The organism is Caulobacter sp. CCG-8 (genome assembly GCF_037402475.1).
GTDB lineage: Bacteria > Pseudomonadota > Alphaproteobacteria > Caulobacterales > Caulobacteraceae > Caulobacter.
The window spans coordinates 1-56,022 of record NZ_JBBEUD010000016.1; the positions used below are offsets into that span (position 1 = coordinate 1).

At 70.0% G+C, this 56,022-nt stretch carries 53 protein-coding genes and 1 tRNA gene; 26 read left to right on the plus strand and 28 right to left on the minus strand.

What is annotated here, in order from left to right; genetic code table 11:
- On the minus strand, positions 1 to 2,997 hold a 2,997-nt coding region (locus tag WAE60_RS15935; protein ID WP_337687500.1), incomplete at its 3' end, for a hypothetical protein.
- A 197-nt stretch (positions 2,998 to 3,194) separates the two neighbouring features.
- Positions 3,195 to 3,269: transfer RNA gene (locus WAE60_RS15940), tRNA-Gly, on the minus strand.
- A 177-nt stretch (positions 3,270 to 3,446) separates the two neighbouring features.
- On the opposite strand from WAE60_RS15940, the gene WAE60_RS15945 reads away from it, so the two are divergent.
- The gene (locus WAE60_RS15945; RefSeq protein WP_337687501.1) at positions 3,447 to 4,073 is read left to right on the plus strand and encodes an HD domain-containing protein; all 627 of its coding nucleotides are present in this window, start codon (positions 3,447 to 3,449) and stop codon (positions 4,071 to 4,073) included.
- 376 nt (positions 4,074 to 4,449) lie between these two features.
- Here WAE60_RS15945 and WAE60_RS15950 read toward each other — a convergent pair whose 3' ends face one another.
- The 8 genes from WAE60_RS15950 to WAE60_RS15985 form a co-directional block, all read right to left on the minus strand.
- A complete protein-coding gene (locus WAE60_RS15950) occupies positions 4,450 to 5,346 on the minus strand; it encodes a TraB/GumN family protein (protein ID WP_337687502.1) in 897 nt (298 codons plus the stop codon).
- Positions 5,347 to 5,387: 41 nt separating this feature from the next.
- Positions 5,388 to 6,296, minus strand: a complete 909-nt coding sequence (locus WAE60_RS15955; protein ID WP_337687503.1) for an alpha/beta hydrolase — start codon at positions 6,294 to 6,296, stop codon at positions 5,388 to 5,390.
- Between the two features lie 97 nt (positions 6,297 to 6,393).
- Positions 6,394 to 6,588, minus strand: coding sequence for a helix-turn-helix transcriptional regulator (locus tag WAE60_RS15960; protein ID WP_029916774.1), 195 nt, complete (start codon positions 6,586 to 6,588; stop codon positions 6,394 to 6,396).
- Positions 6,585 to 7,166 carry a hypothetical protein gene (locus WAE60_RS15965; RefSeq protein ID WP_337687504.1) on the minus strand — a complete coding sequence of 194 codons (582 nt, stop codon included), beginning with the start codon at positions 7,164 to 7,166 and terminating at the stop codon, positions 6,585 to 6,587. The genes WAE60_RS15960 and WAE60_RS15965 overlap by 4 nt, the downstream gene beginning before the upstream one ends.
- A gap of 104 nt (positions 7,167 to 7,270) precedes the next feature.
- Positions 7,271 to 7,537, minus strand: coding sequence for a hypothetical protein (locus WAE60_RS15970; RefSeq protein WP_337687505.1), 267 nt, complete (start codon positions 7,535 to 7,537; stop codon positions 7,271 to 7,273).
- Positions 7,538 to 7,669: 132 nt separating this feature from the next.
- The gene (locus WAE60_RS15975; RefSeq protein WP_337687506.1) at positions 7,670 to 8,542 is read right to left on the minus strand and encodes a kinase; all 873 of its coding nucleotides are present in this window, start codon (positions 8,540 to 8,542) and stop codon (positions 7,670 to 7,672) included.
- A gap of 166 nt (positions 8,543 to 8,708) precedes the next feature.
- A complete protein-coding gene (locus tag WAE60_RS15980; protein ID WP_337687507.1) occupies positions 8,709 to 9,536 on the minus strand; it encodes a TraB/GumN family protein in 828 nt (275 codons plus the stop codon).
- A 138-nt stretch (positions 9,537 to 9,674) separates the two neighbouring features.
- The gene (locus WAE60_RS15985; RefSeq protein ID WP_029916780.1) at positions 9,675 to 10,703 is read right to left on the minus strand and encodes a 2'-deoxycytidine 5'-triphosphate deaminase; all 1,029 of its coding nucleotides are present in this window, start codon (positions 10,701 to 10,703) and stop codon (positions 9,675 to 9,677) included.
- Between the two features lie 177 nt (positions 10,704 to 10,880).
- On the opposite strand from WAE60_RS15985, the gene metZ reads away from it, so the two are divergent.
- From metZ to WAE60_RS16010, 5 genes are all read left to right on the plus strand, one after another.
- On the plus strand, positions 10,881 to 12,065 hold the full coding sequence (metZ, locus tag WAE60_RS15990; RefSeq protein WP_337687508.1) for an O-succinylhomoserine sulfhydrylase: 1,185 nt from the start codon (positions 10,881 to 10,883) through the stop codon (positions 12,063 to 12,065).
- A complete protein-coding gene (gene apaG / locus WAE60_RS15995) occupies positions 12,046 to 12,510 on the plus strand; it encodes a Co2+/Mg2+ efflux protein ApaG (RefSeq protein WP_337687509.1) in 465 nt (154 codons plus the stop codon). The genes metZ and apaG overlap by 20 nt, the downstream gene beginning before the upstream one ends.
- A gap of 350 nt (positions 12,511 to 12,860) precedes the next feature.
- The gene (locus tag WAE60_RS16000; protein WP_337687510.1) at positions 12,861 to 16,421 is read left to right on the plus strand and encodes a hypothetical protein; all 3,561 of its coding nucleotides are present in this window, start codon (positions 12,861 to 12,863) and stop codon (positions 16,419 to 16,421) included.
- Positions 16,422 to 16,574: 153 nt separating this feature from the next.
- Complete coding sequence (locus tag WAE60_RS16005; protein ID WP_337687511.1) at positions 16,575 to 18,185, plus strand: hypothetical protein; 1,611 nt, start codon at positions 16,575 to 16,577, stop codon at positions 18,183 to 18,185.
- A 31-nt stretch (positions 18,186 to 18,216) separates the two neighbouring features.
- Positions 18,217 to 19,062 carry a hypothetical protein gene (locus WAE60_RS16010; protein ID WP_337687512.1) on the plus strand — a complete coding sequence of 282 codons (846 nt, stop codon included), beginning with the start codon at positions 18,217 to 18,219 and terminating at the stop codon, positions 19,060 to 19,062.
- Positions 19,063 to 19,075: 13 nt separating this feature from the next.
- Here the strand turns inward: WAE60_RS16010 and WAE60_RS16015 are convergent, their stop codons facing one another.
- From WAE60_RS16015 to WAE60_RS16035, 5 genes are all read right to left on the minus strand, one after another.
- Positions 19,076 to 19,996, minus strand: coding sequence for an Hsp33 family molecular chaperone (locus tag WAE60_RS16015; protein WP_337687513.1), 921 nt, complete (start codon positions 19,994 to 19,996; stop codon positions 19,076 to 19,078).
- 70 nt (positions 19,997 to 20,066) lie between these two features.
- Positions 20,067 to 22,304 (minus strand): SUMF1/EgtB/PvdO family nonheme iron enzyme, encoded by a 2,238-nt coding sequence (locus tag WAE60_RS16020; protein WP_337687514.1) that lies wholly within the window; start codon positions 22,302 to 22,304, stop codon positions 20,067 to 20,069.
- A 180-nt stretch (positions 22,305 to 22,484) separates the two neighbouring features.
- Positions 22,485 to 22,724 (minus strand): DUF2164 domain-containing protein, encoded by a 240-nt coding sequence (locus tag WAE60_RS16025; RefSeq protein WP_029916796.1) that lies wholly within the window; start codon positions 22,722 to 22,724, stop codon positions 22,485 to 22,487.
- 22 nt (positions 22,725 to 22,746) lie between these two features.
- Positions 22,747 to 23,682 (minus strand): ornithine carbamoyltransferase, encoded by a 936-nt coding sequence (argF, locus tag WAE60_RS16030; protein ID WP_029916798.1) that lies wholly within the window; start codon positions 23,680 to 23,682, stop codon positions 22,747 to 22,749.
- A gap of 64 nt (positions 23,683 to 23,746) precedes the next feature.
- Entirely contained in the window at positions 23,747 to 24,961 is a 1,215-nt protein-coding gene (locus WAE60_RS16035) for an aspartate aminotransferase family protein (protein WP_337687515.1), read from the minus strand.
- Positions 24,962 to 25,194: 233 nt separating this feature from the next.
- Between WAE60_RS16035 and WAE60_RS16040 the strand changes: the two genes are divergently transcribed.
- Complete coding sequence (locus tag WAE60_RS16040; RefSeq protein WP_337687516.1) at positions 25,195 to 25,608, plus strand: YbaY family lipoprotein; 414 nt, start codon at positions 25,195 to 25,197, stop codon at positions 25,606 to 25,608.
- Positions 25,609 to 25,808: 200 nt separating this feature from the next.
- On the opposite strand, the gene WAE60_RS16045 is transcribed toward WAE60_RS16040, so the two are convergent.
- The gene (locus WAE60_RS16045; protein ID WP_029916804.1) at positions 25,809 to 26,630 is read right to left on the minus strand and encodes an ABC transporter permease; all 822 of its coding nucleotides are present in this window, start codon (positions 26,628 to 26,630) and stop codon (positions 25,809 to 25,811) included.
- 272 nt (positions 26,631 to 26,902) lie between these two features.
- Between WAE60_RS16045 and WAE60_RS16050 the strand changes: the two genes are divergently transcribed.
- The 6 genes from WAE60_RS16050 (at position 26,903) to WAE60_RS16075 (ending at position 32,263) form a co-directional block, all read left to right on the plus strand.
- Positions 26,903 to 27,421 (plus strand): GcrA family cell cycle regulator, encoded by a 519-nt coding sequence (locus WAE60_RS16050; protein ID WP_029916805.1) that lies wholly within the window; start codon positions 26,903 to 26,905, stop codon positions 27,419 to 27,421.
- Positions 27,422 to 27,706: 285 nt separating this feature from the next.
- On the plus strand, positions 27,707 to 28,171 hold the full coding sequence (locus WAE60_RS16055; RefSeq protein WP_029916807.1) for a hypothetical protein: 465 nt from the start codon (positions 27,707 to 27,709) through the stop codon (positions 28,169 to 28,171).
- A gap of 742 nt (positions 28,172 to 28,913) precedes the next feature.
- Positions 28,914 to 30,509, plus strand: coding sequence for an exodeoxyribonuclease VII large subunit (gene xseA / locus WAE60_RS16060; protein ID WP_337687517.1), 1,596 nt, complete (start codon positions 28,914 to 28,916; stop codon positions 30,507 to 30,509).
- Between the two features lie 56 nt (positions 30,510 to 30,565).
- Complete coding sequence (locus tag WAE60_RS16065) at positions 30,566 to 30,787, plus strand: DUF2093 domain-containing protein (protein ID WP_029916810.1); 222 nt, start codon at positions 30,566 to 30,568, stop codon at positions 30,785 to 30,787.
- A 116-nt stretch (positions 30,788 to 30,903) separates the two neighbouring features.
- Entirely contained in the window at positions 30,904 to 31,656 is a 753-nt protein-coding gene (locus tag WAE60_RS16070) for a M23 family metallopeptidase (protein WP_337687518.1), read from the plus strand.
- Between the two features lie 103 nt (positions 31,657 to 31,759).
- The gene (locus WAE60_RS16075; protein WP_337687519.1) at positions 31,760 to 32,263 is read left to right on the plus strand and encodes a response regulator; all 504 of its coding nucleotides are present in this window, start codon (positions 31,760 to 31,762) and stop codon (positions 32,261 to 32,263) included.
- Positions 32,264 to 32,307: 44 nt separating this feature from the next.
- Here WAE60_RS16075 and WAE60_RS16080 read toward each other — a convergent pair whose 3' ends face one another.
- Positions 32,308 to 33,234, minus strand: coding sequence for a lysophospholipid acyltransferase family protein (locus tag WAE60_RS16080; protein ID WP_337687520.1), 927 nt, complete (start codon positions 33,232 to 33,234; stop codon positions 32,308 to 32,310).
- A 139-nt stretch (positions 33,235 to 33,373) separates the two neighbouring features.
- Here WAE60_RS16080 and WAE60_RS16085 point away from each other — a divergent pair, with 139 nt between their 5' ends.
- Positions 33,374 to 33,757, plus strand: coding sequence for a helix-turn-helix transcriptional regulator (locus tag WAE60_RS16085; RefSeq protein WP_029916818.1), 384 nt, complete (start codon positions 33,374 to 33,376; stop codon positions 33,755 to 33,757).
- 54 nt (positions 33,758 to 33,811) lie between these two features.
- Positions 33,812 to 34,648, plus strand: coding sequence for a histidinol-phosphatase (gene hisN / locus WAE60_RS16090; protein ID WP_029916820.1), 837 nt, complete (start codon positions 33,812 to 33,814; stop codon positions 34,646 to 34,648).
- On the opposite strand, the gene WAE60_RS16095 is transcribed toward hisN, so the two are convergent.
- The 5 genes from WAE60_RS16095 to WAE60_RS16115 all read right to left on the minus strand — a co-directional run bounded on the left by WAE60_RS16095 (position 34,623) and on the right by WAE60_RS16115 (position 38,504).
- On the minus strand, positions 34,623 to 35,606 hold the full coding sequence (locus WAE60_RS16095) for an alpha/beta hydrolase (RefSeq protein ID WP_029916821.1): 984 nt from the start codon (positions 35,604 to 35,606) through the stop codon (positions 34,623 to 34,625). The two genes, hisN and WAE60_RS16095, sit on opposite strands and share 26 nt — an antisense overlap.
- Positions 35,607 to 35,609: 3 nt before the next feature.
- The gene (locus WAE60_RS16100; protein WP_029916823.1) at positions 35,610 to 35,918 is read right to left on the minus strand and encodes an SCP2 sterol-binding domain-containing protein; all 309 of its coding nucleotides are present in this window, start codon (positions 35,916 to 35,918) and stop codon (positions 35,610 to 35,612) included.
- Between the two features lie 90 nt (positions 35,919 to 36,008).
- A complete protein-coding gene (locus WAE60_RS16105) occupies positions 36,009 to 36,683 on the minus strand; it encodes a hypothetical protein (protein WP_337687521.1) in 675 nt (224 codons plus the stop codon).
- Positions 36,680 to 37,570, minus strand: coding sequence for a class I SAM-dependent methyltransferase (locus WAE60_RS16110; RefSeq protein WP_029916826.1), 891 nt, complete (start codon positions 37,568 to 37,570; stop codon positions 36,680 to 36,682). The genes WAE60_RS16105 and WAE60_RS16110 overlap by 4 nt, the downstream gene beginning before the upstream one ends.
- Positions 37,571 to 37,661: 91 nt before the next feature.
- Entirely contained in the window at positions 37,662 to 38,504 is an 843-nt protein-coding gene (locus WAE60_RS16115; RefSeq protein ID WP_337687522.1) for a methyltransferase, read from the minus strand.
- Positions 38,505 to 38,746: 242 nt separating this feature from the next.
- On the opposite strand from WAE60_RS16115, the gene WAE60_RS16120 reads away from it, so the two are divergent.
- Positions 38,747 to 39,211: an Hsp20 family protein gene (locus WAE60_RS16120; protein WP_337687523.1), complete on the plus strand. Its 465-nt coding sequence runs from the start codon at positions 38,747 to 38,749 to the stop codon at positions 39,209 to 39,211.
- A 90-nt stretch (positions 39,212 to 39,301) separates the two neighbouring features.
- Here WAE60_RS16120 and WAE60_RS16125 read toward each other — a convergent pair whose 3' ends face one another.
- The 3 genes from WAE60_RS16125 to gpmA all read right to left on the minus strand — a co-directional run bounded on the left by WAE60_RS16125 (position 39,302) and on the right by gpmA (position 42,800).
- Positions 39,302 to 40,564 carry a pentapeptide repeat-containing protein gene (locus tag WAE60_RS16125; protein ID WP_029916832.1) on the minus strand — a complete coding sequence of 421 codons (1,263 nt, stop codon included), beginning with the start codon at positions 40,562 to 40,564 and terminating at the stop codon, positions 39,302 to 39,304.
- Between the two features lie 141 nt (positions 40,565 to 40,705).
- Positions 40,706 to 41,965, minus strand: a complete 1,260-nt coding sequence (locus WAE60_RS16130) for a pentapeptide repeat-containing protein (RefSeq protein WP_029916834.1) — start codon at positions 41,963 to 41,965, stop codon at positions 40,706 to 40,708.
- Between the two features lie 121 nt (positions 41,966 to 42,086).
- The gene (gene gpmA, locus WAE60_RS16135; RefSeq protein WP_029916836.1) at positions 42,087 to 42,800 is read right to left on the minus strand and encodes a 2,3-diphosphoglycerate-dependent phosphoglycerate mutase; all 714 of its coding nucleotides are present in this window, start codon (positions 42,798 to 42,800) and stop codon (positions 42,087 to 42,089) included.
- A 123-nt stretch (positions 42,801 to 42,923) separates the two neighbouring features.
- On the opposite strand from gpmA, the gene WAE60_RS16140 reads away from it, so the two are divergent.
- From WAE60_RS16140 to WAE60_RS16165, 6 genes are all read left to right on the plus strand, one after another.
- On the plus strand, positions 42,924 to 43,166 hold the full coding sequence (locus WAE60_RS16140) for a hypothetical protein (protein ID WP_029916838.1): 243 nt from the start codon (positions 42,924 to 42,926) through the stop codon (positions 43,164 to 43,166).
- On the plus strand, positions 43,163 to 44,119 hold the full coding sequence (locus WAE60_RS16145; protein WP_029916840.1) for a KpsF/GutQ family sugar-phosphate isomerase: 957 nt from the start codon (positions 43,163 to 43,165) through the stop codon (positions 44,117 to 44,119). The genes WAE60_RS16140 and WAE60_RS16145 overlap by 4 nt, the downstream gene beginning before the upstream one ends.
- Before the next feature lie 734 nt (positions 44,120 to 44,853).
- Complete coding sequence (locus WAE60_RS16150; protein WP_337687524.1) at positions 44,854 to 46,131, plus strand: amidohydrolase family protein; 1,278 nt, start codon at positions 44,854 to 44,856, stop codon at positions 46,129 to 46,131.
- Positions 46,132 to 46,317: 186 nt separating this feature from the next.
- Positions 46,318 to 46,959, plus strand: coding sequence for a hypothetical protein (locus WAE60_RS16155; protein WP_337687525.1), 642 nt, complete (start codon positions 46,318 to 46,320; stop codon positions 46,957 to 46,959).
- Positions 46,960 to 47,046: 87 nt separating this feature from the next.
- Complete coding sequence (locus WAE60_RS16160; RefSeq protein ID WP_029916847.1) at positions 47,047 to 48,501, plus strand: M6 family metalloprotease domain-containing protein; 1,455 nt, start codon at positions 47,047 to 47,049, stop codon at positions 48,499 to 48,501.
- A 56-nt stretch (positions 48,502 to 48,557) separates the two neighbouring features.
- Positions 48,558 to 48,905, plus strand: a complete 348-nt coding sequence (locus WAE60_RS16165) for a DUF2200 domain-containing protein (RefSeq protein WP_337687526.1) — start codon at positions 48,558 to 48,560, stop codon at positions 48,903 to 48,905.
- Here WAE60_RS16165 and WAE60_RS16170 read toward each other — a convergent pair.
- From WAE60_RS16170 to WAE60_RS16180, 3 genes are all read right to left on the minus strand, one after another.
- Positions 48,902 to 49,282 carry a response regulator gene (locus tag WAE60_RS16170; RefSeq protein ID WP_029916851.1) on the minus strand — a complete coding sequence of 127 codons (381 nt, stop codon included), beginning with the start codon at positions 49,280 to 49,282 and terminating at the stop codon, positions 48,902 to 48,904. The genes WAE60_RS16165 and WAE60_RS16170 overlap by 4 nt on opposite strands.
- Positions 49,283 to 49,336: 54 nt before the next feature.
- Positions 49,337 to 49,966 carry a uracil phosphoribosyltransferase gene (gene upp, locus WAE60_RS16175; RefSeq protein ID WP_337687584.1) on the minus strand — a complete coding sequence of 210 codons (630 nt, stop codon included), beginning with the start codon at positions 49,964 to 49,966 and terminating at the stop codon, positions 49,337 to 49,339.
- Positions 49,967 to 50,100: 134 nt separating this feature from the next.
- On the minus strand, positions 50,101 to 50,721 hold the full coding sequence (locus tag WAE60_RS16180; RefSeq protein ID WP_029916855.1) for a TetR/AcrR family transcriptional regulator: 621 nt from the start codon (positions 50,719 to 50,721) through the stop codon (positions 50,101 to 50,103).
- Between the two features lie 97 nt (positions 50,722 to 50,818).
- Here WAE60_RS16180 and WAE60_RS16185 point away from each other — a divergent pair, with 97 nt between their 5' ends.
- The 4 genes from WAE60_RS16185 to WAE60_RS16200 all read left to right on the plus strand — a co-directional run bounded on the left by WAE60_RS16185 (position 50,819) and on the right by WAE60_RS16200 (position 55,978).
- Positions 50,819 to 52,300, plus strand: coding sequence for an efflux transporter outer membrane subunit (locus WAE60_RS16185; protein WP_337687527.1), 1,482 nt, complete (start codon positions 50,819 to 50,821; stop codon positions 52,298 to 52,300).
- Between the two features lie 56 nt (positions 52,301 to 52,356).
- Positions 52,357 to 53,487 (plus strand): HlyD family efflux transporter periplasmic adaptor subunit, encoded by a 1,131-nt coding sequence (locus WAE60_RS16190; RefSeq protein WP_337687528.1) that lies wholly within the window; start codon positions 52,357 to 52,359, stop codon positions 53,485 to 53,487.
- A gap of 144 nt (positions 53,488 to 53,631) precedes the next feature.
- Positions 53,632 to 55,128, plus strand: a complete 1,497-nt coding sequence (locus tag WAE60_RS16195) for a DHA2 family efflux MFS transporter permease subunit (RefSeq protein ID WP_337687529.1) — start codon at positions 53,632 to 53,634, stop codon at positions 55,126 to 55,128.
- 76 nt (positions 55,129 to 55,204) lie between these two features.
- Positions 55,205 to 55,978, plus strand: coding sequence for a FadR/GntR family transcriptional regulator (locus WAE60_RS16200; protein WP_029916863.1), 774 nt, complete (start codon positions 55,205 to 55,207; stop codon positions 55,976 to 55,978).
- Positions 55,979 to 56,022 lie beyond the last annotated feature (44 nt).

The following is a 56,022-nucleotide window of genomic DNA, read 5'->3' on the forward strand; positions in this document are numbered from 1 at the left end:
GGCGTAGATGCCCGCCGAGCGGTCGCCTTCGGTGAGGATATCGGTGACGCTGGTCACGGTCACCTTCTGGGCGTCGCCGCCCCCGCCCCCCGAGCCGCCGACGCCCACCGAGGCCGAGCCGGCCGCCGTGCCGCCGGACAGGGCCCCGGACAGGGCGAAGCCGCCCGTGCCGCCGCCGCCGCCGATGCTCTGGGCGTAGATGCCCGAGGCGTCGACGCCGCGGGTGTGGATCTGGCCGGCGGTGTCGACCGTGACGAGGCCGCCGCCGCCGGCGTTGCCGCCGCTGCCGCCCACGGCCACGCCGATCGAGGCGCTGACGCCGCCCGAGGCCGCCGCGGCGATCGCGCCGCTCCAGCCGCCATTGCCGCCGCCGCCGCCCACGCTCTGGGCGAAGATGCCGACCGCCCGGTCGCCGGTGGTGTCGATGTCCACGCCGGTGACGTGGTCGACGGTGACGTCGCCGCCGTTGCTGGCCGCGCCGCCCGTGCCGCCGATCGAGATCGCGCCCGAGGCCGCCCCGACGTCGCCGACCGCCAGGGCCGCCGACACGGTGTAGCCGCCATCGCCGCCGCCGCCGCCCACGCTCTGGGCGAACACGCCGCGCGAGTCGTCGCCCTTGGTGATCAGGGTCCCGTCGGCCGTGACATGGACGATGCCGCCGTTGCCGCCGCCGCCGCCCGAGCCGCCGACGCCGATGCTGACCGCGCCGTAGACGCCGATCGCCCCGCCGGCCCCGAAGCCGCCGTTGCCGCCGCCGCCGCCCACGCTCTGGGCGTAGATGGCCGAGGCGCGGTCGCCGCCGGTCTCGATCCGGCCGGTGTTGATCACCGTGACGTCGCCGCCCTTGCTGCCCGTGCCGGCGTCGCCGCCGATCGACAGATTGACGAACAGGCCGACGCTGGTGGAGTCGCCGCCGCTGCCGCCGCCGCCGCCCACGCTCTGGGCGAAGACGCCGCCCGAGCCGTCGAGGGCGGTGACGATCTGGCCGTGGTTGGTGACGTTGACGGCCTCGCCGATACCGCCGCCCGCGCCCTTGCCGCCGATCGCGAACTGGCCGCCCGCATTGCCGCCGTTGCCGCCGCCGCCGCCCACGCTCTGGGCGAAGATGGCGTAGGAATCGTAGCCGTGGGTCGTCAGCTTCCCGTCGTTGATCACGGTGACGACGCCGGCGTCGCCGCCCGCCCCGCCCTTGCCGCCGATCGCCGCCAGGCCGCCGGCGCCCGCGCCGTTGCCGCCGCCGCCGCCCACGCTCTGGGCGAACACGGCCTGGGCCAGCTTGCCCTCGGTCTCGATCTCGCCGGCGCCGGCGTTGGTGACCGTGACGTCGCCGCCCTTGCCCGACGCGCCGCCGTCGCCGCCGATGCCGACCAGGCCGCCGCCGCCCGCGCCGTTGCCGCCGCCGCCGCCGATGCTCTGGGCGAACACGCCCGTGGCCTCGTCGTTATGGGTGAAGATCCGGCCTTCGTTGGTGGCCGTCACCGCGCCGCCGTCGCCCGACGAGCCGCCGCCGCCGCCGATCCCGACCAGGCCGCCGGCCCCGCCGCCGACCCCGCCGCTGCCGCCCACGCTCTGGGCGAACATCCCGATCGACGACACGCCAATGGTTTCGATCGCGCCATCGTTGAACACGTTGACGACGCCGCCTGAGCCGCCGCCCGACCCGCCGCCGCCCAAGGCGACGATACCGCCCGCGCCGCCGGCCGCGCCGCCGCCGCCGCCGATGCTCTGGGCCAGGATCCCGTAGGCCACATCGCCATGGGTGAGAATTCGATCGTGGTTGGTCACCCCGACGGAGCCGCCGTCGCCCGCGGCGTTCGAGCCGCCCGCGAACGCGCCGATCCCGCCCGCCGAACCGCCCGAACCGGACAGGCCGCCGACACTCTGGGCCAGGACGCCGTTCGATCCGGCGCCGTAGGTTTCCAGGAAATTGTTGTTGGTCACGCTGACCGAACCGCCGGGGCCGCTGCCGCTACCGGTTCCGCCCACGCCGACCAGGCCCGCGCCCGCGCCGCCGTCGCCGCCGGCGCCGCCGACGCTCTGCACGAACAGAGCCGAGGACTGATCGCCATAGGTCAGGACTGAAGCGTTGTTGGTCAGGTTCGCCGAGCCGCCGGCGCCGCCGTGGTCACCCGCGCCACCCTTGCCGGCCGCGCCGATGCCTTCGCCGCCGTCGCCGCCGGCGCCTCCGTTGGCCTGGACCTGGACGCCCACCGCCTTGACGCCGGTGGTCACGACGCTGCCGCCCAGGGTCAGGGTGGCCGAGCCCCCGTCGCCGCCTTCGTTGCCGTCGCCCCCGATGCCGAACACCACGACGGGGGGAAACAGGAAGCCTACCCCGCCATCGCCGCCGTCGCTGCCATTGGCGGTGACCTTGACCGCAGAGGCGTTGACGTTGCTGTAGCTTCCGGCGACGGACTGATTGATCGTCCCGCCGTCGTTGCCCGAATCGCCGTTCAACCCATGGGCGATCATGTCGATGCCGTCGGAGACGGCGGAGCCATCGGCATGGCCCACATGCTGTTGCGCGGCGGCCGGCATGGCGGCCAGGACCGTGGCGCTCGCGGCGCCGACGGCCAGGGCGCGGCCCAGGCCCTTCAGCAGCTTGCGGGTGGCGGTTTCCAGCCGGACCGCCTGGGCGCGGCTCTTCACGTCGACGATCGGGAAAACGTTCTCTTCGGCGGCCGGCGGCGTGTAGGCCGCCAGCACGGCCAGGCTCGCCAGGGCGTCGTGCAGGCGCAGCAGCAGCTTGGGCGGCAGGGCGCCGGGCGTCCCGAACGACGAGGCCAGCAGGTGGGCGACCGCGTCCTGGGTGGCCAGCAGCTCCGGGGCCGAGGCGCCGAAGCGCTCGCTCAGGGCCGCGGCGACGCGCGGATCGCGGGCTTCGCGCTCCCAGCGCCCGGCCAACTGCTCCAGCCCGTCGGCGAAGCGCGCCAGACGTTCCACGCGCGGGGATTCCGCAACGGCGGCCTTCGCCGCGCCGGCCGACAACTTGCCCATGGACTTCCCCCGATCCAGCGCGCCCCACGTCCGACCGCGAGCGCGCGCGATAACTTAACCGTTCTTAACGAATTCCGGAGGCGTTTCCCGTAACGAACGAACATCGTTCCGTAATGAACGGACATGGTTCGAAACGAGACAGACCTCCGGCGTTCGGGGTCAGCTCTGCAATTTCCAGGTGAAGCTTTGGGAGAGTTTGGAGCGGGCGGGGGGAATCGAACCCCCGACATTCAGCTTGGGAAGCTGACGTTCTACCTCTGAACTACGCCCGCATTGGACGGAGAAACTCGCGCCGTCCAAGCGCCCAGCCCGTCTAGCCGGTCTGGCTCCGCTTCTCAATGGGTTCTTTGGCGGTCCCTGGGGGTCTTTGGAACTTCGTCGCCCCGCGTTGACGGCGCTCGCCGCGCGGCGCACGATCGGATCAAACAGATGTTCGGGAGGAGAACGCCATGGCCGACGGCCACCAGCATCCGGACGACCATGAACGGGCCCAAGAACGGGCGAAGTTCCACGCCATGGTCGACGGCACGCCGCAGGACTGGGCGATCATCGCCAATGCCTCGATGGAGTTCGGCCGCGACTTGCCCAAGCGCCTGGTCTCGCACCTGAAGCTGCTGCAGGGCGACTGCGGCGGCTTCGCCATCGACCGGCTGGACCACAGCCTGCAGACCGCCACCCGCGCCTTCCAGGACGGCCGCGACGAGGAGTACGTGGTCTGCGCCCTGCTGCACGACATCGGCGACATCCTGGGCCCGCGCAATCACGCCGACATCGCCGCCGCGATCCTGCAGCCCTTCGTCTCGGAGGAGAACCACTGGATGGTGGCTCATCACGCCGTCTTCCAGGGCTACTACTTCTTCCACCACCTGGGCCTGGACCGCGACATGCGCGACCAGTTCCGGGGCCATCCCAGCTTCGAATACACCGCCCAGTTCTGCCACATCTACGACCAGGAAGCCTTCAACCCGGCCTACAAGTCGATGCCGCTGGAGGCCTTCGAGCCGATGCTGCACCGGGTGATGTCGGCGCCCAAGCGGTCGATTTATCTGCGCAAGGACGGCGGGGCGCCGGCGTAGCGAGAGCTGGCGGCCTCGACGTCCGGGATGGCGGACGCCGTGAAAACCCCTCTCTCATAGAGAGAGGGAGGGGCCCGCCGCGAAGCGGTGGGAGGGTGAGAGGTTTCACCGCTAGCCGGAAAATCCAGAGGCGCTGAGCCGCTGAGCCGCGCTTTCGAGACTCCGACAGAGGCTCACCAGGGCCGCCAGCGTGGATCGGGCAACTATCCTAAGACCATCTGAACAGCCGCGTTTCATTCGGTGAGAGTGTAACCTCTCACCCTCCCATGGCTTCGCCATGGGCCCCTCCCTCTCTCTATGAGAGAGGGGGCAGGAGGGCCGCCACTGTCCGCTTTGGGTCGAAAGCCGTCACGCATCTCTACCCGGAAATCAACCCCTACTTCACCACCTCGGTCTTGACCCCCAGCTTGGCCAGCTGGGCCTGCACGCTGTCCGGGCCCGTCAGGTGTCCCGCGCCCACGGCCACGAAGCTGACGCCCGAGCCGGCCAGCTTGGTCTTCAGTTGCTGGGCCCAGTCGGCGTTCCGGTCGACCAGCAGCAGCTTGTAGAGCTCCGGATACTCGCCCTGCATCTCGTCGACCATCTGGCGCTTCAGCTCGGCCTGGTCACCGCTGGCCCAGGCGTTGACCAGGGCGTCGATCTTGGCCGGGCCGTCGTCGACCTCGTCCAGGGTGGATTCCAGCAGCTGGGTTTCCTGGGCCGGGGTCATGTCGGCGAAGAACCGGACCTGCTGCTCCATGGTCTCGAAGGCCGAGACCGGCTTGCCCGCCGCCTTGGCCTGGGCGTTCAGCAGCTTCTCGACGCCGCTCTCCGGATCGTAGCCGGCCTTCAGCAGCGGGGTCAGCGACACGGTCAGGGCGGCCAGCCAGGGCCGCATCACGTCCAGGGCCTGCGGCGGGAAGCCCATGCCCTGCCCCGCCGCCTGCAGCTTGGCGTAGGTCTCGGGCTTCAACTTGGCCGACAGCGGCGTGGTCCGGTCGATGCCGTATTTCAGCATCAGGGCCTGGGTGTCGGCGGGCTTCTCGGGCTGCTCGATCTCCATGACCACGTCGTCGGCGGCCTCGAAGGCCTTGGCGATCTTGGGCGTGCGCCACTGGGTTTCCGGCCGCAGCACGTGGACCGTGCCGAACAGGTAGATCGTCGAGTCCTTGTCCTTGATCACCCACAGGGAGGGTTCGGCGCGGACGGGGCCGGCCCCCATCGCCAGCACCATGACGGCGGGGGCGACGAGGGCCAGGGCGAAGCGGCGGACGGAAGCGGGCAGAATCATCATCCCGCCACTGTTCCGGCCCGAGCGGGGCCGTGCAAGCCGGCTTACTTCAGGAAGGCCTCGACCTCGAAGGCGAAGGCGGCCGGCCGGTCCAGCATGATGAAGTGGTACGACCCGTCGATCCGCTTGACCTTGGCCTGGGTCATCGGGGCGTAGGCGCCGGTGTAGAGCTGGTCGAACGCCGCCTGGGGCGCGGTGGCCGGATCCCACGGATAGAGCATGGTGACGGGCGTCTTGATCGCGGCGATCTCGCCGCGCAGGTCGGTGGTCAGGTCGTCGTAGAGGGCGCGGGCCACCACCGAACGGTCCGAGGCGATGGCGGCGGCGGTGGTCGACTTCAGGCCCTCGGGCGACTTGATCAGGCGGGTCATCATCGCCGTCTCCATGGACGCCCAGGCCTCGGGCGCGGCGGCGATCGTCCGGTCGCGCATGGCGGCGGCCTGGGGCCTCGCCGTCTCGACGGTGGCCTCGGGCGAGAACACCATGGCGTAGAAGGGCAGGCTGTCGACCACCATCAGCCGGCCGACGTCCTCGGGGTGCTGGCGGGCCAGCATCAGGCCCATCAGCCCGCCCATCGAGTGGCCGATCACGGCGGGCGACTTCAGCCCGGCCGACCGGATGTAGCCGTCCAGGGCGTCGACCGTGGGCTGGACCACCGGCCCTTCGGCGTTGGCGCCGGCCGGGGCGCCGGCGAACCCGGCCACCTGGATCACGTGCAGGCGATAGCGGCCCTTCAGCTGCTTGACCGTGTCGTCCCAGACCGCGGCGGACGAGGCCAGGCCGGGGATCAGGATCACGTCGGGCCCCTGCCCCGTGACCTCGACCGTGAAGCGCGGCGCGGCGGCCGAGGGGACCGCGATCGGGGCGGCGTGGGCGGGGTTGAACACGCCGAGGGCGGCCAGTATCGCCATCACCATGACGAACAGGGGGAAGGTCGATCGACGATAGGACATGGCGGGAACTCCTGATTTGCGGGCATGCGCCAGGGTTCGGCGGCGCGCCGAGGGATGAAGGGTGATGGTTTGGCGGGTCGGGTCCGACCGCGTCGGGTCAGGCTTCGTCCTGGAAGATGGTCTCGATCGGCAGGCCGAACAGGCGGGCGATCTTGAAGGCCAGGGGCAGGCTGGGATCGTACTTGCCCGTCTCCAGGGCGTTGATGGTCTGGCGCGAGACGTCCAGGCGCTCGGCGAGGTCCGCCTGGCTCCAGTCGCGCTCGGCCCTCAGGACCTTGAGGCGGTTCCTCACCGATACCTCCTGGCGATCAGGGGCTGCGACAGGCCCATGGCCATGGCGAAGATCGGGACGGCCGCCCAGGCGGGGGCGTGCGGCGCCTTGCCGAAAGTCTCCAGGAAGCCCCAGACGCTGGCCGCGCCCAGGGTCACGGCGATGCCCCACAGCAGGCTTTGGATCAGGATCTCGCGGGCGAACTCGTCCTTTTCCTCGGCCAGGTAGAAGCCCATCGCGGCTATCGAACCCAGAATGGCCAAGGCGGGCGCCAGGGCGATCACATAGCCCAGCGGCCCGGCGGTCAGACCCTGGCCATGCAGCATGATCGCGCCGATCAGCAGGAAGACATAGGCCGACATCGAGACGCCGAACCGCAGCATGTAGCGCCGCATGGCGGGCCGCAGGGGCTCGCGCTTGAACAGGCGGTTGGAGCCGAGGGCGAAGGCCAGCGACGCCGCGACCGTGCCCAGGCCGCCGACAAAGCTCCAGACGCCGCCCAGGCCGATGACCCGGACACAGACGAGAATCGCGGCGATGAAACCGGCGAACAGCAGGAATTTCTTGAGGGCGAGCCACTCGCCGCGTTCGGACGCCATGTCGGGTCTCCCTGTCTTAATGACAAGGATACTTGTCTTTCGTCGCTACAAGAATGTCAAGCAAACTTGTCAAAAGATCAAGGAAAGCCGACAGGGCGTCGAGGTCAGGCGGCCTTGCGCAGCGGCGCCGCGTCGGCGGCCTGGCTGACATGGACGGGTCGGTGGACTTGCCGCCCGAGGGCCCGTCGCTGGCCCAGGATCGTCCAGCCGTAGCGCGAAAAGCGGTCCTCGTAGTCGGACCAGCGGATGATCCGGCCCTGGTCGTCGCAGCGCCACATCGCCTTGTCGCAACCCGGGATCGGGGCCGCCCGGTTCCAGACGGCGACGCGCTTGGCGTGGGTCGAAAAAGTCCCGCCGAAAAGTGCGTTCATGGTCCGGAAGCTCCACTGGGCCGGCGACTCGGTGAGTCGTTTCGCCGACAAAGGGAAGCTAGCACTGGTGGAGGCCGAAATGCGGCCACACCACATCTAGTGCGACGCCGTGCCGCGCGACCGAATGGCAGGTCACACGATCGATGAACGGCGGTCGGCGTCGAGGGCGATCACGATGTCGGCGCGGGGCGGCATCTCGCGGGCGATGTGCCGGGTCAGGCGCTCGTAGTGCTGGACGAAGACGGCGACCTCGTCGTCGCTCATGGCGCGCCCCGCCTGCCCGGTTTCCGCCAGACGCGCGCGCAGCTTGGCCTCCTGCTCCCGGCGCCAGGCCAGCACCGTGGCGAAGTCCGGGGCGGTGAACAGCACCAGCAGGTCGAGGCGGCCGAACAGGGCGCGATACGGCCCCGCCAGGGCGGCGTTGACGTGGGCGCGCCAGGTCGCGTCGGGATCGCGCTCGCGCTCCAGGGCGTTGACCGGCGCGGCCAGGGCTTCGGAGGGTTCCGGGCGGGCGCCGACGCACCAGCCTTCCAGCAGCACCACGTCGACGGGGCCTTCGACCACCGGCCAGGTCTCCACGGGCGCGCGGTCGTCGGCGGCCTTGTCGAAGCGCGGCAGGGCCGTGCCGCCCTCCCCGGCCAGGCCGTCCAGCACCGCCAGCCCCAGGGCGACGTCATGGGTCCCCGGGACGCCGCGCGTGCGCAGCAGCGGATGGACGTCGCGGGCCAGGGCCTCGCGGTCGGCCAGCGGCAGGTAGAGGTCGTCCAGCGACAGGGTCGCCGTCTTCAGCCCCCGGGCCTCCAGCAGCGCCGCCACGACACGGACGGTGGTCGACTTGCCCGAGCCCTGCGGCCCGCAGATCCCGACCACGAAGGCCGGCCCCATGGCCACCGCCGCGATCCGGTCGGCCAGGGGCGCGTGCAGCCGCTCGATCTCGGCGGCGAAGCCGGCGGGCAGGTTCTCGTCGCGCAGGAAGGCGGTCAGCCAGTCAGGATCGATGGTCATGCACAGCCCCCTTTCCTTCTCCCCCTGCGGGAGAAGGTGTCAGCGAAGCTGACGGATGAGGGGTCGCACGGCGTCGGACGACGCCGCAAGAGGACGAATGCAAAGGTTAGAGACCCCTCATCCGGCGCTTCGCGCCACCTTCTCCCGCAGGGGGAGAAGGACGGGTTCACTGCACCCGCCGGACCTGGAACCCGCGCGCCGCCATCAGGGCCGGCAGGCCGTCGGCGCCGGCCATGTGCAGGGCCCCGACCGCCACCAGCTCGACGCCGGGCTTGTCCATCTCGGCCGCCAGGGCCTCCGCCCAGGCCTCGTTGCGGCGCTTGAGCAGCGCGTCGTACAGCGCCGGCCGGTCGCGCTTCATCACGTCGACCACCAGCGGTCCCAGCTTGGCCATGTCGCCGTGCAGCCAGGCCGACTGCAGGGCCACACCGTTGCGCGGCGGGGTCAGGGTCTCGGTGGCGACGTCGTCCAGGTACTGCACCTCGACCGCTTCCGGCAGGGCGGCGAACAGCTGGATCTGCTGCTCCAGGGTCTCGAAGGTGGCGATCGGCTTGTCGGCCGCCCGCGCCTGGCGCGTGACCGTGGCGTCTGCGCCCGCCTGGACCGAGCCCCCCTGCTGGGTCATGGGCAGGACCGACAGCATCATCGCCGCCGCCCAGGGGCGCAGCCGGTCCACGCGATCCAGCGATCCGCCGTCCCGTTCCAGCGCCGCCTTCAGCGTGGCCACGGTGCGCGGCGGCAGCTTCTCGCTCAGCGGGCGCTCGGGATCGACGCCGTAGCGGTCGACCAGGGCCTGGACCTCGGCCGGATCGGCGTCGGCCCGGGTCTCGAACCAGACCTTGTCGGCCCGGGCGTAGGCGCGGTCGAAGGCGCGGGTGCGCCACTTCACGTTCGGCTGCAGCACGTGCATGGCGCCGAACAGGTAGATCGTGGTGTCGCGGTCGCGCACTTCCCACATGGCCGGGGCGGCGCGCACGGCCGAGGCGCACGTCATGGCGCAGAGCGCCAAGGCGGCGGCCAACAGCTTCCGATACGCGACCCGACTCGACACAACGTCCCCCGACGTCCGAACTCAACAGACGGCCAGGGTACGAAGAGCCCGGTTAACCGGGGAAGCGCCGCGCGTTGCGACCTAACGCCACGCCTTGAAGTGCTTGGACAGTTTCAGGCCCTGGCGCTGGTAGTGCGACCCGCCCTCGCCGTACAGGCGCCGGGGCCGCGCGGTCAGGGGCTCGTAGACCAGGCGGGCGACGATCTGGCCGTCCTCCAGCAGGAACGGCGTCTCGTGGCTGCGCACCTCCAGCACGCCCTTGGAGCCGACGGCGCCGGCCTCCTCGGTGCCGAAGCCCGGGTCGAAGAAGCCGGCGTAGTGCACCCGGAATTCGCCGACCGAAGGATCGATCGGGGTCATCTCGGCCGCCTCCAGCACCGGGATCTCGACGTCGTCCTTGGACGCCAGGATGTAGAACTCGCCCGGATCCAGCAGCAGTTCGCCGTGGCGGGTCTCCAGCGGCTCCCAGAAGTCGCGCGGGTCGTGGCCGTCCTCGTGGTCCAGATCGACGACCCCGGCGTGGCGGCGGCCGCGGAAGCCGACGATGCCGCCCTCGCCCGGCGTCAGGTCCACGCCCACGCTCTTGATGGCCAGCTTGGCCGGATCGCCGCGCTTGAGCCGCAGCTGGTTCAGCCGCGTGCCGGCCCGCACCAGCACCGAGAAGGTCTGGGGCGCGATCTCGATATAGAGCGGCCCCTCATAGCCGGCCTCGATGTCGTCGAAGGCCTTGGAGTGGTCGCTGAGCAGGCGCACGAACACGTCGACCCGTCCCGTCGAGCTCTTGGGATTGCCGCGCGCGGCCACGTTGCCCGGCAGGGCCAGGCTTTCCTGGATCTCGGCGATGTAGACGCAGCCCTTCTCCAGCACCGCGCCCTTCGTCAGGTCCAGCTCGTGCATCGCCACGTCCTTCAGACGCTCGGGCACGCGGCGGGCCACGCCTGGCAGGAACGAGGCGCGCACCCGCCAGCACCGCGCGCCCAGGCGCAGGTCCAGGCTGGCCGGCTGCACCTGGTCGGCGTCGAACGGGGTTTGGGAAGTGATCGCCTCTTGCGCGATCAGGTCCTCGATGGATTGGCAGGGCAGAATCCCCGCAGCGTGGGCGTCGGTCATCGGGGCGACACTCGCTAAACCGGGCCTTGAAGGCAAGGCTCGCGGTCCATCCGCCCACCGCTTGTTCGCGTGTGACAATTCTAATGTTGAAATCAGACTTGTCCGCCTTGACCCTGAGGCCCGTGAAACCCCTTATGCCGGCCGTTTCCGCGTAGAGCGTCGAAGGAAGGAACCGCCATGGCCGAGGACCCGAGGGACTGGGATATCGCCACCAAGCTGATCCGTGGCGGTCTGGCGCGCTCGCAGTACATGGAGACGGCCGAGGCCCTCTACCTGACCCAGGGCTTCACCTACGACAGCGCCGAGGGCGCCGACCGCCGCTTCGCCGGCGAGGACCCGGGCTTCGTCTATTCGCGCTTCAACAACCCGACCGTGAAGATGTTCGAGGACCGCCTGGCGCTCCTCGAGGGCGCGGAAGTCTGCCGCGCCCAGGCCACCGGCATGGCCTCGATCCACATGGCGCTGATGGGCCTGGTCCGCGCCGGCGACCACGTGGTGGCCGGCCGCGCCCTGTTCGGCTCGTGCCGCTGGCTGATCGCCGAATGGCTGCCGCGCTTCGGGGTCGAGACCACCTTCGTCGACGCCACCGATCCCAAGGCCTGGGAGGCGGCCATCCGCCCCAACACCAAGGCGGTGCTGATCGAGACCCCGTCCAACCCGGTGCTGGAGATCACCGACATCCGCGCGGTGTCGGAGCTGGCGCACGCGGTCGGCGCCAAGGTCGTCGTCGACAACGTCTTCGCCACCCCGATCTTCCAGCAGCCGCTGAAGCTGGGCGCCGACATCGTGGTCTATTCGGCCACCAAGCACATCGACGGCCAGGGCCGGGTGCTGGGCGGGGCCATCCTGACCAGCGAGGCGATCAACGAGGAGTTCTACCGCGACCCGCTGCGCCACACCGGCCCGTCGCTGTCGCCGTTCAACGCCTGGGTCCTGGTCAAGGGCCTGGAGACCCTGGACCTGCGCGTGCGCCGCCAGAACGACACCGCCGCGGCCCTGGCCGACGTGGTGGCCGAGCACAAGGCGGTCAAGCAGGTGCTCTATCCCTTCCGCGCCGACCACCCCGGCCACAACATCGCCAAGTCGCAGATGACCGGCGGCGGCACGGTGCTGGCCCTGGACCTGGGCTCGCGCGAGGCGGCGTTCAAGTTCCTCAACGCCCTCGAGATCGTCGACATCTCCAACAATCTGGGCGACGCCAAGTCGATGGCCACCCATCCGCCGACCACCACCCACCGCTCGGTGCCGGAAGAGATGCGCCCCTCGCTGGGCGTGGTCGAGGGCGGCGTGCGCCTGTCGGTCGGCCTCGAAAGCCTGTCGGACCTGACCCGAGACGTGATCCGTGCGCTCGACCAGGCGTGAATCCTCCCCTCCTCTGAAGCGGATCCGCCGCCGGCGCGGCGCCGACACGGGCATCTATGAAGCGCGCACGCGCGACATCGTCGTGCGCGTCTCGCCCGTCTACCAGCCCGAGGACTCCGCGCCCGAGGAAGGGCTGTGGATGTGGGGCTATACGGTCGAGATCGAGAACCACGGCGTGGAGACCGTCCAGCTGGTCTCGCGCTACTGGACGATCACCGACGGCATGAACCGGGCCACCGAGGTCGAGGGCTCGGGCGTGGTCGGCGAACAGCCGGAGCTGCGGCCGCGCGAGGCGTTCCGCTACGTCTCCAACTGCCCGCTGCCGACCTCGTCGGGGACCATGACCGGCCACTTCCAGATGATGACCGAGGCCGGCGAGGTGTTCGAAGCCGAGATCCCGGAGTTCTCGCTGCACCTGCCGGGGGCCGCGCGCCGGGTGAACTAGGTCTTCGACCAGCGGCCCGGATGGCGTCGGGCGCCCTGACGCCTCACCCTCATGTGATCTTCAGCGCGGCCAGACGGCGACGGGGACGCGCGCCCCTGGCACGCCTGGGCGCGAGGACGCCCGATCGCCGCGTCGCGGACCGCGCGGACGGGAATATTCGCCGTCGCGACCACATAACGCCGCTCTCCGGATTGCGCTCGCCCCGACACGTTATTAAGGTTGCAGGGATCGGGGGTGCGCGCGGGGGCTTCAAAACCGATGATTGTCGGAATGCCCGCGTCCGTTGTGACTCCCCCACGCAGCGAACCTGCGTGACCTCAATCCAACGAATTGAGCATAGGGAGTGAACGATGCCGTTCTCCGGCCAACTCTGGTACATCACCGAAGGCGGCGACGCCGACACCCGCATCGCCCGGGTCAACGATGACAGCACCACCACCACGACCGTCGTCAGCAACGGCGGCGTGGGCACGGGCGACGACCAGTTCGTCAGCTCGTTCACGTCCGGCCTCGGCGTGGACACCGCGGCGGGCTTCTATTTCGCCGTCCTCAGCAACACCATCGACGACCACGCCCTGCTGGTGCGCGGCGCGATCGACGGCTCCGGGACCCCGACCACGGTGGTCGACTTCCCCGACAACATCATCGTCGAGACGATCGAGGTCGACACGATCAACCACAAGATCTACGCCGGCTATCAGGACGGTTCGTTCCCGCCGAGCGGCGCCATCACCGGCATCCGGGTCTACAGCTACGATCCCCTGACGGGCGCCGTCACCGACAACGGCTTCCTGACCACGGCCGCCACCGACAGCCGGCCCAACGAGAGCGGCTTCTCCATCCTGGACGCACGGGACTTCGCGATCGACCACTCGATCGTGCCCGGCGGCCGGATGTACTACACCGAAACGATCGGCGGCCTGGCCACCGGCCTCTTCCGCCTGGACCTGGCCAATCCGAACACGGTGACCACCCTGGTCAACGACAGCCAGTTCAGCAACACCAGCTACGCCGACGGCGTCTTCGTCGACGTCGAGGTCGATGAGACCACCGACCTGGTCTATTTCACGACCCACTCGCAAAACCCGTCGCCCAGCGCCAGCTACGACGCCAACGACAACGCCCTCTGGTACATCAGCGGCAACGCCGTCAACGGCACGGCCGTCAAGGTGACCCTGACCGGTCTGCCGGTCGGCAGCCACTACTACGGCGGCGACATGACGTTCGATCAGTCGACGCGGCAGATCTATCTCGAGAGCGAGGAGGTCGAGAACAGCGGGACTGACACCGACGACGTCATCTACGTCTTCCAGCTGGACGCCGCCGGCACGAGCGCCAACCTGATCCGCACGATCAGCCCCGGCCTCTCGACCGTCGGAGCGACCGTCGAGGGCATGGTCTTCACGGACCTGGCGGCCTTGACCGTCAACGGCTCGGCCACGGCCGCGACCGAGCAATCGGCCTCGGCGACCACCCTGCTCACCGGCTCGCCGACGATCGTCGACGCCGACGGCGCCTATCTGGTCGGCGCCACGGTGCAGATCACCGGCGGCACGTTCTCCTCGAACGAGAGCAGCACGGCCGACGACCACCTCGGCTACGGGGCCGGCAAGCAGATCTCCGGCACCATCGCCGGCACCAGCATCACCGTCAGCTGGAACGCCGCGACCGAGACCCTGACCCTGAGCGGCTACGACACCTTCGCCCACTATCAGGCCGCCCTGGCCGGGCTGGTCTATTGGGCCACGGGCGACAACCCGACGAACTACGGCGCCAACACCACCCGCACCCTCACCTGGACGATTAACGACGGCACGCCCGGCGTCGTGGCCGGGTCGGTCAACAGCGGCACGACCACGCTCAACATCGCCGCGGTCAACGACGCGCCGGTCAACAGCGCGTCCGTCACCGCCTCGGGTAACGAAGACACCGACATCGCCGTCACCGGCCTGCAGATCAGCGACGTCGACGCCGATCCGGCCTCGGCGACGATGACGGTCGTCCTGAGCGTGACCCATGGCGTCCTGACCCTGCGGACCGACGTCGCCGGCGGATTGACGGCGGGCGACATCGCCGCCAACGGCGCCGGCACGGTGACCGTCACCGGCACGATCAACGCGATCAACGCCACCCTGGCGGCCGCCAACGGCCTGGTGTTCCACGGCGATCCGGATGTCAGCGGAACCGACACCCTGACCGTGGTCACCAGCGACGGCGGCGCCACGGGTTCGGGCGGAGCGCAGTCCGACACCGACAGCTACACGATCACCATCAACGGGACCCAGGACCCCCACACCGGCGGCGTGAGCATCACCGGCTCGTCGACCGAAGACCAGGTCCTGACGGCCGTCTCGACCCTGGCCGACGCCGACGGTCTGGGGACGCTGCACTACCAGTGGCAGCGCGACAGCGGCTCGGGCTTCGTCAATGTCGGGACCGACCAGGCGACCTACACCCTGGGCGACGCCGACGTCGGGGCGGTGGTCCGCGTGATCGCCAGCTACACCGACGGCCTGGGCGCCATCGAGTCCGCGACCAGCGCGGCGACGGGCGCCGTCGCCGCCGTCGACGACGCGCCGACCGGCGGCGTGTCGATCACCGGCACGACGACCGAGGACCAGGTCCTGACGGCCAACACCTCCACCCTCGCCGACGTCGACGGCCTGGGCGCCCTGCACTACCAGTGGCAGCGCGACAGCGGCTCGGGCTTCGTCAATGTCGGGACCGACCAGGCGACCTACACCCTGGGCGACGCCGACGTCGGGGCGGTGGTGCGCGTCGTGGCCAGCTACACCGACGGCCAGGGCTTCAACGACAGCGTCACCAGCGCGGCGACGGCCCCCATCGCCAACGTCAACGACGCGCCGACGGGCGGGGCGTCGATCAACGGCACGGCGACCCAGAACCAGGTCCTGACGGCCAACACCTCCACCCTGGCCGACGCCGACGGACTGGGCACGCTGCACTACCAGTGGCAACGCGACACGGGTTCGGGCTTCGTCAATGTCGGGACCGACCAATCGACCTACACCCTCGGCGCGGCCGATGTCGGCGGCGTGGTGCGGGTGACGGCCAGCTATGTCGACGGCCACGGCACGGCCGAGGCGGTCACCAGCGCGGCGACCGCCCCGGTCGCCTCTTCCGGCCCGGCCAACCTGCACCTGGTGGGCACGCCCGGCTTCGACATCCTGGTCGGCGGCCTGGGCAACGACGTGATCGAGGGCAAGGGCTTCACCGACATCCTGGTCGGCGGCGGCGGCTCGGACACCTTCGTGTTCGGCGCCCACTCCACCGGCGTCGACCTGATCACCGACTTCGGCGGCGACGACGTGATCCTGACCAAGTCCAAGCTCTCCGACAGCAACAACGACGGCATCGTCCCGACCCATGCCGGCCTGCTGGACCTGGGCGGCCTCGACGCGGTCTTCCTGGGCCTCGGGCATGAGGGCGTGCGCTATCTGGGCGTCACGGCCGACGGCCTGTACGCCTACGGCGACGCCGACACGCGGCCCAAGAAGGCCATCGAGGGCAAGCTGTCGAACGACAACCTGGCCGGCGACGTCGGCGACCATAAGTCCAACGTGTTCTTCTTCGACACCGACCTGGCCCTCGACTGGGGCTCGGACCACATCGTCCGGTTCGGCGCCAAGGACATCCTGGTCACCACCACCGCCCTGGCCGATCCGAACCACGACAACCTGATCCTGGCCGGCCCGGGATCGGTCTTCGACTTCATCGCGCCGGCCAACAGCGCTCCCGGCACGGACAACGGTTCGGTGACGATCAACAACACCAGCGGCGCCGTGGTCTCGACGCTGGAGTTCGACGGCGTGGTCTCGCACGGCGACGTCGACTACTACATCTACAGCCTGGTCGGCTCGTCCGGCGGCGTGGGCTCGATCTTCTTCTAGGACAGGCGGCGGGCCGGACGTCGGGTCGGGCGTCCGCGCCCGCCCCTTCGTTCGGCCCGCCGCTGTCGCTACAACTAGCGACAGCGGAAAATCGCCTTTCGGTTGCGAAGCTGCGCCTATTGCGAGACCCTCGCGCAAACCGGGGGGAAAGCCGTGGCCCAATACAGCGTCACTGTCGTCAACAACAGCGACACGCCGGGAACCTACGCCCTGTTCCAGGCCCCGCCGCCCGGCGCCCCGGCCCAGGCGGGTTGGTCGATCAGCCAGACGATCGCGCCGGGAAGCTCGGCCAAGATGGCCTATGCGGAACCGGCGCCCGGGAAGCCCGGCCTGCTGGCCAAGCTGTGCGCCCTGCTGTTCCCCGCGCCGCCCAAGGCCGCGCCCGGCCAGTTCCGGCTGACGGTCGATCCCGACGGCTCCAAGCCCCAGACCCAGATCGACTTCGCGGCCAGCCCGACCGCCCCGACCAAGATCCTCCACGGCCTGGACGGCGCGCTGTCGCTCGCCGCCGCCTCGACGCTCGGCTATTCGGTGTTCACCACGCCCGACGGCAACGTGGAGCCGACCGACCAGGGCGATAATTTCATGGCGGCCTACAGCGTCGTCGCCATCTTCACCAACAGCGCCGGCAGCAGCTGCGCGAACGGCGAATATCGCCAGATGGTCCGGGGCCAGTTTTCCGTCAACGGCTCGGTCGTTCTACACATCCTCTGCGAGCCGACGGTGATGTCGCCCGCCGTCTGGCAGCAGGACGGATGCCCGCCCGGCGTCTGCACGGCCTACGGCTATCGCGCCTGTCCGCCCTCGACCTGGAACGCCTACAAGGACCCGGACCAGTCGACCGGCTCCCAGTACGCGATGTTCGACCAGCCCGGGTTCCGCAACATCCAGCCCGGCTTCACCTACACCGTCGATCTGCAGTTCCAGGGTCAGCTCGTCGACACGGCCGCCAACGTCGTCCTGGCGACCCGGAACTGGACGGTGGCGGGCATGCTCACGGCGCCCACGGTGGCGATGGTGGACGCGCCCCGGGGGCTCCAACCCAGCGATCGCCTGATCGGCGCGCGCCTGGGCCGCAACCTCACCAACGACAGTCCCGAGGTTCATCTGCTGATCGCCCGCGTCCATGGGTCGCCGCGATTGGATCCGAACGCGGTGAAGGTCACGCTGGTCGACGCCCAGGGCGGCTCCGTGACCGCCGCCGAGCCCGAGGTCCACGAAGTCGGCGGTCAGCGGGGCACGACGGCCAGCATCGTCCACCGCCTGCTTCCCGGCCAGGCGATCCCGGTCAAGGCGACCCTCGATGTCGACGGCCAGGTCACCGAGATGGCGATCGAGGCGGCCGCGCAAGGCTCGGTCGCCTCGTCGGCAGGCGCGCGCGACGGTCAGGGCCGTCCGGGCGTGGGACCGGCGACGCCCACCTATACGATCCGGGTGAACAACCAGAGCGGCGTCGACAAGAGCTACATCATCTTCATGCCGCCCGCCGTCGAACCCGGCGGCCAGACACCGGTCTACACCAATGTCTGGGCCACCTTCGAGAACGTCACGCCCGGCGCCTGGGACAGCCTGGTGTACAAGCCCGACGGCGAAGGATCGCCCGCGCCCAGCCTGATCGTCGCGGAAGGCGCCGACATGCCTGGCCAGGTGATCGAGCCGCCCAAAGACGTGAACCTCGCCACGATCGATTTCGCCGGTCGGACGCAGACCACCGCAGCCGTCACCCAGCATCCCGACGGCGGCTTCTCGGTCGCCTACGTCTAGCGCGCCGCGTCAAACCCATCCGGAGATCACCATGTTCCTCCAGCCTCTCATGGGCGCGCCCCTGCCTGGATGCGTGTCGATCGACGCCACCAAGCCCGACAGCTATCTGGACAACGCCCGTGCGGGGAACCCGACCGCCGGCGCCCACGCCAGCGTCCAAGTCGCCGTCAACAACCTGCGGGCTTGTGCGTCGATGCAGCCGTCGCCGACCAGGGCTTCGCTGATCGGGCATGGCGCGCCGGGATTGTTCGGCGTCGGGGCCGGCGGCTCGATCGGCACGAGCGCCCAGCATATCAATATCGACAACCAGGCCGTCTGGGTCCCGCTCTTCCAGTCCTTGAGCGGGCGGTTCGAAGCGCTCTGCCTCTACGGCGCCGCGGTCGGCGCCGGCTTAACGGGCGCCCAGCTTCTCTTCACGCTCGCGAAGGCGATCAACGCCCCGGTCTGCGGGCCGACGGGCGTGATCTATTGCCGCCCCGACGGAACCTTCTATCTCCAGGAGGGCGCGACGTGGCAAGTGGCGACGCCGGCTCAGCAGCCCGCGCCGATCCCGTCGCCGACCGCGCCCTGGCCCGCGAACCTCGGAGCCAGAGGTCCGGGCCCGAGGGTCACGGCCTGCGCCGCCTTCGGTCTGGGAGGCAGGCCCCTCCCGACCAAGTCCGCCATGGCCCTCGCCGGTCAGGTCCATTGGGACCGATCGTTCCAGCCGCCCGGCCAGCCGGCCGCCGTCGTCACCGGCCGCCTGCGCGCCAGCTTCGGCGGGACCGCGTTCAAGTCGTTCACGATCCTGGGCGACGCCCTGGTGCGGGACGACGGCCAGCCCAACCGTTTCTATCCGGTGGGGCCGAGCTTCCGCGCCATCCTGCTGGGCCGCTAGTCAGCCGCCCGCCTCAGGCGGCCGGCGTCGGCTCCAGCGCGTACTTGCGCGAGCAGTACTCGCAGGTCACGTGGATCTTGCCGTCGGGCTCGACCATCTCGGCCACTTCCTCGGCCGTGAACGAGCCCAGCACCGCGCCGATGCGGTCTTCCGAGCAGCGGCAGAAGGCGCGCAGCGGCTTTTCCTCGAGCAGGCGCACGCCGTCCTCGTTGAACAGCCGCCACAGCAGGGTGGTGGTCGGCACGGTGGGGTCGATCAGCTCGTCCTCGCCGGTGGTCTCGAACAGGGCCTGGACGTGCTGCCAGGCTTCCTGGGTCTCGCCGCGACTCTCGTCGCCGGCGATGGCCTGGATCAGGATGCCGCCCGCGCGCCACTTGGCGCCCTCGCCCGTGTCGGCCTGGCCGACGGCCAGACGCACGCGGGTCGGGGTCTGTTCGGACTGGGCGAAGTACTGCTCGGCGCACAGGGCCAGGGTCTCGCCCTCGATCGGGGTGATGCCCTGGTAACGGTCCATGTCCGGACCCTGGTCGACGGTCATCACGAAGGTGCCGCCGCCCAGCAGGGTGCGGGCGCCGGGACGGGCGAAGCCCTCCGACGCGGCCGCGACCTCCTCCGGGTCGAACCGGCAATAACCGCGCAGGGCGCCGGAGGTGTCGTAATCGACCACGACATAGCGCACCGGGCCGTCGCCCTGGGCCTGGACGATCAGCCGACCCTCGAACTTCAGGCTGGAGCCGACCAGCGCCGCCAGGGCGCAGGCCTCGCCCAGCAGGTTGGCGACGGGCTCGGGATAGTCGTGGCGGGTCAGCACCTCGTCGACCGCCGCGCCCAGGCGCACCACGCGGCCGCGCACGGGCAGGCCTTCGATCTGGAAGGCGGAAACGAGGTCGTCCGGAGCGGCGTCCGGCAGGGTTTGGGCGGCGATGTCGGTCATGGGGAGGCTAGATAATCGCTTGGACGAAAAATGCGAGCCCCCTGCGACCGCGCGGCCGTCCGAGCCGGCCTCAGCCGGCGTCGACCACGCAGCGGAAACCGATCGTCCCCGCCCGATCCTTGCCCGGCGCCATCAGCAGCAGCTTGCCGTGCTGGTCGTTGCGATAGGCCTGGGGGAAGTACCAGATCGAGCCCTGCGGCTGGTATGACGAACCGCCGCGCAGGACGGCCGCGCGGGTGTGGTCGTCCTGGTGCTCGTCGGTCCACTGCCAGACGTTGCCGACCAGGTCGAGCACGCCGAACGGGCTGGCCCCGGCCGGGTGGGCGTCGACCGCGTCCGGCGGCGTCAGGGTCCGACCCTTGTTCGGGGCCGGGACGGCGGCGGGGTTCCAGGCGTCGCCCCACGGATAGGCTCGGCCGTCGGTCCCCTGGGCGGCGTACTGCCATTCCCATTCGCGCGGCAGGCGCTTGCCGGCCCAGGCGGCGTAGGCCCGGGCGTCCTCGAGCGACACCCAGGTCACCGGCTTGTCGGCCCACCCGTCCGGATAGGTTGCACCTGCTTCTCCCTTCTGGAGAGTCCAGTCCTTGAGGAAGTTGAAGTCGTCCTTGGGGTGGTAGCGCGTGGCGTCCAGGAAGGCCTTGAACTGGGCGTTGGTCACCGGCGTGCGGTCGATGAAGAAGCGTTTCATCGCCATCTGGCGGTCGTGGAAGCGGCGGGGCGAATCCTCCCACGGATAGGCCACGTCGACGCCGATCCCGTTGCCGCCCTCGACCTCGAGGCCCCGCACCTGGAAGCGGAAGGTCCCGGCCGGGATCTCGACCATGCCGGGCGGCGCGGTCGCGGCGGGGCGGGTCGGGGCGACCGCGACCATGGTCTGCGGCAGCGGCTTCCACTCGGCCGAATAGGACGCCAGGGGCCTAGTGGTCATGGCCTTCATGCGGGCCATCAGGTCGCGCTGGGCGGCGTCGGGCTCGCCGTCGACCGCCAGCACCGCGCCATAGGCCTTGGCCTCGACCTCGAACGACAGCCAGGCCTTGCCGCCGTCACGCTCCGGCGCCAGCTCGACGCCGTGATAGAGATCGAACCAGCGCCGGCCCGGCGCGTCGGCCACGGCCATCTGCCGGCCGTCGACGCCGTATTCGTTGCGGTTGACGATGGTCCAGACCTCGGCGCCGCCGCCCTTCTCCTTCGAGGGCCACCGGCTGGCGAACACGCCGAACCGGGTCATCGGATAGAACGGCTCCCAGTCGGGGCTGGTCAGGAACGGCGCGACGCCGCGCTCGATCGTCGCCACCCGCCGCGTCGCCTCGCCGTCGCGCGGGGTGATCCCGTTCCAGATGCCCCAGACGTTCTCCCAGCTCTCCCAGCCCTCGCCGTTGAAGAAGGCGTACTGCAGGTCGTCGATCTTGGAGCGGGCCCAGCGGTCGGAGATGTTGACCATGTGGCGCGGCTCCAGCCACCGGTAGCGGTCGACCTTGGGGACGAAGCCGAAGTCGTACTGGCCCCACGACATCACGTTCCAGCCCAGCTGCTCGTCGTGGACCACGCCCTCGGGCTGGAAGGCCAGCACCTTGCCCTGGCGCTCGGCGGCCAGGGAGAAGGCCAGGGGCACGCCGTCCTGGGTGTCGCCGTTCATGCCGTCGGCGCCGATCTCGATCATCAGCTTGGTCAGGGCCTCGGGCCACGGCGCGCCGGGATCGCGCGTGCCCTGGTCCCACATCATCATGGGGAACAGCACCCTGACGCCCCGACGGTGGAAGTCGGCGATCATGCCCTTCACGCCGGGGATCCCGCCCGGCAGGGCGTGGATCATGTCGATCTGATTGCGGGCGTCGACGCCCAGATTGGGATAGTCCGGCCACAGCAGCACCGCGTCGATGCCGCCGAACCGCGCGATCAGGTCGTCCAGATAGCGGTCGACCGTGTAGCGGCCCGCCACGGGGTCGTAGAGATAGCGGTCCTCCATCATGGCCTGGGCCTGCATGAAGGCCCGCTGGGTCCAGGCCAACTCGGGCTTGTCGTAGCGGCTGGTGTCCAGCCCGACGCGGATGCGCCGCTCAGTCCGCCAGCGGGTGACGTCGGCCAGCCAGGCCCGGTGGTCGGCCTCGGTGCAGGGGCTGAACGGCCCCTCCCACGGCTCGGGATAGGAAAAGCAGCGCGGTCCCACGACCATGTTCTGCTTGAACCAGGGGAAGGTCGAATACTGGGTGTCCTGGGCGCGGGCCCCGCCCGCCAGCGCCAGCAGGGCGAGGCCGGCCGCCAGCGACGCGGCGCGGCGGCCCTTCGACGCGCGATTGGTCTTGGTCACGACCCGACTCCCCCACTGACGTTGGGGATAGGGATAGCATCCGCCCGGGAGCCGGAGCGCGGCCCGGACGTCCGGGCCGGCGGTTTCAGCCGGGCGCCGCGCCGCCGCGCAGTCGCGGACGATCCGGCCCGGTTTCCGTGCGCCGGCTTGCCCCAGCGCGCACGGGGCTTGCACGCGCCGTCAGTCGACGAACGGCTTCTCGATCTCGTAGACCACGTCTTCCAGCTTGCTCTGGAACAGGGTCTGGGCGTCGCGGACGCCCTGATTGTAGAAGCGCGGCCCCATCTTCTCGCTGATGAAGTCCAGCAGGAAGCCCAGTTGCAGGGCGCTGGCCTCGCAGTCCAGCTCGCGGTCCAGATAGCGCGCCAGCTTGTCGATCAGGTCGTCGCGTTCGGCCTTGCTGAACTCGATCTTGGACACGACGACCCTCTCGATCTTGCGTTTAGCCGATCGCGCCGAAGCACCAGGCCAGGACGGACTTCTGGGCGTGGATGCGGTTCTCGGCCTCGTCCCAGGCCAGCGAGCGCGGGCCGTCCAGCACGCTGTCGGTGACCTCCTCGCCGCGGTGGGCCGGCAGGCAGTGCAGGAAGACGCCGTCCGGCTTGGACAGGTCCATCAGGGCGTCGTCGACCTGATAGGGCTCCAGGGCCGCCAGGCGCTCGTCATGATCGGTGTCGCCCATCGACACCCAGGTGTCGGCCACGACCACGTCGGCGCCGCGCACGGCTTCCCTGGGGTCGTCGGTCAGGGTGATCTGCCCCTGGCGCTCCTGGGCGCGGGCCAGGTCCACCAGGTCCGGGTGATAGACCGCCGGGCAGGCGATGTTCAGCTTGAAGCCCAGCAGCGGCGCGGCGTGGATGAAGCTGGAGCACACGTTGTTGCCGTCGCCGACCCAGGCGATGGTCTTGCCGCCCACGTCGCCGCGATGCTCTTCGATCGTCAGCAGGTCGGCCATGATCTGGCACGGGTGGCTCTTGTCGGTCAGGCCGTTGATCACCGGCACGGTCGAGACCTGGGCGAAGCGCTCGACGTCGGCGTGGTTGTTGGCGCGGATCATCACCGCGTCGACCATGCGCGACAGCACCTTGGCGGTGTCCTCGATCGTCTCGCCGCGGCCCAGCTGCATGTCGGCGGCGGTCGAGATGATGCCCGACCCGCCCAGCTGGCGGATCGCCGCGTCGAACGAGAAGCGGGTGCGGGTCGAGTTCTTCTGGAAGATCATCGCCAGGACGCGGTCCTTGGCCGGGGCGTCGGCGTCGACGCGGCCCTTGGGCCAGCCGGCGCGGGCGGCCTTGCGGGCCTTGGCGTCCTCGAGCATCAGCCGCAGCGTGGCGCCGTCCAGCTTCCACAGGTCGATGAAGTGTCTGGGCTCGGTCATGAGCAAATCCCCCTGCCCGCCCGCCCCGGCCTGGCCGGAACGGGCGGTTTATAAGGTCGCGGCCTTAGGCGGCCGCCTTGGCCCGGGCGGCCTCGCAGGCCTTTTCGAGCTTGGCGATGGCCTCGGACGCTTCCTCGACCGTCAGGTTCAGCGGCGGCAGCAGGCGCACGCAGTTGTCGCCGCCGCCGGCGATCAGCAGCTTCTCGTCGCGGGCCAGGACCATGAACTCGCGATTGTTCGGCACGACCTTGACGCCGATCAGCAGGCCCTTGCCGCGGATATCGACGATGACGTCCGGGAAGCGGTCCTTCAGGCCGTTCAGCTGCTGGGTGAAGAAGCCGGCGACGGTCTTCACGTTGTCCAGGATCTCCGGCGTGTTGATCGTGTCGAACGCCGCCGTGCCCACGGCCATGGCCAGCGGGTTGCCGCCGTAGGTCGAGCCGTGCGTGCCGGGCTGCATGCCCTTGGCCGCCTCGGTGGTGGCCAGGCACGCGCCGACCGGGAAGCCGCCGCCCAGGGCCTTGGCCACGCACATGATGTCCGGGACGGCGTCGCTCGCCCACTCGTGGGCGAACAGCTTGCCGGTCCGGCCCATGCCGCTCTGCACCTCGTCCAGGATCAGCAGGACGCCGGCGTCGCGGGTGATCTGGCGCAGCTCGTTCAGCTGGGCGTCGGTCAGGGCGCGGGCCCCGCCCTCGCCCTGGACGGGCTCGATGATCACCCCGGCCGTGGTCGAACCGATGGCGGCCTTCAGGGCGTCCCAGTCGCCGAACGGCAGCTGGATGTAGCCCGGCAGGCGCGGGCCGAAGCCGTCCAGATAGCCGGCGTTGCCCGAGGCGTTGACCGCCGCGTACGAGCGGCCGTGGAACGAGCCGTCGAAGCCGATGATGTCCACCCGCTCGGGCTGGCCGTTGACCACGTGGTAGCGGCGGGCGGCCTTCAGGGCGCACTCGATCGCCTCGGTGCCCGAATTGGTGAAGAACACCACGTCGGCGAAGGTGGCCGCGCACAGCTTGTCGGCCAGCACTTCCTGCTCGGGGATCGTGTAGATGTTGGAGACGTGCCAGAGCTTTTCGCCCTGGGTCTTCAGCGCGTCGACCAGCACGGGGTGGGCGTGGCCCAGGCCGCAGGTGGCGATGCCCGCCACGCAGTCCAGGTAGTCCTCGCCGGTGGTCGAGGTCAGTCGCGCGCCTCGGCCTCGCTCGAACGCCAGCGGGGCGCGGTTGTAGACGCCCATGATGTGGTGTTGCGCGGGGTTAGACGACGTCGACGTGCTCAAGACGGCCTCCCAAAAAGGAAAGAAGCCCCCGTGCTCAAAAGCACGGGGACCGGAAGGCCAAGCGTTGTCGGCGTGTAACCGGGCGCTGTCAACAAAGCGGCCGTGAATTTTGGGTGTCAGGGACCGCCAAGCCACACTGTTCGCGGTCACATGACGGATCGACCGGTTGAAGCGCGCGCGTCCAGGCCGTACCCCTTTGGGCGCTCGGGGGAGCCTTGTTCAGGAGATTGTCCATGAAGCCCTTCGCGCCCGCCCTCCTCGCCCTGACGATCCTGACCGCATGCGCCGGCGCCTCCGGACCCGCCCCGTCCGGGCCGTCCAGCGCGGCGGTCACCGGCCAGGTGGTCTGGCGCGAACGGATCATGCTGCCGCCCCAGACCAAGGTGATCGTGCGCCTGCAGGACGTCAGCCGGGCCGACGCCCCCGCCAAGGTCATCGCCGAGGCGGTGATCCCGGCCCAGACCCCGCCGGTCGCCTTCTCGCTGGGCTACGACCCGGCCAAGATCGCGCCCACGGCCCGCATAGCGGTCTCGGCCCGGGTCGAGGTCGACGGCCGGCTGCGGTTCACCAACGACACCCACATCCCGGTGATCAACGGCGGACCGACCGAGGGGGTGGAGGTGCTGGTGAAGGGGGTCGCGCCCTAAACCCAAGAACCGCTCATCCCGGCGAATGCCGGGATCCAGATGGAATAGCGGTATGGTGGGTTCCTTGAGCTCAGAGCCCGTCCAGCCAACCTCAAAGCCATAGGATCTGGGTCCCGGCATTCGCCGGGATGAGCGGATCAAGGAGAGCAAAAACGGCCGCCCCTTGCGAGGCGGCCGTTTCATCAAACGCTCCGGGCGACCTAGCTCTTCAGCCGATACCCGGTCCGGAACAGGCCCCAGCACCACAGGAACAGGCCGATCGACAGCACGGCCGTCACCACCGCCCCGACCGCCACCGAACCGTCGGCATGGCCGATGAAGCCGTAGCGGAAGCCGTCGATCAGATAGAAGAACGGGTTGAAGTGGCTGGCCGAGCGGAACGGCTCGGGCAGCTTGTCGACCAGGTAGAAGGTGCCCGACAGGAAGGTCATGGGCATGATCAGGAAGTTGGTCACGGCCGCCAGCTGGTCGAACTTCTCGGCCCACAGGCCCGCCAGCACGCCGGCCAGGCCCAGGATGATCGAGGCGCCGACCGAGAAATAGACAATCGCCCACAGGTGGCTGATCTGCAGGCCCGCGCCCGGCAGCACGCCGATGACCAGGGCGGTGACCGCCCCCACCACGATGCCGCGCGTCGCCGCGCCCAGGCCGAAGGCCGAGACCTGCTCCAGCGGGGTCAGCGGCGGGGTCAGGAAGTCGGGCGTCAGGCCCATCATCTTGGCCTGGATCAGCGACGAGGACGAATTGGCGAAGGCGTTGTTGAGGATGGCCATCATGATCAGGCCCGGCGCCACGAAGTGGCCGAAGGTCACGCCTTCCACCGCCGGCCGGCTGCCGCCCACCGCCACCACGAACACCAGCATGTAGAGCAGCGTCGTCACCACCGGGGCGGCGACCGTCTGGGTGCCGACCTTCCAGAACCGGCGGATCTCGCGCTGGTACAGGGTGAAGAACCCGCTCCAGTTCCAGCCGTGATAGTCGCGCGGCTGCGGCGGGATGACGTCGGACGTCATGTCTTTCATGGGGGGTCTCGGATCCAGAACGCCTCGAAGGCGTCCGCGGGGGCCGCCACGGGCCAGCATGTGCGCCCGGGCTCGCCGGAGCGCAAGGCGCGTTCCGGAAGAATCAAGATATAGTTCCTGTGGACGAACGCCTTACAGCCTATTGTGCGTTTTAACGCATTCTTTACACTATCTAGTAGGTCAGCCGCCGGCGGGGCGGTCTGTACACCAGATATAGAGGCCATGGCGAGTCGGGGAAACCCGTCGTGGCCCCTTTTAGGCGGAGATGGGCTATGAGCTGGACTGACGAACGCGTCACCACCCTGAAGAAGCTTTGGCTGGACGGCCTTTCGGCCAGTCAGATCGCCAAACAGCTGGGCGGCGTCACGCGCAACGCCGTGATCGGCAAGGTGCACCGCCTGGGCCTGTCGGGCCGCGCGGCCCCCTCGCAACCGGCGCGACCGGCCTTCAAGGCCCCGCGTCCGGCGCGTCCGGCCGCCACCACGATGCCCTCGGCCCCGCGCCGGGTGATCGCCGCCGAGCCGGCGCCGCTGCCGGCCGTGGCCCAGCAGCCGTCGGTCCCGGCGTTCCGCGCCGAGGAGCCGGGCTCGGCCACCGTGCTGACCCTGGGCGCCCACATGTGCAAGTGGCCGATCGGCGATCCGTCGGCCGACGGTTTCACCTTCTGCGGCCGCCGGTCGTCGGAAGGCCCCTATTGCGGCGAACACGCCCGCATCGCCTACCAGCCGCAGCAGACCAAGAAGAAGGCCGGCGCCACCGAACTGGCCCGCTCCCTGCGCCGCTACATCTAGTTTCTCACCTCCGTGGGGCCGCCCACGGTCCTGGAAGCTCGGGCTTCCGGACGTGGGATGCCGGAGTCGGCGGTAGATATCCACGCGCCCAAGTCCTCATGAGGAAAGCGCGGCGGGGATTTCGGCCTCACGGCGAGGAACTGGAAAAGATCCCGGACGGCTGAGGGGCCGCTCCGGGATTTTTGCTTTTTGGGCCATTGATCGACAACGCCTGCATCGGGTCTGCACCACGCTCGCCCACGTTGGACCGATCCCGGCGACCGCTTGGCCGGACGGAGCGCGCCCATGCCCAACCGTGTCGCCCGTGCGGCCCTTCTGTCAGTCGCCTCGGTCGTGCTGGCCAGCTGCGGCGAGATCGCGATGTCGGACGCCGACCGCGCCTTCGACGCGGCCTTCTCGGCGGCCCTGGCGCACGGGGGTCCCATCGATCTCATGCGGCTGGAGCCGGGCCCCTGGTCCCGGGTCTGCGCCATCGGCGAAGCCCGGCCGGCCGAGATGATGCCCGACGAGAAGCCTCGCCCGGGCGAACGCGCCTTCGACGCGCTGATCGACGCGCCGTTCCTGGCGCCGGGCCAGGCCGGCGGCGGCGCCCTGGCCTTCAGCCATCCCGACGGCGTGGAGGTCCGCCCCTTGTCGGGCCTGACCATCAACATGGGCTCGGCGATCAACCGCTGCGTCACGCGCCGGCAGGCCGTCCTCGTCGCCTCGCCGGACGTCGGCTGGCGGTTCCGCGACGGAGACCAGTTCTGACGGGGACATGCCCTTGGGCGTGTCCCCAGGTTTCGCACCGAGCCAGGCGGTTGGGGACACGCCGCAAGGGCATGTCCCCGTCATTGCGGCGGACAAGCCGCTGAAATCACGGCGCTAAATCTTTATTCCCCGCAGGGTTTCCCAGGGGCCGCATAATGCTCCCACCTCGACGCGGGAAAGGGCGCATGGCCAGCGACCGATGCGGCGGCGGGGGGCGATCGAGCGGGAAGCTCCTTCGGCGGTCCGAAAGGATCAAACCCCATCCATCTGGTGCCGGCTGGGCTCGGAACACGGATACAGCGTTGGATGGGGGCCGGTTGAGCAGCAGGCGGGCGGTGAGACGCTCGCGGTCCGGGACTGGAGATCGTTGCTCCAGCCCGCCCGTCGGAGGCTTCAAGGCGGCGAGGTTCGAATAGAACTCAGCGCCGTCGCGCTTCCGGATAACGACCGCGCGGAGCGATCGGGCTTCGTCGAAACGGTTACTCTCTACTTCCTCCGGACGATGTCCGGCGCTCCGCAGCCCTTTCCATCAGCTCACAGCCGGAGGCGTGGGATCACACCCCCTTGCCCCCACCTGGCGGCTTCGCCGCCTGTCCGCCCCCGTAGGGGGCGGAGCCGCCTGCGCGAGGCTCTTCCCCCTCCGGGGGAAGACGACCGCGAAGCGGTCCGTAGGGGGCAAGTGCTGACCGCACCAAGCCAACCCATTTCACACCCAACCCCAAACCGTCCTATCTAATCCCCCATGACCGACGTCGCCGCGCCCGATTCCAACGCCCAGGCCTATTCCGTCTCGGAGCTGGCCTTCGCCCTGAAGCGCACGCTGGAAGACCGCTACAGCTTCGTGCGGCTGCGCGGCGAGCTTTCCAAGGTCACCCATCACTCCAACGGCCACGTCTACCTGACCATCAAGGACGACAAGGCCGCCATCGACGGCGTGGTCTGGAAGGGCAATGTCCGCCAGCTGCAGATCCGGCCCGAGCACGGGCTGGAGGTCATCGTCACCGGCAAGATCACCACCTATCCCGCCGGTTCGCGCTACCAGATCGTCATCGAGACCATGGAGGCCGCCGGGGTCGGCGCACTGCTCGCCCAGCTGGAGCGGCTGAAGGCCAAGCTGCATGCCGAGGGCCTGTTCGCGGCGGACCGCAAGCGTCCCCTGCCCTCGATGCCGGCCGTGGTCGGGGTGATCACCAGCCCGACCGGGGCGGTGATCCGTGACATTCTCCATCGCATCCGCGACCGCTGGCCATGCCAGGTTCTGGTCTGGCCCTGCGTGGTCCAGGGCGACGCCGCCGCCGGCCAGGTCAGCGCCGCCATCCGCGGTTTCAACGCCATCGCGCCCGGCGGCCCGGTGCCGCGCCCCGACATCCTGATCGTCGCCCGGGGCGGCGGCTCGGTCGAGGACCTGTGGGCCTTCAACGACGAGGGCCTGGCCCGCACCGTGGCCGAGGGGACGATCCCGCTGATCTCGGCCGTCGGCCACGAGACCGACACCACCCTGATCGACTTCGTCTCCGACCGTCGCGCGCCGACCCCGACCGCCGCCGCCGAGATGGCCACGCCCGTGCTGGCCGAGCTGCGGGCCCTGGTCAGCGACTACGACCGCCGCCTGAACACCTGCGGCGGCCGCGTGATCGAGGAGCGCCGCACCCGCCTGATCAGCGCCGCGCGCGGCCTGCCCCGTCCCGCCGACCTGCTGGCCCTGGCCCAGCAGCGCCTGGACCTGGCGGTGCGCGGCCTGCCCCGCCTGGACGACCTGACCGCCCCGGCCGAGCGCCGCTTCAAGGAGGTCGCCGCCCGCCTGGACGCGGCCCTGCAGCGCAACACCGACATCCACGCCCGCGACCTCCTGAAGGTCACCGCGCGCCTCTCGCCCGACACCCTGCACCGCCAGCGCGCCGACTGCGGGCGACGGGTCCAGGACCTGGGCCGGCGCCTGGACCTGGCGGCGGCCCGCGTTCCCGAGCGCGTGGCCCAGCACGCCCGCCTTCCGGCCCTGCAGGAGCGGCTCAACGCCGTGGCCAAGCGGCGGCTGGAGCGCGAGACCGACCGCCTGGTCGCCCTGGACAAGCTGCGGGTGTCGCTGAACCCCGAGCGCCCGCTGGAGCTGGGCTTCGCCCTGGTCCGCAAGGCCGACGGCACGATCGCCCGCTCGGCCGCCGAACTGACCAGCGGCGAACGCGTGAACCTGAAGTTCAAGGCCGGCGACCGCGACGCGGTGATCGACGGCGAAGGCGGGACGCCCGTCCCGCCCGCGCCCGTCGCCGCGCCGCCGCCGCGTCCGGCGCCCAAGCCGAAGACCCCGCCGCCGTCGTCCGATCAGGGCAGCCTGTTTTGACCTCGCGCGGGACCGCCTCCCTGTTCCCCAGACCCCAACTGGCGTAAAAGACCCTCATGAACGCGTTCGATCCCAATCTCGGCAAGGCCGGCGGTCCGGCCACCCTGCACTACGGCGACGGCGAATTCGCCGTCCTGAGCCCCGGCCAGTTCGTGCTGTGCGCGGTCACGGGCGCCCGGGTGTCGCTGGACGCCCTGCGCTACTGGAGCCCCGAACTGCAGGAAGCCTATGCGGGCCCGACCGAGGCCCTGAAGCGCTGGCAGGAGAGCCGGGGCTGAACCGCCGCGCCGCGCTCGTCCGCCTGACGGCCGGCGCGACCGGCGTCCTCCTCGCGTCGCCCCTGGCGTCGATCGCGCGCGCCGCCGCGCCCGGCCTGACCCTGTCGGGCCGCTTCGTGCAGGGCGGCGCGGTCGTGGGCCATACCGCGCCCCGCGCCACGGTGCTGCTGAACGGCGCGCCGGCCACCCAGGCCTCGGCCGACGGCTGGTTCGTGATCGGCTTCGACCGCGACGCCCTACCCCCGGCCCTGATCACCGTCGAGACCCCCGACGGTTCGGCCAACCACCAGGCGACGATCGCGCCGGGGACCTTCGACATCCAGCGCATCGACGGTCTGGCTCAGGACCAGGTGGCGCCCAGCGATCCTGCCCTGCTGGCCCGCATCGCCGCCGAGGGGCAGCGCAAGGCGGCCGGCTTCGCCAGCCGGATCGACGCCGACTATTTCCGCACCGGCTTCATCTGGCCGGTCCAGGCCACGCGGCGCTCGTCCAGCTTCGGCGGCCAGCGCATCCTGAACGGCGAGCCCAAGCGGCCGCACTACGGCGTCGACCTGGCCGCCCCGGTCGGAACGCCGGTCGTGGCCCCGGCCGCCGGGGTCGTCAGCTTGGCCGAGACGGGCCTGCACTTCGAGGGCGGGCTGATCCTGATCGACCACGGCCAGGGCCTGATCACCGCCTATCTGCACCTGTCGCGCATCGACGTGGCCGCCGGCCAGGCCGTGGCCCAGGGCCAGCGGATCGGCGCGGTCGGCCAGGAGGGCCGCGCCACCGGCCCGCACCTCTGCTGGCGCATGAAATGGCGCGACCAGAACCTGGACCCGTCCCTGCTGGTGGGCCTGATGGCTGGCAAGCCGCAACCACACGCTTAACGAGACTTCCGATTGCAAAATTCGCCTGTCAGGGGATCGACAGGCCGTTAACTGTACAGTATCCCCCGCCATCCCCTTTTTCCGCGATGGAGGCTTCACTCGCATGTCGGCGACGCTTGAGCAGCTGCGCTTCCTGCTGGTGGACGACAACCATCACATGCGGACCATCGTCTCGACGATCCTCAAGGGCGTCGGCGTGCGGCACGTCTTCGAGGCCATGGACGGCGCCGAGGCCCTGCAGGTGGTCCGCGACCACCAGATCGACATCGCCATCGTCGACTTCCGCATGTCGCCCCTGGACGGCGTGCAGTTCACCCAGCTGGTGCGCCAGTCGCCCGACAGCTCCGACCCGTTCCTGCCGATCATCATGCTGACCGGCTTCGCCGAGCGGCATCGGGTGTTCGAGGCCCGCGACGCCGGGGTGACCGAGATCGTCGTCAAGCCGGTCACGGCCCGCTCGCTGCTGGACCGCATCAACACGGTGATCTTCAAGCCCCGGCCGTTCATCCGCACCGAGGACTATTTCGGCCCCTGCCGTCGCCGCCGCGACGACCCCACCTACGACGGCCCGCGTCGCCGGGGCAACGAGCGGATGCTGGAGCTCTAATCCTCCCCCTTGGGGGAGGTGTCGGCGAAGCCGACGGAGGGGGCTCAGTCGCCCCGCGCCGCCAGCTCGGCGTAGACCTCGTTCGGCCAGCGGCGGTGGACCCAGAACCATTCCTCGGGCCGCTCGCGGATGCGCTCTTCCATGAAGGCGTTGACCAGCCTGACCCCCGCCTCGATGTCGGCGGTGCGGTCGCCGGTGTTGGGCAGGTGGATCGGGTCGTGGACCACCGCCCGGAAGCGCGCCCCCTTGGTGCGCTGCACCGACATCGGCTGCAGCACCGTGCCGAAACGAAGCGCCAGGCGCGAAGGCCCGGGCGCGGTGCGCACCGGATGGCCGAAGAACAGGCCCTCGACCCCGGTGTTGAACTTCTGGTCGTTCATCAGCGCGACCGACTTGCCCTGCTTCATGCCCTCCAGCAGCTCGCGCGCGCCGTCGCCGCCCTTGGGCGCGAACAGCCGCACGCCGTAGCGGAAGCGGCTGGCCTTGATGCGTTCGTCGACATACGGATTGTTGGCGGCGCGATAGGTCATCTCGCAGACGACGCCGGAATCCACGATGGCCGCAGGCATCACCTCCCAGTTGGACAGGTGTCCCGAAACGAAGACGACCGGGACCTTCTCGGCGGCGATCTGGAACAGGCGTTCCTGGTTGACCACCTCGACCCGGCCCGTGGACGGCAGGATCTTGTCCATCAGCGGGAACTCGGCGAACGTCCGGCCCAGGCCGTCCCACTGCGCCTCGAGCATGGCCGCGCGCCAAGCGTCGTCCTTGTCGGGAAAGGCCAGCTTCAGATTGCGCGTCGCCACCTTGTGGGCGCCGCTCAAGGGCCCGACCGTCCGGCCCAGCCAGCCGCCGAACGCCGAAGCGGCGTCAACGCCGAGCAGGCGCACCAGGCCGATGAAGAGGTCGAAACCCAGCGCCTCAGCGCGCCACAGAAGATCCTGGCCCAGCGGCCGACGCTTATCCGACATGAACCCTTAGTAGCCTGCTTCGTGGACGAGTGGGACTCGCGGCGTGTGTCGGCGCGCGGGGTTCGCCCGGCACGCGACTTGCGGATGCCAACCCAGGCCGTTCCGTTCTGGGACGGAAACATGAAATCGGGGCGTCATCATGGGCAACGACATTGATGTTTATCTGGGCAAGCGATTGCGGCGTCGGCGCCGTCTGCTGGGCCTGACTCAACAACAGCTGGCCGGCACCGTCGGGGTGCGCTTCCAGCAGATCCAGAAGTACGAATGCGGCGCCAACCGCATCTCGGCCGCTCGCCTGTGGCAGCTGTCCGAGGCGCTGGAGGTTCCGGTCGGCTACTTCTACGACGGCCTGTCGGACCGTGCGATGAAGGAAACCGCCGCCGAGGCCGAAGGCGGCGAGATGTTCGCCCGCAAGGAGACGCTGGACCTGGTCCGCGCCTACTACCTGCTGGGCGAGCGTCCGCGTCGGCGCCTGCTGGACCTGGCCAAGTCGCTGAACGGCGGCGAGCCCATCGAAGCCTAGGATCGAGATCGTGAACGGTGGCGTCGAGTCGAAGGGCGGGCTAAATCCCGCCCTATGACCCTCGCCGCCGATCACCTCGCTCAACTCGACGCCTTCGTCGTCGACCTCAATCGCGCTTCGGCCGCGGCGATCCTGCCGCTGTTCCGGGCCGACCACGGGTTGGAGGACAAAGGCGCGGGCAAGAACCTGCCGCGCGACAGCCACGCCGCCTTCGACCCGGTGACCGAGGCCGACCGCGGCGCCGAGGCGGCGATCCGCAAGCTGATCGCCGAGCGCTATCCCGATCACGGCGTGATCGGCGAGGAATACGGCGAGGACCGCCCGGACGCCGAGTTCGTCTGGGTGCTGGACCCGATCGACGGCACGCGCGCCTTCATCTCGGGCCTGCCACTCTGGACCACCCTGATCGGCCTTCGCCATCAGGGCCGCTCCGTGCTGGGTTCGATCGGCCAGCCCTATACGGGCGAGATCTTCATCGGCTCGGCCGCCGGTTCGCGCCTGCTGTCGCGGGGCGGCGAGCGGGCGATCCAGGTGCGCGAGTGCGCCGACCTGACCGACGCCGTCATCGCCACCACCGATCCCGAAGCCTGTTTCGACGGCGCCGAGCTGGGCGCCTGGCGGCAGGTGCGCGCCGCCGCCAAGCTGGCCCGCCTGGGCTGCGACGCCTACGCCTACGCCATGGTCGCCATGGGCAAGATGGACATGGTCATCGAGGCCGGCCTGAAATCGTGGGACGTCGAGGCGGCCATTCCGCTGATCGAGGGCGCGGGCGGGGTCGTCACCAACTGGCGCGGCGAGCCCATCGGCCCCGACGGCGGCCAGATGGTGATCTCCGGCGACCGCCGCTGCCTGGACGAGGCCCTGGTCAGTCTGAGACGTTCGGCGAAATAAGCGGCTCGCGCGGCGCGACCCGGTCGACGGTCTCGTCGAAGGCCCGCCAGAAGACCTCCCGGCGTGGATCGGTCTCGATCAGGATTTCGTGGAAGGCTCCTGGCACCTCCACATAGCGCCCGTTCGGAAGACGGGCGGCGATCCGTTGCTCGTCGACATTGAGCACGCGGTTGTCCAGTTCGGCGCCGACGATCGTCACGGGGATCGTGACGGTCTCCACCCTTCCCGCCCCCCGCAGCCAGGCGCAGGCCGAGATGGCGAAGTCCGCCCAGCCCCAGGTCATGCCGCCCAGGGCGATGCGTGGATCGGCGCGCAGCTGGGCCACGTAACGGTCGTACCGCGCCTCGTCGTGGGTCAGGGCGTCGCCGACGAAGGTCTGGGCCAGCGGATCGTAGCGCCCGCCCTGCACATAGGCGCCGGACAGGCCGACGCGCGACAGGGTCCAGGACAGGGGCGCGGCCACCCAAGGCGGCACGCCGGCCGTGTTCAGCCCCAGCATCGGCGCGGACAGGACCGCCGCCGAGAAACGCGTCTCGCCGTGGGCCAGGTCCAGCATGGCCAGGCAGCCGCCCATCGAATGGGCCAGAGCGATCCAGGGCTTGGGCAGTCGCGCCTCGAAGACGTCGAGCAGGGCCGTGTGGTCGGCGAGGAAGGTCTTGAAGCCCCGGGCGTGGCCCTTCAGGCGGTCGGGCAAGCCCCGGGCCGAAAGCCCCTGGCCGCGCCAGTCATGGACCAGCACCACGAAGCCCCGCGCCAGCAGGTCCTCGACGACCTCGAAATACTTCTCGATCGGCTCGCTGCGGCCCGGGCTGAGCACCACCGATCCCCGGGGATGACCCTCGGGCTGAAACAAGGCGGCGCGGAGGGTCGCCCCGTCCGCGCCGCTGAACCACTCTGCCTTTCCATGATCGGGGACCGGCGCCTCGGGAATCGAGACCAGCGACGCGGCGTCCCCCATGGATCAGCGCATCTTCGCGAAGAGAGCCGCCATCTTCGACTGCAGGGCCATGGCCGTGCCCATGTCCGACAGCTTCAGCTTGCCGGTCATGACCGCCATGGTCGGGTCCAGCGAGCCGGCGCCGATGGCCAGCAGGTCGTCCATCGACAGGGTCATGGTCAGGTCGGCCGGCTTGTCTTCGTTGGTCACCGAACCGCCATCGATGTGGATGACGCCGGCGTCCTTCAGGTCGAACTTCAGGCTCTTGCCCAGGCCGCTGTCGTCGCCGACGGCGCCTTTGATACGATCGGTGATTTCCTGCAACGTAGCCATGTGCGCGTCTCCCTCTGTGGCGCGTGGATTCTGGGCGGCACACTGGCCGCTGGATCGCGGCGAGTAAACACTGTTCAGACGCGCGGCCGGCTATTTCTTTGTGACAAAATAGTCCACCGCCGCCGGGGTTTTGGCCAAACGGACGCGGGACGCGCCCTTGAACTGGTCGGGCTGGAAAACGACGCCGCCCGCGCCGGCGGGCAACGGCTTGGAGCTTCCGTTGGGGAAGATCGCCACCCCGGAATCGACCGCCTTGAACGTCAGCCCGTCCATCTGCGGGGCCATCAGGGCCATGGGGCCGGCGGCCTTGCGGATGGTCCTGTTGGACTCCTCCACCGTGGCGACCAGCTCCCGCGCGTCGTATTCGGCGGCCGGCTTCAGCACCGGGTCGAGCAGCATGCTGGAGCCCAGCTTGGTGTCGGCCGGCACATCGAAGCCGACCTGGGCCTTGGCCTGCAACTGGGCCAGGGTGGGCGTGCGCTCGAAGCGCCCTTCCCCGTCGATCGGCAGCGGGGTGCGCGCGCCGTTGGATTCGATCAGGGTCGCCTTGACGCCGGTCGCCCGCTTGCCGTCGCGCAGCAGGGCGTAGGACACCCTGATCCTGGACCGCTCGGCGGCCGGCACCTTCAGGAAGGCCTCCAGGAACGAGAAGACCTTGCCGGCGGGCGCGACCTTGCCGGCCTGGGCCGACGCCGCGGACGGGATCGCGGCCGCCAGGGCCAGGAAGACGAGGGCCGAGGCGACGGCGCGCTTGCTCAGGCTCATTTGGGCTTCACGAACTTGAGGGTCATGCGGTCGCTCTCGCCGATGGCGTCGTACTTGGCGTGGTCGAAACCGGGCTCGGCCGGCTCGCCGCGCGGCGCCGACAGCCGGGTCGGCGGCAGGGTCCAGACGCCGAACGGATGGTCCTTGGTGTCCTTGGGATTGGCGTTGATCTCGCTTTCGCCCGCCAGGACGAAGCCGGCCTCCTTGGCCATCTCGATCACATAGGCCTGCTGCACGTAGCCGTCGGCGGCCAGCACGTCCTGCACCCGCCCTGGTTCGCCGCGATGCTCCTCGATCCCCAGCACGCCGCCGGGCTTCAAGGCGGTCAGGGCCTCGCGGAACGCCTTCTCGGCCAAGCCCGCGGCCATCCAGTTGTGCAGGTTGCGCAGGAACAGCACCAGGTCGGCCGAGCCGGCCGGCGCGACGGGACCGCTGGTCGGCCCGAACGCCGTGATCGTCACGTCGCCATAGACCTTCTTCTTGTCTGCCAGCTTGCGCTGATAGGCCTCGACCGCCGCCTTGGCGGCGGGGTCGTCCGGCAGGTCGGTCTGCAGCGAGGCGGCGTAGAGCTTGCCGCCGGTCGCGGCCAGATAGGGCGCCAGGATGTCGGTGTACCAGCCCGTGCCCGGCCAGAACTCGACCACGGTCTGGCCCGGCTTGAGCCCCCAGAACTCCAGGCTCTCGACGGGATGACGCCAGGCGTCCCGGGCCTTGTCGGCGGGCGAGCGCCAGTCGCCCTGGGTCGCGTCCTTCAGGGTCATGACCCCGGTCTTGGCCGCCGGCTTGGCGTCCTCGGGCTTGGCGGCCTTACGGCCGCATCCCGCCAGGCTCAGCGCCGCCGCGCCCGTCAGCAAGCCTCGTCGCGACCATCGAACTCTCGGACCCATGCCGCCACCCGCCATCACTTCACGCCCCCGATCATGCACCCGACCTTGGCGAAACGGCGCCCTGGCCGGTCAAAGTCCCGCTCGTCCGCCGTCAGCCCGGTTTGCGGAAGCGCAGCGTCATCCGGTCGCTTTCGCCGATGGCGTCGTACTTGGTCCGATCGAAGGCCGGATCGGCCGGCTGGCCGCTGGGCGCGGTCTGCCGGGTCGGCGGCAAGGTCCAGACCCCGAACGGGTGGTCCTTGGTGTCCTTGGGGTTGGCGTTGATCTCGGAGCTGGCGTCCAGCTTGAAGCCGGCCTTCTCGGCCAGGGCCACCACCGTGGCCGTCGCCAGGTAGCCGTCCGCGCCCTTATCGCTCTCCGACTTGGGATCGGCGCGATGGTCCTCGATGGCCAGGATGCCGCCCGGCTTCAGCACCGCGAAGAAGTCGGCGAAGATCTTGTCGGCCACACCGGGCTGGACCGTCCAGTTGTGGACATTCCGCGCCGTCAAAACCAGGTCGGCCGAACCCGCCGCGCCCAGGGGGCCGGCCACCGGCCCGAAGTTCACGAACCGCACGGTCCCGTACTTGGCCGGGTCCATGAAGCGCATCTCGAAGTTCGCCCTGCCCTTGCGGGCCCCGTCCGAGATCTTCGGATTGGCCAGGTCGGCGACGCCGGCGACGTACACGCCGCCGGTGGCCTTGGCGTAGGGCGCCAGGATCTCAGTCCAGTAGCCGCCGCCCGGCGAGACCTCGATCACCGTCTGCTTGGGCTTCAGCCCCCAGAAGGTCAGGCTGTCATAGGGATGGCGGGCGCCGTCGCGGGCCACGTTGGCCGGCGTACGGTCGGGCGAGGCGACGGCCGCCTGCAGCGCCGCGTCGGCGGCGAAGACCGGCGTGGCGGAGAGGCAAAGCGTCGCGGCGGCGAACAGGAGGAGATGGCGGCGGCAGGTCATCGTCGGAGCTCTCCAAGGCGGGCCAAGGGGCCGGGGCGAGCCGACCTTAACGGTGAGCGAACGGCGATCAAGCGATTCACCGTCAAGCTGCCCATTCAACCCCTTGAAGTCGAAAAACGGCTCACCACCTTGGTTTCGAAGGCGCTGGGAACCCGGGCCTTCCAGATCGCCGGCGACGCCAATTCGGGTCGCCAAGGGTCTGAACCTATTGAACAACCTTGCTTTGAAAGAAGGATGTCATCATGCGTACGATCGACCTGTCGCCCCTGTACCGCTCCGTCGTCGGTTTCGACCGCCTGGCCGCTCTGCTGGACGCCGCCTCGAACGAAGCCGCCTCGGGCTATCCCCCCTACAACATCGAGCGCACCGCCGAGAACGCGTACCGCATCGAGATCGCCGTCGCCGGCTTCAAGCCGGAAGAGCTCGGCATCGAGGTGAAGGAGAACCTTCTCACCGTCACCGGCCGCAAGCCGGCCAATGACGAGACCAAGCGCTATCTCCATCGCGGCCTGGCCGAGCGCAACTTCGAGCGTCGCTTCCAGCTGGCCGACTACGTGGTCGTGACCGACGCGGCCCTTTCCGACGGCCTGCTGTCGATCTCGCTGAAGCGCGAGCTGCCCGAGGCGCTCAAGCCCCGCACGATCGAGATCAAGTCCGGCGCGCCCCTGATCGAGGGCGACAAGATCGAAGGCGAGAAGGCAGCCTAACACCACCTTCGCGCGTTACCGTATCTCCCCTCTAGACTTTGCAGGGCGGCGCTCCGGCGCCGCCCTTTTTTCTGGCCGTCGAGGACCGGCTCAGGCCGGCGCGAAGTCCAGGCCCTGGACCTGGCCCAGGTCGCAGTCCCGCAGGCTGGTCTTGCTCAGCCGCGCGCCGGTGAAATCCGCGCCGCGCAGGTCGGCGCCGTCGAGCACCGCCTCGCTGAGGTCGGCGGCCTGCACCAGGGCGTAGCGCAGCCGGGCGGCCTTCAGGTTGACCAGGGTCTTGCGCTCGGGCCCCAGCGGCAGGGGCGACAGGAAGGCCTGGCGCAGGTCGGCCTTGGTCAGGTTGGCTCCGGCCAGCTTGGCGCCGCGCAGGTCGGCGCCGCGTAGATTGGCCATGCGCAGGTCGGCGTTGCGCAGGTCCGCGCCCTGCAGCTGGGTCCCGGACAGGTCGATCCCCACCATGCAGGCGCCGGCCGCGCTCATCGCCGTCAGCCGCAGCCCCTTGAGCCGGTCGCCGAGCGGACGCAGGTCCTCGCCGTCCAGCCGCGCGGGCTCGCCCTCCTTGCCGCCGGTCTTGCACCAGGCCTGGTTGGCCAGGCAGCGGCGGTGGATCTCCTCGACGCGGGACAGGGCCCGCTCGGTGGAGGCCGCCAGGCAGCCCTGCATCGCCGCGCCGCTGGTGCGGGCGGTGGAGGTGTCGACCCCCGCCATCACCGCGCCGGTGAGGTTGGCGCCTTCCAGGTTCGCGCCCTTGACGTCGGCGCCGTCCAGGATGGCCCCGCTCAGATTGGCTTCCTTGAGATTGGCCCCCGACAGCTTGGCGCCGCGCAGCGAGCAGTCGCTGAAGTCGGCCTTGAAGGCCGAGACCCCGGTGAACTGCGAGCCGTCCAGGGTCGCCCCCGAGAAGTTGACCTCGTCGACCTCGCCGTTGCGGCTTTCGTGACGGACCGTCTCCAGGCCCTTGCGGGGATGCGGGATGGCCACCTGCCCTTCCCGGAAATCGGCCTGGGTCAAGTCGGCCTGCGACAGGTTCGCGCCGCGCAGGCAGGCGCCGCGAAGGTCGGCGCGGACCAGCACCGCCTGGCGCAGGTCGGCCTTGCGCAGGTCGGCGCCGAACAGGTTGGCCCGCTCCAGCCGCGTGCGGACCATGCGGCAGCCGTCGAGGATGGAGGCCGAGAAGTCGGCGTCGGCGAGGTTGCGAAAAGACAGGTCCAGGCCCGACAGGTTCATGAAGCGCAGCGAAGCCCGCTTGCCGCCCTGCTTGCCCGTGACGAATTTCTCGTGCGCCGCCACGATCATGTCGAGCTCGGCCTGGCTCAGTCGCCGCCGTCCCGCAATGCTCTGCGCCGCGCTCATGTCTTACGCACGTCCCCCGAAAACCCCTTGATCCTGTTGAGGAATAACGGCGATCGACGAGCGAAGCGTTAAGGCCGCGCCGTTTTGCCGCAACTTTCGCGGAAGAATCTCGGAAAATTCGCCGTTAGCGCTACCTTGGCGCTAGATCACGTCGTCCAGGCCGCGCGCCCCGAGGCGGATGGCGCCGGTGACGTCGATGTCCTTGAGCAGGGCGTTCGTGAAGTTGGCGCGCGACAGGTCGGCGCCGCTCAGGCAGGCCTGGCGCAGGTCGGCCCGGGCCAGGTCGGCGTTTGTCAGCAGGGCCCCGGTCAGGTCGCTGGGCAGCAGGCGGTCGCGGCCGATCAGCAGCGGACCCAGCTGGGCCTCGCGCAGGTCGGAGCCGGCCAGCTTGGCGCCCTTCAGCCGCGCCCCGCGCAGATCCGCCCGGCGCAGGTTGCACGAGCGCAGGTCGGCGCCCTCCAGCTGCGCGCCCTGCATCTGCACGCTTTCCATGTCTAGGCCGTAGAACACCGCCCCCTTGGCCGACAGGGCCGTCAGGTTGAAGCCGCGCACGGACTTCAGATTGCGCAGGTCGGCCTTGTCGAACACCGAGGGCTTGCCCTCGGCGCCGCCGGTCTCGCACCACTTGGCGTGGTCGGCGATCATCTGCTCGTAGGGCATCTCGGACACGTCCTTGCCCGACGCCTTGTCGGTCAGGGCGCCGTCCATGTTGGTGTCGTTGATGTTCCAGGACATCGTCTTGGCGCCGACCAGCACGGCGTTGCGCAGGTCGGCCCCGACCAGGTTGGCGCCCGACAGGTCGGCCCCGGCCAGGTTGGCCCCGTTGAAATTGGCCTGCTTGAGGTTGGCGCGCACCAGCTTGGCGTCCTTGAGGATCGCGTCGCTGAAATCGGCCTTGGTGGCGATGATGCCCGACAGGCGCGAGCGTTCCAGGTTGGCGCCGGCCAGGATCGCGCCGGTCGCCTGGGCCTCGCGCTGGACGGGCTCGATGATGCGGTAGCCTTCCTTGCGGTCGGCGGCGGCGATCTGGCCCTCGCGCAGGTCGGCCTCGAACAGGTCGGCGCCGGTCAGGTTGGCGCCGCGCAGGCTGGAGCCGCGCAGGTCGGTGCGGCGCATCGAGGCGTCGGTCAGGTCCGAGCCCTGCATGTCCGCGCCGTACATGGTGGCGTTGTCGAGCTTGGCCCGCCGCATGTCGCAGCCGACCATCAGGGCGCCGGTGAAGTCGGCGTCGCACAGATTGCGGCCGGCGACCGACAGGCCCGAGAGATCGCAGAAGGCGAAAACGGCGCGAGCGCCGCCCATCCGAGCCGACCACAGACGGTCATGCTTGGCGCAGATCACGTCCACATCGTGCTGCGTCAGGCGCTTGTGCTCTTGGCCTGCCGCGGGAGGGGCGCTCATGGCTGCTCGTATCGACTCCCCGAAGGGCTGGACTCCGACAATGCGTCATGCCGGATTAACGCTGAGTTTCCAAGTATTTCGGGACACCGAGGCCCAGCTTGCCCCGGCGTCCCGAACCGTGTCAGCGCGCCGTCGGCAGGGGCTGGGCGCGGCTCTCGTCGAGATAGCGCGCGGCGGTCGGCTTGAGGCCGGCGTCCAGGTCGATGACCAGCGGATTGCCGGTCGGGATCTCGACGTGGACGATGTCGGCGTCGGGCACGTTGAACAGGTGCTTGACGATGGCGCGCAGCGAATTGCCGTGGGCGGCCACCAGGATCGTCTCGCCGGCCTTCAGCTTGGGGGCGATGGCCGCCTCCCAGTAGGGCAGCACGCGCACCAGGGTGGTCTTCAGGCTTTCGGTGCTGGGCAGGTCCTTGCCGGCGTAGCGGCGGTCCTTGCCGAAGTCGTACTCGCCGCCCGGGGCCAGTTCCGGCGGCGGGATGTCGTAGGACCGGCGCCAGATGGTGACCTGCTCCTCGCCGTGCTTCTCGGCGGTCTCGGCCTTGTTCAGCCCGGTCAGGCCGCCGTAGTGGCGCTCGTTCAGGCGCCAGTCCTTGGTCACCGGCACGAAGCTCTGCTGGGCCGCGTCCAGCGCCAGGTTGCAGGTGCGGATGGCCCGGGTCTGGACCGAGGTGAAGGCGTCGTCGATCTCGATGCCGGCGGCCTTGATCAGCTCGCCGCCCTTGCGGGCCTGGGCCTCGCCCTCGGCCGTCAGGTCCACGTCCACCCAGCCGGTGAAGCGGTTTTCGAGATTCCACTGGCTTTGGCCGTGGCGGAGCAGGACGAGAACGGGCATCGGACCTCCAGGATGTGTCGGAGCGCGGGCTAAGCCCCGGCCGCCTTCGCGTCAAGCGCCCTGCCCCCGCCGTCGCCCTTCTCTCGCCCTTCTCTCCTCCGGGCGGCGTGCTATAGGCAGGCCATGCCCGATCGCATCCTCATGCCCTTCCTGGCGCTCATCGGCCTGGCCCTGATCGCGTTCTCGCTCGTCTGGCCGCAAGGCTACGGAGCCCGCTCGCCGGGTCCGTTCGGCTCGGTCCCGATCCAGCAGACGCCGGAAATGCGCGTGAAGATCCAGCGCGAAAAGGACGCCGCGGCCCAGCGCGACCAGCAGGCCCGCCAGCAGATGAGCGACGCCCGCGAAGCGGCGGCGAGCGCCCCGTGAGCGCCTTCAACGCCATCGCCGTCGGCCAGCGGGTCCTGAACACCGAGGCCCAGGCCCTGTCGGCCCTCTCGGCCGCCCTGGACGAGTCGTTCGTCCGCGCCGTCGAGGCCCTGTTCGACGCCAAGGGCCGGGTCGTCTGCACCGGCATCGGCAAGTCGGGCCACGTGGCGCGCAAGATCGCCGCCACCCTGGCCTCGACCGGCTCGCCGGCGATGTTCGTGCACGCCGCCGAGGCTAGCCACGGCGACCTGGGCATGATCGGCCAGGGCGACGTGGTCCTGGCCCTGTCCAAGTCGGGCGAGGCGCGCGAGCTGTCCGACACCCTGGCCTACGCCAAGCGGTTCTCGATCCCGATCATCGCCGTCACCGCCGTGGCCGACAGCCAGCTGGGCCGGGCCGGCGACATCCTTCTGCTGCTGCCCGACGCGCCGGAAGCCACGGCCGAGGTCAGCGCTCCGACCACCTCGACCACGCTGCAGATGGCCCTGGGCGACGCCCTGGCCGTGGCCCTGCTGGAGCGGCGCGGCTTCACGGCCAGCGACTTCCGCGTCTTCCACCCGGGCGGCAAGCTGGGCGCCATGCTGCGCACGGTCGGCGACCTGATGCACGGCGAGGGCGAACTGCCCCTGACCCGCGAGGACGCGCCCATGCCCCAGGCGCTGCTCGAGATGAGCGAAAAGCGCTTCGGCGCGGTCGGCGTGGTGGCGCCCGACGGGACCCTGGCCGGCCTGATCACCGACGGCGACCTGCGCCGCCACATGGACGGACTGATGGATCACGTGGCCGGCGAGGTCATGACCCGCGCCCCCCTGACCATCTCGCCCGGCGCCCTGGCGGCCGAGGCCCTTAAGCTGATGAACGAGCGGCGCATCACCGTCCTGTTCGTGGTCGACGACGGCCGCCCGGTGGGCATCCTGCACGTGCACGACCTGCTGCGGGCCGGCGTGATCTGAGGCCGGGGACATGCCCTTGCGGCGTGTCCCCAAGACCTGGCTCCGTGGAGGCTGATGGGGACACGCGCGAGCGCATGTCCCTGGCCGGGAAGCCCGGCGGGTGATGGGAAGGGTGCGAAGCGCCCGGGCCTCGCCCGGATGATTTGCAGTTTTGAATACCGTTTCGACGAAGACAGGCGCTTCGCGCGGAGCCGTTATCCGGTGAGCGTTCGAGACGCGGGGTTTTAACCCGCTCCCGCTTTACGCCCCCGACGGGCGGGGTGCTGGCCGCACCCCGGACCGCCCGGGCGATTTCAGCCCAGGCCTGCCGCGTCCGCCGATCCTCCGCCGCCTGGGTTTCGTCTTCACAGAAGAACCTGCCCAGGACCGCCGCGAAGGCGTCACTCAAGACCACCGGCGAGCGCTTCCCGCTCGTCCACCCCCGAAAGCCGTTCGGTCGCCGGCCGGACGCCCTTCCCATGCCTTCAGGTGGGATCAGGATACGGGCGCCTGGAAGGGTGAGGACAAGTTCGGTCGAGAAAGTTTAAGGCTTTGAAATCGCCGGAGTTCGTTCGCTATCCGCCGAGCGTAAGTCGCTCAGCCGGGGACATGCCCTCGGGCGTGTCCCCATCGGCATGCACGGGGCCAAGTCTTGGGGACACGCCCAAGGGCGTGTCCCCGTCGCGCGTGTCCCTCCAGATTTGGGCCAAGCCCGAAAATCAGCTTAGCTGCCCCATCTCCTCCGCGAGTCCCCCATGCGCCCTCTCCTCACCGCCCTCGCCCTGATCCTGGCGCCCGCCATCGCCCAGGCCGCCCAGCCGATCCTGCTCAAGCCCGCCCGGGTCTGGACCGCCGAGGACGCCGGGCCGCCGCACGAGGGTTGGGGCGTGCTGGTCAAGGACGGCCGGATCGCCGCCGTCGGCCCGGCGGCGGGCCTGGACGCCACCGGTGCCGAGGTGGTCGACCTGCCCGGCGCCACGGTGATCCCGGGCCTGATGGACCTGCACAGCCACCTGCTGCTGCATCCCTACAACGAGACCTCGTGGGACGATCAGGTGCTGAAGGAGGCGCCGGACTATCGCGTGGTCCGCGCCACGGTCCAGGCCAAGGCGACCCTGGACGCCGGCTTCACCACCCTGCGCGACCTGGGCACCGAGGGCGCGGGCGTGGCCGATGTCTCGCTCCGCAAGGCCATCAAGGACGGGCTGATCCCCGGCCCGCGCCTGTTCGTGGCCACCCGGGCGATCGTCGCCACCGGCGCCTACGGCCCGGCCCGCCGGAACTACAACCCCGACGCCGATCTGCCCCAGGGCGCCCAGGAGGCCAGCGGGATCGACGAGGCCGTCCGCGCGGTGCGCCAGCAGGCGGGGGCCGGCGCCGACTGGATCAAGATCTACGCCGACTACCGCGTCGGCCCCGACGGCTCGACCCAGCCGACCTTCAGCCTGGACGAGCTGAAGGCCATGGTCGAGGCCGCCCATTCCACCGACCGCCCGGTCTCGGTCCACGCCTCCAGCGACGAGGGCATGCGCCGGGCGATCCTGGCCGGGGTCGACACCATCGAGCACGGCTACGGCGGCTCGGACGCCACCTTCAAGCTGATGGCCGAGAAGGGCGTGGCCTTCTTCCCCACCCTGACGGCCAGCGAGGCGACCTCGACCTATTTCCAGGGCTATGTCGCCGGCAAGACCCCGCCGACCCCGGCCATGCAGGCCGCCGAGCGCGCGTTCAAACTCGCGCTCAAGAACGGCGTGACCATCGGCATGGGCAGCGACGTGGGCGTGTTCCGCCATGGCGACAACGCCCGCGAGCTGGTCTGGATGGTCAAAGACGGCATGACCCCCGTCCAGGCCCTGCTGGCCGCCACGGCCGTCGACGCCAAGGTCCTGCGCCGCCAGGACGACCTGGGCCGGCTGAAGCCGGGCTTCCTGGCCGACATCGTGGCGGTCGCCGGCGACCCGACCAAGGATATCGAGGCGACCAAGGCCGTGACCTTCGTGATGAAGGACGGCGCGATCGTGCGGCGGCCCTGAGCCCAGGCCTTAACGGGAAGTTTCCGTTGTCATCCCGGAAAGCGCGCAGCGCTTGTCCGGGACCCAGGTGAACCGCAAGGCGCCAGCCCAGTCCCCTGGGTCCCGGACAGCCTGCGAGGCTTCCGGGATGACAACCGATTTTGCTTTCCTCTTGCGCCGTACGCTCAAGCTGGGAGAACTCGGGGCATGCGTCGGCTGCTTCTTCCATCCCTGATCACGGCCCTTCTGCTGGCCGGTCCCGCTCATGCGTCCGATCCCGGCACGCTGCAGCAGAAGGACACCCTGCGCGACGCCGTGGCCGCGCCGCTGGAGGACCTGAACCTCAAGCGCACCGCTATCCCGCCCGTCCTGCTGCGGGCCGTCGACAACCCCTACGACCTGGAGGACCTGACCCGCTGCGAGGGGATCGCCGGCGAGATCGGCCGGCTGGACGCGGCCCTGGGTCCGGACCTGGACGAGGCGCCGCCGCCCGACACCCGCTCGCGCGGCAAGAAGGTCGCCGACGCCGCCTACGGGGCGGGCGTCGGCGAGGTGCGCAACACCACCCAGCACGTCCTGCCCTTCCGCGGTTGGGTGCGGAAGCTGACCGGCGCCAGCCGACACGACAAGGCGGTGCAGGCGGCGATCCGGGCCGGCGGCGTCCGCCGGGGCTATCTGAAGGGCGTGGGCATGCGGATGAACTGCGCGCCGCCCGCCGCGCCCAGCTGGTTCGTCCCCGCCCCGCCGCCCAAGCCCGTCGTCCCCCAGGCCGCGCCCGGGCCGCTGGAGCGCCTGGCGGCCTTCTGGGACGGCTTGGTGAACTGGTGGCGCGGATGGTGGCCGTTCTAGCGCGAACATCTCCATATGGTTGAGTTTGCCTGACATGCACTTTTAGGACACTGTGCGGGCCGCGTCGGGCGTCTCGCGGAGGGTTCCATGCGCTATGCGTTCAAGCCGTTTTCCGGATGCGCCTGCCGGCGCGCCCAGTGCGAGGTCCCGGCCTCGCCGGGCCTGATCTCGCAGCTCTACGCGCGGTACCTGTCGCTGCTGGCCGAGGGTCGGCTCGACAAGGACATGACCTTCGAAGCCTATTACAAGGTCTGGCGCGCCAGCCGGCGGGGCCCCAACAATGTGGGGCTGGACGACGGCCAGGTCCGGCTGGGCGGGATCAAGGGCCCGCTGCGGATCGACCAGCCGTCCAAGAAGCTGACCGGCCAGATCCGCACCATGGTGCTGCTGGTCGACTTCCCCGATCGTCCGCATGGGGACGATCACAGCCCCGGCATGTACGAGCAGATGCTGTTCAGCGTCGGGGCCTTCCCGTCCGGCAGCATGCGCGACTTCTACCGCCAGGTCAGCGGCTGGACGAAGGACAGCACGGCCGAGGACGGTCCCGGCATCGACGTCGCCGGCGAGGTCCACGGCTGGTTCCGGATGCCCAACCCGATCACCTTCTACGCCGACGGCAATTCGGGGATGAGCGACAACTTCCCGCGCAACGCCCCGGCCCTGGCGCGCGACGCGGTGCTGGCCGCCAAGTTCGCGGGGGTCGACTTCGCCGGCTTCGACGCCCTGGGCGAAGGGACCATCACGGCCCTGTTCGTGATCCACGCCGGCGGCGGCGCCGAGACCACCGGCGACCGCAACGACATCTGGAGCCACAAGTGGATCATCCCGGACGGGGTGGACGTCGGCCACGGCCTGTCGGTCAGCACCTACCTGACCGTGCCCGAGGACTGCCGCGTCGGCGTCTGCGCCCATGAGTGGGGCCACCTGGCCGCGCGCTGGGCCGACTACTACGACACCGGCGCCACCCAGAGCACCCAGTCCAACGGGCTTGGCAACTACTGCCTGATGGCGGCCGGCTCGTGGGGCAATTCCGGCCTGACCCCGGTCTATCCCAACGGCATGCTGCGGATGTTCCACGGCTGGGTCGAGCCGGACATCATCATGGAAAGCAAGAAGGGCGTGGTGCTGAAGCCCGCCGCCGAGGGCGGCGCGCCGGTGGTGATCCGCAACTCGGCCTTCATGACCGACAGCCAGTACCTGCTGGTCGAATACCGACGAAAGCGGCAGCAGGACGCCTTCCTCCCCGACCAGGGGATCGCCGTCTACGTGGTCGACGAGGCGGTCGAGGACGTGAACGACGAGGGCCGCCTGGCCATCGAGCTGATGCAGGCCGACAACCGGCGCGACCTGGCCAAGATCTTCGGCCAGGGCAACCGCGGCGACTCCAACGACCTGTATCCCTCGCTGGGCAACGCCGAGCTGGGGCGCAAGACCAAGCCGCCGCTGAACATGCCGCGCTCGAAATGGTCGGGGGTCAGCATCAAGGTGGTCGGCACGCCCGGCGACGACCAGATGAAGATCGACATCACCCTGGACGCCTAGGGCGCGTCGAAACGTGCTAACCGTTGGAGGTCCCGGCCTCAGCGGATCAGCGCGCGATGACCCACCGCATCTACAAGATGAGTTTCGCCAGCGTATATCCGCTCTACGTCGCCAAGGCGGAGAGAAAGGGCCGCACCCGGGCCGAGGTCGACCGGATCATCCTGTGGCTGACGGGCTTCAGCCCCGAGGCCTTCGCCGCCCAGTTGGCCGACAAGACGGACTTCGAGACCTTCTTCGCCCAGGCGCCCCGGCTGAACCCCGCGCGGGCCGAGATCAAGGGCGTGGTCTGCGGCGTCCGCGTCGAGGAGATCGAGGACCCGCTGATGCGGGAGATCCGCTACCTGGACAAGCTGATCGACGAGCTGGCCAAGGGCAAGGCGATGGAGAAGATCCTGCGGGCCTAGGCTCCAGCCAGGACCTCGCGCACCTTGGCGGCCAGCTGCCTGGGTTCGAAGGGCTTCATCACATAGCCGGCCGCGCCCAGCTGCATGGCCTGGACGATGCGGTCCAGGCGCCCGTCGCCGGTCAGCATCAGCACGGGCAAGGCCGCGCCGTCCGGCGAATCCTTGATCGCCTTGAGGCCGTCCAGCCCGCTCTGTCCGGGCATGCGCACATCCAGCAGCACCAGCAACGGCGCCTCGCGGGCCAGGGCCTCCAGCATCGGCTCCACCGACGGGAAGGCGCGCACGGAGAAGCCCTCGCCGGCCAGCGTGATCTGGATCAGCTCCAGCGTGACGGGGTCGTCGTCGGCGACGAAGATCAGGGGCGGCGTGAACGGCATGGAACAGCCTTAACGCCCGAGCTTGACCAGAGGAAGACGGCGGCCCGTCTTTCGTCAGCGGGTGCCGAAAGTCCGGTCACCGGCGTCGCCCAGGCCGGGCACGATGTAGCCGTGATCGTTCAGCTCGGCGTCCACCGCCGCCGTCCAGATCGGCACGTCGGGATGGGCCGTGCGCAGGGTCTCCACGCCCTGGACCGAGGCGACCAGGCAGACGAAGCGCAGGTCGGTCACGCCCGACCGCTTCAGCAGCGTCAGGGCCGCGACCGCCGTGTGGCCCGTGGCCAGCATCGGGTCGACCACGATGACCAGGCGGTCGGCGATGTCCTCGGGGGTCTTGTAGTAGTACTCCACCGCCTCCAGCGACTCCGGGTCGCGGAACAGGCCGATGTGCGCCACCCGCGCCGAGGGCACCAGGTCCAGCATGCCCTCGGCCATGCCCAGGCCGGCGCGCAGGATGGGGGCGAAGACCAGCTTCTTGCCCGAGATCTCCTCGGCCTTGGTCGGGGCGACGGGCGTCTCGATCTCGACCGTGTGGGTCGGCAGGTGGCGGGTGACCTCGTAGCAGAGCAGGGTCGCCGTCTCGCGCATCAGAGCGCGGAAGGTCTTGGTCGACGTCTGCTTGTCGCGCATCCGGGTCAGCTTGTGGCGGACCAGGGGGTGATCGACGACGGTGACGCCCTGCATGGCCAAGTTCCCTCTCGCGGGCGCGGCGCCCACTTCCTTCTCGCGGGCGGCGACGCCCACTTCCTTCTCGCGGGCGGCGACGCCCTCAGCGGACCAAGTGCCGTCTAAGCGCCGTCCCGCCAAGCGGAAAACGTCTAGGCGCCGTAGGCGGCCAGGAACACCCGGACGGCGGGCAGCACCTCGCGGTCGATCTCCTCGGCCGTCGGCTCGGCCATGGCGCCGCACAGCCGCGCCTTCAGCAGGCGGTTCTGGCACAGGCCGATGAACTGGTGGGCGGCGTGGACCGTGTCGTCGATCTTCAGCTGGCCGCTGTCGACCGCCTTCTGCAGGGTCGCGCCCAGCCGCTTGGCGCCGCTGCGGGGGCCGGCCTCGTAGAAGGCGTGGCCGATCTCCGGCGTGCGCTGGGCCTCGGCGACGATCACCCGGAAATTGGCCATGCTGAAGTCGCTCAGCACGATCGACAGATAGATGCGGCCTGTCTTGATCAGGGCCTCGCGGATGTCGCTGAGGTCGCTTTCGATCTCGAACATGGCGTCGCGCTGCCAGGCGCAGTGGCGAACCACATAGGCGGCGAACAGCTCTTCCTTGTTCTTGTAGTAATTGTAGAGCGTGCCCTTGGACCCGCCGACTCGCGCGGCGATGGTCGACATGGACGCGTTGGCGTAGCCCTCCTCCAGGAAGACGTCGCTGGCGACGTCGAGGATGGCTTCGCGGCGGGCGTCTCGGTCGAGACGCGGCTTCACGTCCTGCATCATTTGTTTTCCTTCCGGGTCCCCCTTGATCCCGTCAAGCTCGCGTTTATATCAGCGCCACATATGACCGTACAGTACGGTCAATTCAAGGTCGGCGCTCATGACTTCCAACGCCCTGGACAAGCCCTTCGCCTCCCCCCGGGTCGCCAAGTCGCCGAGGTCGCGCGAAGTCGGCGTCACCGTCTCGATCCTGATGGCGGCCCTGCTGACCAGCGCCTGCGCGACGATGCCGGCGGCGACGCCCGCCCGGGTCGCCAAGGCGCCGGAGGCCTACGCCACCGCCCAGACCCTGCCCGCCTCGGACGCCGCCGCCTGGCCGGCCGACGCCTGGTGGAAGGGCTACGGCGACGCCCAGCTGGACGCCCTGGTCGACGAGGCCCTGACCGGCTCCCCCACCCTGGCCCAGGCCGAGGCCCGCCTGCGCCGCGCCCAGGCCCTGGCCAACCAGGCCAAGGCCGCCCAACTGCCCAGCGTCAGCGCCAACGGCAGCGTCGAGCGGGCCAAGCAGAGCTACAACTACGGCATCCCCGCCGACTTCGTGCCCCAGGGCTACAACGACTACGGCCGGCTCAGCCTGGACTTTTCCTGGGAGCTGGACTTCTGGGGCAAGAACCGCACGGCCGTCGCCGCCGCGACCTCGGAAGCCAAGGCCGCCCAGGCCGACGCCGCCCAGGCCCGGCTGATGCTGTCCACCTCGGTCGCCGCGTCCTACGCCGACCTCGCCCGGCTCTACGCCGAACGCGACGTGGCCGAGCGGTCGGTGGCCCTGCGGCAGGAAACCCTGACCCTGGTCAGCGACCGGGTCACCAACGGCCTCGACACCCGCGGCGAGCTGCGCCAGGCCGAGGCCGGACCGCCCAACGCCCGCGCCGAGCTGGCCGCCATCGACGAGCAGATCGCCCAGACCCGCAACGGCCTCGCCGCCCTGCTGGGCGCCGGACCCGATCGCGGCCTGGCCATCGCCCGCCCCTCGGTCGCCAATCTCAAGCCGTTCGGCCTGCCCGCCAACCTCGCCGCCGACCTGATCGGCCGCCGACCCGACGTGGTGGCCGCCAAGTGGCGCGCCGAGGCCGCCAGCAAGCGGATCGGCCAGGCCAAGGCGGCCTTCTATCCGAACATCAACCTGGCCGCCGGCATCGGCGTGCAGGCCCTGCACCTGAGCGACCTGTTCGACAGCGGCTCGGACATCGGCAGCGTCGGCCCCGCCGTCAGCCTGCCGATCTTCGAGGGCGGTCGCCTGAAAGCCAATCTGCGCGCCGCCGAGGCCGACCGCGACGGCGCGGTGGCCGCCTATGACGGCGCGGTCACCCAGGCCCTGCGCGACGTGGCCGACGTGGCCGCCAGCGAGCGGGCCCTGAACACCCGCCTGACCGAAAGCCGCGCCGCCCTGGCCGCCAACGAGGACGGCTTCCGCATCGCCCGCCTGCGCTACCAGGGGGGTCTGTCCACCTATCAGAACGTGCTGATCGCCGAGCTGGCCGTGCTGGCCCAGCGCCGGGTCGTCGCCGACCTGGAAAGCCGCGCCCTGACCCTGGACGTCGCCCTGGTGCGCGCCCTGGGCGGCGGCTTCGCCCCGGCCTGACCCCGACCCGTCCCCTCTTCGCCCTTTCGCTTTTCGCGCCTTCAGGACCTCCCCCCATGGCCGACACCACCGCCTCCCCCGCCCAGTTCGCCGCCAAGGCCACGGGCAATCGTCGTCAACTCCTGAGCGGCCTGGCGGCCGTGGTCGTGGTCGGCGTCGCCGCCTGGGGCCTCTACCAGGTCTTCGTCGGCTCGCATCACGTCGAGACCGACAACGCCTATGTCGGGGCCGAGGTGGCCCAGGTGACGCCGCTGATCAGCGGGCCGGTCGCCAAGGTGCTGGTCTCCGAGACCCAGGTCGTCGCCGCCGGCCAGCCGCTGGTGGTGCTCGACGACTCCGACGCCCGGATCGCGGTCCTGGCCGCCCAGGCCGCCCTGGGCCAGGCCCAGCGCAAGGTGCAGGGCTACTTCGCCAGCGACGACGCCCTGGCCGGACAGGTCGCCGCCCGCGACGCCGACATCGCCCGCGCCGAGGCCGCCGTGACCGGCGCCCAGGCCAGCCTGGAGCAGGCTCGGCTGGAGCTGTCGCGCCGCAAGGCCCTGTCGGACTCCGGCGCGGTCTCGGGCGAGGAGCTGACCATCGCCCAGAGCCGGTTCACCAACGCCCAGTCGGCCGTGACCGAGGCCCGCGCCGCCCTGGCCCAGGCCAAGGCCAGCCGCACCGCCGCCGAGGGCAATCGCGAGGTCAACACCGCCCTGATCTCCGGACTGCCCGCCAGCAAGAACCCCGAGATCGCCGCCGCCGAGGCCCGTCTGGCCAGCGCCCAGCTTTCCCTGGACCGCACCGTGCTGCGCGCCCCCCTGGCTGGTGTCGTCTCCAAGAAGAACGTCCAGGTCGGCCAGCAGGTGCAGATCGGCACGCCGCTGATGGCCGTGGTCCCGACGACCGACGCCTATGTCGACGCCAACTTCAAGGAAGTGCAGCTGGACAAGGTGCGCATCGGCCAGCCGGTGATCCTGACCTCCGACCTCTACGGCCACGGCGTGAAGTTCCACGGCAAGGTGAAGGGCCTGTCGGGCGGTACCGGCTCGGCCTTCTCGCTGATCCCGGCCCAGAACGCCTCGGGCAACTGGATCAAGGTGGTCCAGCGCCTGCCCGTCCGCATCCAGCTGGATCCGGCCGAGCTGAAGGACCATCCGCTGCGCGTGGGCCTGTCGATGAAGGCCACGATCGACACCTCCAAGTAGTCCGCAAGCGCCCGTAAAGCCTCTCCAAGGAAGCGCCGCATGGCCGACCAGGATTCTTCTCCCCCCACGGGCCCCACCCCGGGTTCCGCCGCGGCTCCCCCCGCCGCGGCGGGCCCAGCGCCGCTGACGGGGGTCACGCTGGGCGTGACCGCCATCGCCCTGGCGCTGGGCACCTTCATGCAGGTGCTGGACAGCACCATCGCCAACGTCTCGATCAACACCATCTCCGGCAATCTGGGCGTCAGCACCAGCCAGGGCACCTGGGTGATCACCTCGTTCGCCGTGGCCAACGGCGTCTCGGTGCCGCTGACCGGCTGGCTGATGGGGCGCTACGGCGTGGTGAAGACTTTCGTGGTCTCGGTGCTGCTGTTCACCATCGCCTCGTTCCTGTGCGGGATCTCGTGGAGCCTGACCTCTCTGATCGGCTTCCGCCTGCTGCAGGGCCTGGTCTCGGGCCCGATGATCCCGGGCTCGCAAGCCCTGCTGATCATGATCTTCCCCGCCCACAAGCGCGGGACGGCCCTGGCCATCTGGTCGATGACCACCCTGGTGGCGCCGATCTGCGGGCCGATCCTGGGCGGCTACATCTCCGACAACATCGCCTGGCCGTGGATCTTCCTGATCAACGTGCCCGTCGGCCTGATCTGCGCCTTCTTCTGCTGGCGGCCGCTGGCCAGCCGCGAGACGCCCACCCGCAAGGTCCCGATCGACACGACCGGCTTCATGCTGCTGCTGATCTGGGTCGGCGCCCTGCAGGTGATGCTGGACACCGGCAAGGAAGCCGACTGGTTCAACTCGCCGGCCATCGTCGTCGAACTGCTGGTGGCCATCGTCGGCTTCATCGCCTGGGTGATCTGGGAACTGGGCGAGAAACACCCGATCGTCGACCTGTCGCTGTTCAAGTCCAAGAACTTCGCCCTGGGCACCCTGGCCTTCTGTCTCGGCTACGCGGTGTTCTTCGGCAGCAACCTGCTGCAGCCGCTGTGGCTGCAGACCCGCATGGGCTACATCGCCACCTGGGCCGGCCTGGTCGCCGCCCCCAGCGGCGTGGTCGCGGTGATCCTGACGCCGTTCGCCGCCCGCATCATGCAGAAAGTCGACGCCCGCTGGACCGCCAGCCTGTCGATGGCCGCCTTCGCCCTGTCGTTCTTCATGCGCTCGGAGTTCACGCCCGACGTCGACTTCAAGGCCCTGGTCTGGCCGATGCTGGTGCAGGGCGTGGCCATGAGCACCTTCTTCCTGTCGATGGTCACCATCTCGCTGAACGGGATCGCGCCGCACCAGTTGCCCTCGGCCTCGGGCCTGTCGAACTTCTCGCGGATCACCGCGGGCAGCTTCGCGGCCTCGCTGGTCACCACCATCTGGGACCGCAGCGAGTCGCTGCACCAGACGCGCCTGGCCGAGACCATGGGCTCCAACGACCCGGCCTGGCTGGCGGCGGTCGAGCGCATGCAGGCCGTCGGCCTGTCCCACGCCCAGGCGGTGGGCGCGGCGACCGCCCAGGTGGTCAACCAGGCCTACCTGCTGGCCACGGTGGATTTCTTCCGCGCCTCGGCCTGGCTGGCGGTGCTGCTGATCCCCTGCATCTGGCTGACCAACAAGGCGATGAGCGGCGGCGGCGCGCCTCCCCCGGCGGACTAGGCCAACGGGCCAGACCACCCTACCCTTCCGCCGCGACGCCGCTTAAGATAGCGCTGTCGAGAGGGTTGAGACGAAGATGACGACGACGGCCGCCGCCAATCCCCTGCGCCTCTACCAGCGCGTGGCCGCGGACATCGGCCAGGCCATCGCCGACGGCCGTCATCAGCCCGGCCAGCGCCTGGCCTCCGAACGCGACCTGGCCGAGGAGTTCGGCGTCAGCCGTCCCACCATCCGCCGGGCGGTGATCGCCCTGGAGATGCGCGGCCTGCTGGAGGCCCGCCAGGGCTCGGGCGTCTATGTCCGCGCCGGGGGCCAGCCGCCCCCGCCGCCGCGCGACCTCGACATCGGGGCCTTCGACCAAGCCGAGGCCCGCCGCCTGTTCGAGGGCGAGGCCGCCGCCCTGGCCGCCACCCTGATCACCGACGAGGAGTTGGCCTATCTCGAGACCCTGGTGGCCGAGATGAACAGCGAGAAGGCGACCAAGGAGCAGTCCGAACTGGCCGACCGCCAGTTCCACATCTCCATCGCCCAGGCCACCCGCAACAGCGCCATCGTCCGCGTGGTCGAGAACACCTGGGACCTGCGCTACAAGTCGCGCCTGTGCATGCAGATGCTGGAAAAGGCCCGGCACGTGCGCAAGCGGCCGCTGAACGACGAGCACCAGGACATCATCGAGTCCCTGCGGACCCGCGACCCCAAGGCCGCCCGCGCCGCCATGCAGACCCACCTGGGCGGGCTGATCGAGAACCTGCTGCTGACCGCCGAGCTGGAGGCCATGGAGCAGACCCGCGAACGCCTGGCCAGCAAGCGCGAGGAGATCGCGCTGCGCGCCGCCAGCGCGGCGAAGTAGCGCCCAGCGTTGTCATCCCGGAAAGCGCGGAGCGCTTGTCCGGG

Bases quoted from the DNA above. Each gene is read 5' to 3' on its own strand.
- WAE60_RS16115 (WP_337687522.1), bottom strand. From the start codon at position 38,504: ATGACCTGCCGCCGCCATCTCCTCCTGTTCGCCGCCGCGACGCTTTGC.
- metZ (WP_337687508.1), top strand. From the start codon at position 10,881: ATGGCCGAGGACCCGAGGGACTGGGATATCGCCACCAAGCTGATCCGT.
- WAE60_RS16010 (WP_337687512.1), top strand. From the start codon at position 18,217: ATGTTCCTCCAGCCTCTCATGGGCGCGCCCCTGCCTGGATGCGTGTCG.
- WAE60_RS16080 (WP_337687520.1), bottom strand. From the start codon at position 33,234: ATGTCGGATAAGCGTCGGCCGCTGGGCCAGGATCTTCTGTGGCGCGCT.
- WAE60_RS16120 (WP_337687523.1), top strand. From the start codon at position 38,747: ATGCGTACGATCGACCTGTCGCCCCTGTACCGCTCCGTCGTCGGTTTC.
- WAE60_RS15980 (WP_337687507.1), bottom strand. From the start codon at position 9,536: ATGACGTGCGCCTCGGCCGTGCGCGCCGCCCCGGCCATGTGGGAAGTG.
- gpmA (WP_029916836.1), bottom strand. From the start codon at position 42,800: ATGCCCGTTCTCGTCCTGCTCCGCCACGGCCAAAGCCAGTGGAATCTC.
- WAE60_RS16160 (WP_029916847.1), top strand. From the start codon at position 47,047: ATGCGCTATGCGTTCAAGCCGTTTTCCGGATGCGCCTGCCGGCGCGCC.
- WAE60_RS16200 (WP_029916863.1), top strand. From the start codon at position 55,205: ATGACGACGACGGCCGCCGCCAATCCCCTGCGCCTCTACCAGCGCGTG.
- WAE60_RS16095 (WP_029916821.1), bottom strand. From the start codon at position 35,606: ATGGGGGACGCCGCGTCGCTGGTCTCGATTCCCGAGGCGCCGGTCCCC.
- WAE60_RS16185 (WP_337687527.1), top strand. From the start codon at position 50,819: ATGACTTCCAACGCCCTGGACAAGCCCTTCGCCTCCCCCCGGGTCGCC.
- WAE60_RS15950 (WP_337687502.1), bottom strand. From the start codon at position 5,346: ATGATGATTCTGCCCGCTTCCGTCCGCCGCTTCGCCCTGGCCCTCGTC.
- WAE60_RS16085 (WP_029916818.1), top strand. From the start codon at position 33,374: ATGGGCAACGACATTGATGTTTATCTGGGCAAGCGATTGCGGCGTCGG.
- WAE60_RS16180 (WP_029916855.1), bottom strand. From the start codon at position 50,721: ATGATGCAGGACGTGAAGCCGCGTCTCGACCGAGACGCCCGCCGCGAA.
- WAE60_RS16130 (WP_029916834.1), bottom strand. From the start codon at position 41,965: ATGAGCGCCCCTCCCGCGGCAGGCCAAGAGCACAAGCGCCTGACGCAG.
- WAE60_RS16140 (WP_029916838.1), top strand. From the start codon at position 42,924: ATGCCCGATCGCATCCTCATGCCCTTCCTGGCGCTCATCGGCCTGGCC.
- argF (WP_029916798.1), bottom strand. From the start codon at position 23,682: ATGACCGAGCCCAGACACTTCATCGACCTGTGGAAGCTGGACGGCGCC.
- WAE60_RS16015 (WP_337687513.1), bottom strand. From the start codon at position 19,996: ATGACCGACATCGCCGCCCAAACCCTGCCGGACGCCGCTCCGGACGAC.
- WAE60_RS16190 (WP_337687528.1), top strand. From the start codon at position 52,357: ATGGCCGACACCACCGCCTCCCCCGCCCAGTTCGCCGCCAAGGCCACG.
- WAE60_RS16125 (WP_029916832.1), bottom strand. From the start codon at position 40,564: ATGAGCGCGGCGCAGAGCATTGCGGGACGGCGGCGACTGAGCCAGGCC.
- upp (WP_337687584.1), bottom strand. From the start codon at position 49,966: ATGCAGGGCGTCACCGTCGTCGATCACCCCCTGGTCCGCCACAAGCTG.
- WAE60_RS16155 (WP_337687525.1), top strand. From the start codon at position 46,318: ATGCGTCGGCTGCTTCTTCCATCCCTGATCACGGCCCTTCTGCTGGCC.
- WAE60_RS16050 (WP_029916805.1), top strand. From the start codon at position 26,903: ATGAGCTGGACTGACGAACGCGTCACCACCCTGAAGAAGCTTTGGCTG.
- xseA (WP_337687517.1), top strand. From the start codon at position 28,914: ATGACCGACGTCGCCGCGCCCGATTCCAACGCCCAGGCCTATTCCGTC.
- WAE60_RS16040 (WP_337687516.1), top strand. From the start codon at position 25,195: ATGAAGCCCTTCGCGCCCGCCCTCCTCGCCCTGACGATCCTGACCGCA.
- WAE60_RS16045 (WP_029916804.1), bottom strand. From the start codon at position 26,630: ATGAAAGACATGACGTCCGACGTCATCCCGCCGCAGCCGCGCGACTAT.
- WAE60_RS16150 (WP_337687524.1), top strand. From the start codon at position 44,854: ATGCGCCCTCTCCTCACCGCCCTCGCCCTGATCCTGGCGCCCGCCATC.
- WAE60_RS16065 (WP_029916810.1), top strand. From the start codon at position 30,566: ATGAACGCGTTCGATCCCAATCTCGGCAAGGCCGGCGGTCCGGCCACC.
- WAE60_RS15975 (WP_337687506.1), bottom strand. From the start codon at position 8,542: ATGACCATCGATCCTGACTGGCTGACCGCCTTCCTGCGCGACGAGAAC.
- hisN (WP_029916820.1), top strand. From the start codon at position 33,812: ATGACCCTCGCCGCCGATCACCTCGCTCAACTCGACGCCTTCGTCGTC.
- WAE60_RS15945 (WP_337687501.1), top strand. From the start codon at position 3,447: ATGGCCGACGGCCACCAGCATCCGGACGACCATGAACGGGCCCAAGAA.
- WAE60_RS16100 (WP_029916823.1), bottom strand. From the start codon at position 35,918: ATGGCTACGTTGCAGGAAATCACCGATCGTATCAAAGGCGCCGTCGGC.
- WAE60_RS16105 (WP_337687521.1), bottom strand. From the start codon at position 36,683: ATGAGCCTGAGCAAGCGCGCCGTCGCCTCGGCCCTCGTCTTCCTGGCC.
- WAE60_RS16075 (WP_337687519.1), top strand. From the start codon at position 31,760: ATGTCGGCGACGCTTGAGCAGCTGCGCTTCCTGCTGGTGGACGACAAC.
- WAE60_RS15965 (WP_337687504.1), bottom strand. From the start codon at position 7,166: ATGGCGTCCGAACGCGGCGAGTGGCTCGCCCTCAAGAAATTCCTGCTG.
- WAE60_RS15985 (WP_029916780.1), bottom strand. From the start codon at position 10,703: ATGACCGACGCCCACGCTGCGGGGATTCTGCCCTGCCAATCCATCGAG.
- WAE60_RS15955 (WP_337687503.1), bottom strand. From the start codon at position 6,296: ATGTCCTATCGTCGATCGACCTTCCCCCTGTTCGTCATGGTGATGGCG.
- WAE60_RS16000 (WP_337687510.1), top strand. From the start codon at position 12,861: ATGCCGTTCTCCGGCCAACTCTGGTACATCACCGAAGGCGGCGACGCC.
- WAE60_RS16110 (WP_029916826.1), bottom strand. From the start codon at position 37,570: ATGGGTCCGAGAGTTCGATGGTCGCGACGAGGCTTGCTGACGGGCGCG.
- WAE60_RS15970 (WP_337687505.1), bottom strand. From the start codon at position 7,537: ATGAACGCACTTTTCGGCGGGACTTTTTCGACCCACGCCAAGCGCGTC.
- WAE60_RS16170 (WP_029916851.1), bottom strand. From the start codon at position 49,282: ATGCCGTTCACGCCGCCCCTGATCTTCGTCGCCGACGACGACCCCGTC.
- WAE60_RS16055 (WP_029916807.1), top strand. From the start codon at position 27,707: ATGCCCAACCGTGTCGCCCGTGCGGCCCTTCTGTCAGTCGCCTCGGTC.
- WAE60_RS16165 (WP_337687526.1), top strand. From the start codon at position 48,558: ATGACCCACCGCATCTACAAGATGAGTTTCGCCAGCGTATATCCGCTC.